Annotated in this window: 56 protein-coding genes (2 of these 56 cut by a window edge); 28 read left to right on the top strand and 28 right to left on the bottom strand. The window is 73.0% G+C overall.

What is annotated here, in order from left to right; all coding sequences use genetic code 11:
• The 3 genes in view from ACFQ46_RS20135 to ACFQ46_RS20145 are tightly spaced (at most 32 nt apart) and all read left to right on the top strand, a layout consistent with a single transcriptional unit that may run on beyond the window.
• Positions 1 to 11, top strand: the end of a protein-coding gene (locus tag ACFQ46_RS20135) for a flavin-containing monooxygenase (protein ID WP_380261398.1). Its footprint begins 1,435 nt before the window's first position; the window shows 11 of its 1,446 coding nt (coding positions 1,436-1,446); its start codon lies off the left edge, out of view; its stop codon occupies positions 9 to 11.
• A 32-nt stretch (positions 12 to 43) separates the two neighbouring features.
• Entirely contained in the window at positions 44 to 1,246 is a 1,203-nt protein-coding gene (locus ACFQ46_RS20140; protein ID WP_380261400.1) for a mandelate racemase/muconate lactonizing enzyme family protein, read from the top strand.
• Positions 1,243 to 1,902, top strand: coding sequence for a FadR/GntR family transcriptional regulator (locus tag ACFQ46_RS20145; RefSeq protein ID WP_380261402.1), 660 nt, complete (start codon positions 1,243 to 1,245; stop codon positions 1,900 to 1,902). The genes ACFQ46_RS20140 and ACFQ46_RS20145 overlap by 4 nt, the downstream gene beginning before the upstream one ends.
• Positions 1,903 to 1,904: 2 nt before the next feature.
• Here the strand turns inward: ACFQ46_RS20145 and ACFQ46_RS20150 are convergent, their stop codons facing one another.
• Both ACFQ46_RS20150 and moaA read right to left on the bottom strand, forming a co-directional pair.
• Complete coding sequence (locus tag ACFQ46_RS20150) at positions 1,905 to 2,171, bottom strand: MoaD/ThiS family protein (RefSeq protein ID WP_380261404.1); 267 nt, start codon at positions 2,169 to 2,171, stop codon at positions 1,905 to 1,907.
• 4 nt (positions 2,172 to 2,175) lie between these two features.
• Positions 2,176 to 3,267 (bottom strand): GTP 3',8-cyclase MoaA, encoded by a 1,092-nt coding sequence (gene moaA / locus ACFQ46_RS20155; protein ID WP_380261406.1) that lies wholly within the window; start codon positions 3,265 to 3,267, stop codon positions 2,176 to 2,178.
• A gap of 153 nt (positions 3,268 to 3,420) precedes the next feature.
• On the opposite strand from moaA, the gene ACFQ46_RS20160 reads away from it, so the two are divergent.
• The gene (locus ACFQ46_RS20160) at positions 3,421 to 3,573 is read left to right on the top strand and encodes a hypothetical protein (RefSeq protein WP_328295212.1); all 153 of its coding nucleotides are present in this window, start codon (positions 3,421 to 3,423) and stop codon (positions 3,571 to 3,573) included.
• Positions 3,574 to 3,626: 53 nt separating this feature from the next.
• Here ACFQ46_RS20160 and ACFQ46_RS20165 read toward each other — a convergent pair whose 3' ends face one another.
• Entirely contained in the window at positions 3,627 to 3,917 is a 291-nt protein-coding gene (locus ACFQ46_RS20165) for a WXG100 family type VII secretion target (protein WP_328295213.1), read from the bottom strand.
• A gap of 164 nt (positions 3,918 to 4,081) precedes the next feature.
• Here ACFQ46_RS20165 and ACFQ46_RS20170 point away from each other — a divergent pair, with 164 nt between their 5' ends.
• Complete coding sequence (locus tag ACFQ46_RS20170; RefSeq protein ID WP_380261408.1) at positions 4,082 to 4,630, top strand: DUF4031 domain-containing protein; 549 nt, start codon at positions 4,082 to 4,084, stop codon at positions 4,628 to 4,630.
• A gap of 55 nt (positions 4,631 to 4,685) precedes the next feature.
• On the opposite strand, the gene ACFQ46_RS20175 is transcribed toward ACFQ46_RS20170, so the two are convergent.
• From ACFQ46_RS20175 to ACFQ46_RS20185, 3 genes are all read right to left on the bottom strand, one after another.
• On the bottom strand, positions 4,686 to 6,179 hold the full coding sequence (locus ACFQ46_RS20175) for a S1C family serine protease (RefSeq protein ID WP_380261410.1): 1,494 nt from the start codon (positions 6,177 to 6,179) through the stop codon (positions 4,686 to 4,688).
• Between the two features lie 113 nt (positions 6,180 to 6,292).
• Positions 6,293 to 7,870 (bottom strand): sensor histidine kinase, encoded by a 1,578-nt coding sequence (locus ACFQ46_RS20180; protein WP_380261412.1) that lies wholly within the window; start codon positions 7,868 to 7,870, stop codon positions 6,293 to 6,295.
• Positions 7,867 to 8,586: a response regulator transcription factor gene (locus ACFQ46_RS20185; protein ID WP_380261414.1), complete on the bottom strand. Its 720-nt coding sequence runs from the start codon at positions 8,584 to 8,586 to the stop codon at positions 7,867 to 7,869. Before ACFQ46_RS20185 ends, ACFQ46_RS20180 begins: the two co-directional genes overlap by 4 nt.
• A gap of 84 nt (positions 8,587 to 8,670) precedes the next feature.
• On the opposite strand from ACFQ46_RS20185, the gene ACFQ46_RS20190 reads away from it, so the two are divergent.
• The 5 genes from ACFQ46_RS20190 (at position 8,671) to ACFQ46_RS20210 (ending at position 14,095) form a co-directional block, all read left to right on the top strand.
• Positions 8,671 to 9,453 carry a HipA family kinase gene (locus tag ACFQ46_RS20190; protein WP_380261416.1) on the top strand — a complete coding sequence of 261 codons (783 nt, stop codon included), beginning with the start codon at positions 8,671 to 8,673 and terminating at the stop codon, positions 9,451 to 9,453.
• On the top strand, positions 9,446 to 9,853 hold the full coding sequence (locus ACFQ46_RS20195) for a DUF3037 domain-containing protein (RefSeq protein WP_380261418.1): 408 nt from the start codon (positions 9,446 to 9,448) through the stop codon (positions 9,851 to 9,853). The genes ACFQ46_RS20190 and ACFQ46_RS20195 overlap by 8 nt, the downstream gene beginning before the upstream one ends.
• A gap of 17 nt (positions 9,854 to 9,870) precedes the next feature.
• On the top strand, positions 9,871 to 11,916 hold the full coding sequence (locus ACFQ46_RS20200; protein WP_380261420.1) for a M3 family metallopeptidase: 2,046 nt from the start codon (positions 9,871 to 9,873) through the stop codon (positions 11,914 to 11,916).
• A gap of 49 nt (positions 11,917 to 11,965) precedes the next feature.
• Entirely contained in the window at positions 11,966 to 13,012 is a 1,047-nt protein-coding gene (locus ACFQ46_RS20205; RefSeq protein WP_380261422.1) for an NADPH:quinone reductase, read from the top strand.
• A gap of 159 nt (positions 13,013 to 13,171) precedes the next feature.
• Entirely contained in the window at positions 13,172 to 14,095 is a 924-nt protein-coding gene (locus ACFQ46_RS20210) for a glycerophosphodiester phosphodiesterase (protein ID WP_380261424.1), read from the top strand.
• A gap of 9 nt (positions 14,096 to 14,104) precedes the next feature.
• Here the strand turns inward: ACFQ46_RS20210 and ACFQ46_RS20215 are convergent, their stop codons facing one another.
• The 3 genes from ACFQ46_RS20215 to ACFQ46_RS20225 form a co-directional block, all read right to left on the bottom strand.
• On the bottom strand, positions 14,105 to 15,781 hold the full coding sequence (locus ACFQ46_RS20215) for a DNA repair helicase XPB (RefSeq protein ID WP_380261426.1): 1,677 nt from the start codon (positions 15,779 to 15,781) through the stop codon (positions 14,105 to 14,107).
• 37 nt (positions 15,782 to 15,818) lie between these two features.
• Complete coding sequence (locus tag ACFQ46_RS20220; protein ID WP_380261428.1) at positions 15,819 to 16,577, bottom strand: hypothetical protein; 759 nt, start codon at positions 16,575 to 16,577, stop codon at positions 15,819 to 15,821.
• Between the two features lie 84 nt (positions 16,578 to 16,661).
• Positions 16,662 to 19,031, bottom strand: a complete 2,370-nt coding sequence (locus ACFQ46_RS20225; RefSeq protein WP_380261430.1) for a helicase-associated domain-containing protein — start codon at positions 19,029 to 19,031, stop codon at positions 16,662 to 16,664.
• A gap of 48 nt (positions 19,032 to 19,079) precedes the next feature.
• On the opposite strand from ACFQ46_RS20225, the gene ACFQ46_RS20230 reads away from it, so the two are divergent.
• Positions 19,080 to 19,604, top strand: a complete 525-nt coding sequence (locus tag ACFQ46_RS20230; RefSeq protein ID WP_380261432.1) for a DinB family protein — start codon at positions 19,080 to 19,082, stop codon at positions 19,602 to 19,604.
• On the opposite strand, the gene ACFQ46_RS20235 is transcribed toward ACFQ46_RS20230, so the two are convergent.
• Positions 19,605 to 20,615: a sigma-70 family RNA polymerase sigma factor gene (locus ACFQ46_RS20235; RefSeq protein ID WP_380261434.1), complete on the bottom strand. Its 1,011-nt coding sequence runs from the start codon at positions 20,613 to 20,615 to the stop codon at positions 19,605 to 19,607.
• A gap of 59 nt (positions 20,616 to 20,674) precedes the next feature.
• On the opposite strand from ACFQ46_RS20235, the gene ACFQ46_RS20240 reads away from it, so the two are divergent.
• Complete coding sequence (locus ACFQ46_RS20240; protein ID WP_380261436.1) at positions 20,675 to 21,454, top strand: sulfite exporter TauE/SafE family protein; 780 nt, start codon at positions 20,675 to 20,677, stop codon at positions 21,452 to 21,454.
• Between the two features lie 36 nt (positions 21,455 to 21,490).
• Positions 21,491 to 21,913, top strand: a complete 423-nt coding sequence (locus tag ACFQ46_RS20245) for an NUDIX domain-containing protein (RefSeq protein ID WP_380261438.1) — start codon at positions 21,491 to 21,493, stop codon at positions 21,911 to 21,913.
• Here the strand turns inward: ACFQ46_RS20245 and ACFQ46_RS20250 are convergent, their stop codons facing one another.
• From ACFQ46_RS20250 to ACFQ46_RS20260, 3 genes are read right to left on the bottom strand one after another with little or no spacing between them, the layout of a single operon-like run.
• A complete protein-coding gene (locus tag ACFQ46_RS20250; RefSeq protein WP_380261440.1) occupies positions 21,914 to 23,335 on the bottom strand; it encodes an MFS transporter in 1,422 nt (473 codons plus the stop codon).
• A 29-nt stretch (positions 23,336 to 23,364) separates the two neighbouring features.
• A complete protein-coding gene (locus tag ACFQ46_RS20255; protein WP_380261442.1) occupies positions 23,365 to 24,366 on the bottom strand; it encodes an asparaginase in 1,002 nt (333 codons plus the stop codon).
• Positions 24,367 to 24,392: 26 nt separating this feature from the next.
• Positions 24,393 to 26,663: a HelD family protein gene (locus ACFQ46_RS20260; protein ID WP_380261444.1), complete on the bottom strand. Its 2,271-nt coding sequence runs from the start codon at positions 26,661 to 26,663 to the stop codon at positions 24,393 to 24,395.
• Between the two features lie 265 nt (positions 26,664 to 26,928).
• On the opposite strand from ACFQ46_RS20260, the gene ACFQ46_RS20265 reads away from it, so the two are divergent.
• Positions 26,929 to 28,017, top strand: coding sequence for a fatty acid desaturase family protein (locus ACFQ46_RS20265; protein ID WP_380261446.1), 1,089 nt, complete (start codon positions 26,929 to 26,931; stop codon positions 28,015 to 28,017).
• 182 nt (positions 28,018 to 28,199) lie between these two features.
• Positions 28,200 to 28,403 (top strand): cold-shock protein, encoded by a 204-nt coding sequence (locus ACFQ46_RS20270; RefSeq protein WP_012086670.1) that lies wholly within the window; start codon positions 28,200 to 28,202, stop codon positions 28,401 to 28,403.
• Positions 28,404 to 28,485: 82 nt separating this feature from the next.
• Here ACFQ46_RS20270 and ACFQ46_RS20275 read toward each other — a convergent pair whose 3' ends face one another.
• On the bottom strand, positions 28,486 to 28,992 hold the full coding sequence (locus ACFQ46_RS20275) for a DinB family protein (RefSeq protein WP_380261448.1): 507 nt from the start codon (positions 28,990 to 28,992) through the stop codon (positions 28,486 to 28,488).
• Between the two features lie 47 nt (positions 28,993 to 29,039).
• Complete coding sequence (locus ACFQ46_RS20280; protein ID WP_380261450.1) at positions 29,040 to 29,396, bottom strand: VOC family protein; 357 nt, start codon at positions 29,394 to 29,396, stop codon at positions 29,040 to 29,042.
• 103 nt (positions 29,397 to 29,499) lie between these two features.
• On the opposite strand from ACFQ46_RS20280, the gene ACFQ46_RS20285 reads away from it, so the two are divergent.
• Complete coding sequence (locus ACFQ46_RS20285; protein ID WP_380261452.1) at positions 29,500 to 30,333, top strand: class I SAM-dependent DNA methyltransferase; 834 nt, start codon at positions 29,500 to 29,502, stop codon at positions 30,331 to 30,333.
• Here the strand turns inward: ACFQ46_RS20285 and ACFQ46_RS20290 are convergent.
• The 7 genes from ACFQ46_RS20290 to ACFQ46_RS20320 are packed head-to-tail and all read right to left on the bottom strand — an operon-like array spanning position 30,231 to position 37,212.
• Positions 30,231 to 31,391, bottom strand: a complete 1,161-nt coding sequence (locus tag ACFQ46_RS20290) for an ABC transporter substrate-binding protein (RefSeq protein WP_380261454.1) — start codon at positions 31,389 to 31,391, stop codon at positions 30,231 to 30,233. The two genes, ACFQ46_RS20285 and ACFQ46_RS20290, sit on opposite strands and share 103 nt — an antisense overlap.
• A complete protein-coding gene (locus ACFQ46_RS20295; RefSeq protein ID WP_380261456.1) occupies positions 31,388 to 32,158 on the bottom strand; it encodes an ABC transporter permease in 771 nt (256 codons plus the stop codon). Before ACFQ46_RS20295 ends, ACFQ46_RS20290 begins: the two co-directional genes overlap by 4 nt.
• Entirely contained in the window at positions 32,155 to 32,961 is an 807-nt protein-coding gene (locus ACFQ46_RS20300) for an ABC transporter ATP-binding protein (RefSeq protein ID WP_380261458.1), read from the bottom strand. Before ACFQ46_RS20300 ends, ACFQ46_RS20295 begins: the two co-directional genes overlap by 4 nt.
• The gene (locus ACFQ46_RS20305) at positions 32,958 to 33,893 is read right to left on the bottom strand and encodes an ABC transporter permease (protein WP_380261460.1); all 936 of its coding nucleotides are present in this window, start codon (positions 33,891 to 33,893) and stop codon (positions 32,958 to 32,960) included. Before ACFQ46_RS20305 ends, ACFQ46_RS20300 begins: the two co-directional genes overlap by 4 nt.
• Positions 33,890 to 34,930, bottom strand: coding sequence for a TIGR03842 family LLM class F420-dependent oxidoreductase (locus ACFQ46_RS20310; RefSeq protein WP_380261462.1), 1,041 nt, complete (start codon positions 34,928 to 34,930; stop codon positions 33,890 to 33,892). Before ACFQ46_RS20310 ends, ACFQ46_RS20305 begins: the two co-directional genes overlap by 4 nt.
• 12 nt (positions 34,931 to 34,942) lie before the next feature.
• On the bottom strand, positions 34,943 to 36,367 hold the full coding sequence (gene hydA, locus ACFQ46_RS20315; protein ID WP_380261464.1) for a dihydropyrimidinase: 1,425 nt from the start codon (positions 36,365 to 36,367) through the stop codon (positions 34,943 to 34,945).
• Positions 36,364 to 37,212: a nitrilase-related carbon-nitrogen hydrolase gene (locus tag ACFQ46_RS20320; RefSeq protein ID WP_380261466.1), complete on the bottom strand. Its 849-nt coding sequence runs from the start codon at positions 37,210 to 37,212 to the stop codon at positions 36,364 to 36,366. Before ACFQ46_RS20320 ends, hydA begins: the two co-directional genes overlap by 4 nt.
• Before the next feature lie 110 nt (positions 37,213 to 37,322).
• Here ACFQ46_RS20320 and ACFQ46_RS20325 point away from each other — a divergent pair, with 110 nt between their 5' ends.
• Entirely contained in the window at positions 37,323 to 38,504 is a 1,182-nt protein-coding gene (locus tag ACFQ46_RS20325; protein ID WP_380261468.1) for a PucR family transcriptional regulator, read from the top strand.
• Between the two features lie 36 nt (positions 38,505 to 38,540).
• On the opposite strand, the gene ACFQ46_RS20330 is transcribed toward ACFQ46_RS20325, so the two are convergent.
• The gene (locus tag ACFQ46_RS20330; RefSeq protein WP_380261555.1) at positions 38,541 to 39,761 is read right to left on the bottom strand and encodes a pyridoxal phosphate-dependent aminotransferase; all 1,221 of its coding nucleotides are present in this window, start codon (positions 39,759 to 39,761) and stop codon (positions 38,541 to 38,543) included.
• 56 nt (positions 39,762 to 39,817) lie between these two features.
• Entirely contained in the window at positions 39,818 to 40,741 is a 924-nt protein-coding gene (locus ACFQ46_RS20335) for a DMT family transporter (RefSeq protein WP_380261470.1), read from the bottom strand.
• Between ACFQ46_RS20335 and ACFQ46_RS20340 the strand changes: the two genes are divergently transcribed.
• From ACFQ46_RS20340 to ACFQ46_RS20380, 9 genes are all read left to right on the top strand, one after another.
• Entirely contained in the window at positions 40,740 to 42,152 is a 1,413-nt protein-coding gene (locus tag ACFQ46_RS20340; protein WP_380261472.1) for a PLP-dependent aminotransferase family protein, read from the top strand. The two genes, ACFQ46_RS20335 and ACFQ46_RS20340, sit on opposite strands and share 2 nt — an antisense overlap.
• A gap of 53 nt (positions 42,153 to 42,205) precedes the next feature.
• Positions 42,206 to 42,340, top strand: coding sequence for a hypothetical protein (locus tag ACFQ46_RS20345; protein WP_380261474.1), 135 nt, complete (start codon positions 42,206 to 42,208; stop codon positions 42,338 to 42,340).
• 23 nt (positions 42,341 to 42,363) lie between these two features.
• Positions 42,364 to 42,936: a YdcF family protein gene (locus tag ACFQ46_RS20350; RefSeq protein ID WP_380261476.1), complete on the top strand. Its 573-nt coding sequence runs from the start codon at positions 42,364 to 42,366 to the stop codon at positions 42,934 to 42,936.
• A 181-nt stretch (positions 42,937 to 43,117) separates the two neighbouring features.
• A complete protein-coding gene (locus ACFQ46_RS20355) occupies positions 43,118 to 43,960 on the top strand; it encodes a fumarylacetoacetate hydrolase family protein (RefSeq protein ID WP_380261478.1) in 843 nt (280 codons plus the stop codon).
• Positions 43,960 to 45,279 carry an L-fuconate dehydratase gene (locus ACFQ46_RS20360; protein WP_380261480.1) on the top strand — a complete coding sequence of 440 codons (1,320 nt, stop codon included), beginning with the start codon at positions 43,960 to 43,962 and terminating at the stop codon, positions 45,277 to 45,279. Before ACFQ46_RS20355 ends, ACFQ46_RS20360 begins: the two co-directional genes overlap by 1 nt.
• A 5-nt stretch (positions 45,280 to 45,284) precedes the next feature.
• Positions 45,285 to 46,022, top strand: coding sequence for an SDR family NAD(P)-dependent oxidoreductase (locus ACFQ46_RS20365; protein ID WP_380261557.1), 738 nt, complete (start codon positions 45,285 to 45,287; stop codon positions 46,020 to 46,022).
• Position 46,023: 1 nt separating this feature from the next.
• Entirely contained in the window at positions 46,024 to 46,995 is a 972-nt protein-coding gene (locus ACFQ46_RS20370) for an aldo/keto reductase (RefSeq protein WP_380261482.1), read from the top strand.
• Positions 46,992 to 47,819 (top strand): amidohydrolase family protein, encoded by an 828-nt coding sequence (locus tag ACFQ46_RS20375; RefSeq protein ID WP_380261484.1) that lies wholly within the window; start codon positions 46,992 to 46,994, stop codon positions 47,817 to 47,819. The genes ACFQ46_RS20370 and ACFQ46_RS20375 overlap by 4 nt, the downstream gene beginning before the upstream one ends.
• 12 nt (positions 47,820 to 47,831) lie before the next feature.
• Entirely contained in the window at positions 47,832 to 49,172 is a 1,341-nt protein-coding gene (locus ACFQ46_RS20380) for an alpha-L-fucosidase (RefSeq protein ID WP_380261486.1), read from the top strand.
• Between the two features lie 3 nt (positions 49,173 to 49,175).
• Here the strand turns inward: ACFQ46_RS20380 and ACFQ46_RS20385 are convergent, their stop codons facing one another.
• From ACFQ46_RS20385 to ACFQ46_RS20400, 4 genes are read right to left on the bottom strand one after another with little or no spacing between them, the layout of a single operon-like run.
• The gene (locus ACFQ46_RS20385; RefSeq protein WP_380261487.1) at positions 49,176 to 49,883 is read right to left on the bottom strand and encodes a FadR/GntR family transcriptional regulator; all 708 of its coding nucleotides are present in this window, start codon (positions 49,881 to 49,883) and stop codon (positions 49,176 to 49,178) included.
• Position 49,884: 1 nt separating this feature from the next.
• Positions 49,885 to 50,214, bottom strand: coding sequence for an L-rhamnose mutarotase (locus tag ACFQ46_RS20390; protein ID WP_380261488.1), 330 nt, complete (start codon positions 50,212 to 50,214; stop codon positions 49,885 to 49,887).
• 33 nt (positions 50,215 to 50,247) lie between these two features.
• Positions 50,248 to 50,919 (bottom strand): pyridoxamine 5'-phosphate oxidase, encoded by a 672-nt coding sequence (pdxH, locus tag ACFQ46_RS20395; RefSeq protein ID WP_380261490.1) that lies wholly within the window; start codon positions 50,917 to 50,919, stop codon positions 50,248 to 50,250.
• A 22-nt stretch (positions 50,920 to 50,941) separates the two neighbouring features.
• Positions 50,942 to 51,625: a Type 1 glutamine amidotransferase-like domain-containing protein gene (locus ACFQ46_RS20400; RefSeq protein ID WP_380261492.1), complete on the bottom strand. Its 684-nt coding sequence runs from the start codon at positions 51,623 to 51,625 to the stop codon at positions 50,942 to 50,944.
• Positions 51,626 to 51,929: 304 nt separating this feature from the next.
• On the opposite strand from ACFQ46_RS20400, the gene ACFQ46_RS20405 reads away from it, so the two are divergent.
• Together ACFQ46_RS20405 and ACFQ46_RS20410 are read left to right on the top strand one after the other, a co-directional pair.
• Positions 51,930 to 52,916 (top strand): LacI family DNA-binding transcriptional regulator, encoded by a 987-nt coding sequence (locus tag ACFQ46_RS20405; protein WP_380261494.1) that lies wholly within the window; start codon positions 51,930 to 51,932, stop codon positions 52,914 to 52,916.
• 24 nt (positions 52,917 to 52,940) lie between these two features.
• A protein-coding gene (locus ACFQ46_RS20410; RefSeq protein ID WP_380261496.1) for an alpha-mannosidase crosses the window boundary here: on the top strand, positions 52,941 to 55,622 show its 5' portion. Its footprint extends 336 nt past the window's final position; 2,682 of the gene's 3,018 nt are visible here — the first part of the coding sequence; its start codon is at positions 52,941 to 52,943; its stop codon lies off the right edge, out of view.

The following is a 55,622-nucleotide window of genomic DNA, read 5'->3' on the forward strand; positions in this document are numbered from 1 at the left end:
TCCTGGGCTGACGGCTTGTCGTACGAGTCGATCGACTCGTACGATGAGTGGACCGACAGCGAAGGAGCTGAGTTCCGTGACCCTCGTCGACGAACCCGCACCGCGGGTCCAGGCGCACTACGTCCCCGACCGCATCCGCCACGTGAAGCTCTCGACGGCGACCCTGCCGCTCCCGACGCCCATCAGCGACGCCAAGGTCCTCACCGGCCGGCAGAAGCCGATGACCGAGATCGTGTTCCTCTTCGCCGAGATCAGCACCGACCAGGGCTTCTCCGGGACGGGGTTCAGCTACTCGAAGCGCGCCGGCGGGCCGGCGCAGTACGCCCACGCCCGCGAGGTCGCCGCCGACCTGCTCGGCGAGGACCCCAACGACATCGCCAGGGTCTACACGAAGCTCCTCTGGTCCGGAGCCTCCGTCGGGCGCAGCGGCGTCGCGACGCAGGCCATCGCGGCGCTGGACATCGCCCTCTACGACCTCAAGGCCAAGCGCGCCGGGCTGCCGCTGGCGAAGCTGCTCGGCGCCCACCGCGACTCCGTCCGCGCCTACAACACCTCCGGCGGGTTCCTGCACGCCCCGCTGGCGCAGGTGCAGGCCCGCGCCGACGAGTCGCTCGCGGCCGGGATCGGCGGCATCAAGATCAAGGTCGGCCAGCCCGACCAGCGCGAGGACCTGCGCCGGGTCGCCGCCGTGCGCGAGCACCTCGGGGCTGACGTCCCGCTCATGGTCGACGCCAACCAGCAGTGGGACCGGCCCGCCGCGCTGCGGATGGGGCGCGCGCTGGAGGAGTTCGACCTGGTCTGGATCGAGGAACCCCTCGACGCCTACGACGCCGTCGGTCACGCCGACCTCGCCCGCGCGCTCGACACCCCGATCGCGACGGGGGAGATGCTCTCCAGCGTCGGTGAGCACATCGCCCTCATCGAGCACGGCGCCGCCGACGTCATCCAGCCCGACGCACCCCGCATCGGCGGCATCACCCCGTTCCTGCGCCTCGCCGCCCTCGCCGACCAGGCGGGGCTGCAGCTCGCGCCGCACTTCGCGATGGAGATCCACCTGCACCTCGCGGCGACCTACCCGCGGGAGCCGTGGGTGGAGCACTTCGAGTGGCTGAACCCGCTCTTCGAGGAACGGCTCGAGACCGTCGACGGGCGCATGATCGTCCCGGACCGCCCGGGGCTGGGTTTCACCCTCACCGACCAGGCCCGGGCGTGGACGACCGACTCCGTGGAGTTCGGCGTCTCGTGACCACCCGCACCCAGGCCCTCGTCGACGTCCTGCGCGCCCGGATCGTCGACGGCGACCTCGCCCCGGGACGGCCCGTCCCCTCCGAGAGCGAGCTCGTCGGGGAGTTCTCGGTGTCGCGCACGGTGGTGCGCGAGGCGATGTCGCGGTTGCAGGCCGCCGGCCTGGTCGAGACCCAGCAGGGACGCGGGTCGTTCGTGCTGGCCCGGCCGAGCGGGCGGACGTTCGCGCCTGAGATCGGTGGCTCCCGGGCCGACCGCGTCCAGCTGCTGGAGTTCCGCCTCGGGGTGGAGACCGAGGCGGCCGCCCTGGCCGCCACCCGGCGCAGCGAGGAGCAGCTCGCCGTCGTGCGCCGCGCGGCGAGGTCGTTCGCGGCCGCCCAGGACCGCGCGGCGGACGCCGTCGGCGCGGACTTCCACTTCCACAGCGCGATCGCCGTCGCGTCCGGGAACCGGTACCTGGCCGACCTGGTGGGCACGTTGGGCGAGCCGATGATCGCGATGCCCAGCGCACGGCTGGCCGGTGAACCGGGATCGCTGGAGCAGGTGGTGTCCGAGCACGAGGCGGTGCTGGGCGCGCTCGAACGCGGTGACGCCGAGACCGCTCGCGCGGCGATGCGGGTGCACCTGGCCGGCTCGATCGCCCGGCTCGGCCGCTGAGCTCAGCCCCCGGCGAAGGGGGGCAGGACGTCGAGGGTCACGCCGTCGGCGAGGGCGTCCTCCGCGCGGGCCGAGACGGCCTCGACCAGGAAGCTGGAGGCGGCCAGCACCCGGGCCAGTTCGGGGCCGCGGAGCGCGAGGGTCTCGACGAGGGAGCCGACCGTGGCCCCGGCCGGGACGACCACCTTCTCCTCCTCCACCCCCGCGGCCGCGGCCGCACCGGCGAAGAAGCGCAGCAGCACCGAGATCCCGTCCACCTCCTCAGCCACCGACTCAGCCACCGATCGCACTCATCGGCCGGGTGGGGTGCAGGAAGGCCGGGTCGTCGATGTCGTGACCCGGGAGCTTGCCCCACATCGCCGCCCGCCACGTCGCGGCCAGGCTCGCGTCGTCCGCACCGGAGCGCATCGCGTCGCGCAGGTCCGTCTCCGTGCTGGAGAACAGGCAGGTCCGCACCTGGCCGTCGGCGGTCAGCCGCGTCCGGTCGCAGTCCCCGCAGAACGGCCGGGTGACCGAGGCGATGATCCCGACGTCGCCCAGCAGGCCGTCGGCCCCGACGACGTCCCAGGTCTCGGCCGGTGCCGCACCCCGCGCGCTGTCCGGACGGGGCAGCAGGGTGAACTCCGCCTGCAGGGCGGCCAGGATCTCCTCGGCCGTGATCATGTCCTCGCGGCGCCAGGTGCCGTGCGGGTCGAGCGGCATCTGCTCGATGAAGCGCAGCCGGTAGCCGCCGTCCAGGGCCCAGCGGAGCAGGTCGGCGGCCTCGTCGTCGTTGGTCCCGCGCAGCAGCACGGCGTTCACCTTGACGGGGGTCAGGCCGGCGGCGGCGGCCGCGCTGATGCCGGCCAGGACGTCGGCGAGGCGGTCGCGCCGGGTGATCTCGGCGAAGCGGTCGGGGCGCAGGGTGTCCAGGGAGACGTTCACCCGGGTCAGTCCCGCCTCGGCCAGGGCCGCTGCCCGCCGGTGCAGACCGATGCCGTTGGTGGTCAGCGACGTGCGGACGGGCTCCCCGGTGTCGGTGCGCAGCACGGTGGTCGCGGCCACGATCCGCTCCAGACCCTTGCGCAGCAACGGTTCCCCGCCGGTGAAGCGCACCTCGTGGACGCCCAGGTCACGCACCGCGACCTGGATCAACCGGATGGTCTCCTCGTCGTCCAGCACCCGGCTGCGTTCGAGCCACGGCAGGCCCTCGGGAGGCATGCAGTAGTGGCAGCGCAGGTTGCAGCGGTCGGTGAGGGAGACCCGGAGGTCGCGCGCCGTCCGGCCGTGCTGGTCGACCAGGGCCCCCGTCGCGAAGCGCGGGGCGTCGGCGTCCGTGCTCGGGCTGCGCCGCAGGCGGGGCACACCGAGATCGACAGGGGTCACCCACCAAGGGTAAGGCGGGGCGCGCGGGCGGACCCGTTCCCGGGGGGAGGTGATCGTTCGTGTGGGACAGGTCACTACGTGTGAAGTTCTAGCGTGGCTTGCCGATCCTCCATCGACCGGTAAAGTGAACGGAAGATGAACAGGAGGTGGCACATGAACAACACTCAGACCAAGGCCACGTTGACCACGGGTGCTACGCCCACCGCGCACTGGATCGAGGTCCGCGATGCGTCGGGCCGTCGGCACCTGGAGATGCGCTGGAGCGTCCCCGGAGCGCAGATGACGCCGCTCTCGCACGCCGCCTGATCGAGGCGCACCACCGGTAGGCCCCGCGCACCGAGCGCGGGGCCTCCGCTGCGTCAGGCCGTGAACATCCGGGCGTTGGCCGACTCCACGTCGGCGTACTGCTGCGCAGCCCGCGCCAGCGCCTGCTGGATCTCCTCCAGCGTGGTCCGCACCTGGTCCTGGGTGAGGCGCCACCGCTGCGTCAGGGCCTGGAAGCTCGACGCCGCACTGCCCTTCCAGCACGACTCGAGGTCCAGCAGGTGCCGCATCATGCCCTCGACCTCGGTGGCGACGTTGCCCGAGGAGACGGCGACGGCGGCGCTCGCCTGCTGGACGCGTGCACTGTCGACCTCGAACCGGCTCATGGGATCCTCCTCCCCGCGGGACACGCCCGCGGACTCGTGAACGACCGGACGACCCGGCGCACGAGGAACGTAGGTCGCCACCGGGGGAGCACCGCCGCGTTGTCCACAGATCCGCGCCTCGTCCAGCAGTCGTCGCACCCTGTGCACGCACGGACGGCCCGCGCGTGACCGTCCTCGTCGACACCGCGCGCTTCCCCGGCCACGGCCGGTGGTGGGCCCACCTCGCCAGCGACACCTCCACCGAGGAGCTGCACGCGTTCGCGGCCCGCCTCGGGATCCCCCGCCGAGCCTTCGAGGGCGACCACTACGACGTCCCCGAGGAGCGCGTCGAGGAGGCCGTCGCCGCCGGCGCCACCCGGGTCAGCACCCGGGAGCTGTTGCGCCGCCTGCAGTCCGCTGGCCTGCGCACCCCGAAGCGACGGGGCGAGAAGGTCCTCGCCAGCGGGGTGGAGGACGGGGTGCGCGTGGACGTCGTCCGCGCCGACGTCGTCCCGCTCCCGCACGGCACCCACTACCTCGTCACCGGCCCGGACCTGGTGGAGGTCACGCAGCTCACCGGCCGGGTGCGGGGCTTCCGCCGCCGCTGGAGCCGGACGCAGGCCGGGACCGTCGTCGTCCACGACGGGGTCTGCGTCGGGGAGGGCGTCGGGGAGGGCGTCCTGGTCGTCCCGGCGGACCGCTGGTGGTCACCGTTGGTCGCACCCGACGCCTGACGTGAAGAGGCCCCGCCCCCGGGTGTCCGGGAGCGGGGCCTTCGTCGTTCGGGGATCAGTTCTCGGCGCGCGCCGTCAGCGTCGCGGTGAGCTTCTGCTCGGCGCCGTTGCGCACCACGGTCAGCTCGACGGAGCTGCCCACGGCCTTGCCACGGATCGTCGCGGTGAGGGACTCGAAGCCGTCGACGGTCTGCCCGTCGACCGCGGTGATGACGTCACCCTTCTGCACGCCCGCGTCGGCGGCGGGGGCGCCGCTGGTCACGTCGGCCACCTCCGCACCCTCGCGGGTCACGTCACCGACGGTGACCGTGGCGGGGTTCTCGGAGAGGCTGACCCCCAGCCAGGCGTGCTGCGCCGTCCCGGACTTCACGAGCTGGTCAGCGATCATCTTGACCTCGTTGGAGGGGATGGCGAAGCCCAGACCGATGCTGCCGGACTGCGTCGCGCTGGAGCTCGAGCTCAACGAGGCGATCGAGGAGTTGATCCCGATGACCTTGCCGGAGGAGTCCAGCAGCGCCCCGCCGGAGTTGCCCGGGTTGATCGCGGCGTCGGTCTGGATGGCGTTGGTGGCCGCGGTCTCACCGGTCGTCTGCTGCTGCTGCTGACCGAAGGGGCTCTGCGACTGGCTCTCGTCCTCGGCCTGGGTGAGCACCGGGCGGTCCAGGGCCGAGACGATGCCCGTCGTCGCGCTGCCGGACAGGCCCAACGGGTTGCCCAGCGCCATCACGGCCTGGCCGGCGACGACGTCGTCGGAGTCGGCGAACGTCGCGGCCTTGAGGTCGCTCGGCGGGTCGCTCAGCTGGATGACGGCGAGGTCGGTCGCCGTGTCCGTCCCCTTGATGGTCGCCTTGTACTCGCGGCCGTCGGAGAGGGTGACGGTGATCGTCGCCCCCGTGCCCAGACCCGACACGACGTGGTTGTTGGTGACGATGTAGCCGGAGGCGTCGTAGACGATGCCGGACCCCTCGGCCGTGCCCGCGGAACCCTCGACGGTGACGGCCACGACGCTCGGCGCGACCGCGCTCACGACGGCCTGCCAGTTCACGGTCGTCTCGCTGACGCCCTGGATCTGGGCGGAGCTCGACGAGGAGCTGGACGAGCCCGAGCCGACGGCAGAGGTGTCCTGGCCGAAGGCCCCGACCGCGGCCGCGGTCAGCAGGCTCGCGGCGACGGCACCGGCCAGCGCGGCCCCGGCCACCCCGAACCAGCCCGGGGAACGACGCGGGCCGCGCCCGCCACCGCCCCCGCCCCGGCCGTGGTCGTCACCGCCGTTGCCGTTGGGCGGGGTCGGACCGCCGGGGGTCGTCCACGGGTCGCGCTGCCCGTACTGGTGGCCGGACTGCTCACCCTGGGCGGGCTGGCCGTAGCCGGCCTGGTTCCAGTCCCACTGCTGGGGCTGGGTGGGGGAGTTCTCGCCCCAGCCGCGGTTCTCGTCGCTGCCGCGGGCCTGGGTGGTGACGACAGTGCCGGGGAAGGCTCCGCCGGTCGCCACGCCGGACGGGGCGTGACCGTTGCCGTCGGGGGTCTGGCGTTCGTCGGAGCCGTTCATCCTGATTCACCTCTGCGAGTCGGGCGTCTGCTGGTCGTTCCGGGCGCGGGGTCCGCGCTCGCACCTCTAGTAACGGACACCGGGCTGCAGGTGAACCCGGAGTCAGCTGGAACCTAGCTGTGAATGATCGGGGGTGCAGGGTCGTCCTCGACCGGTTCCTCGGGCGGGACGGTGCTGGTAGGGCTGTCGGCGCGGAACCGTACCCGGAAAGTCGCCCCACCACCCTCCGTGGGCGCGACGGCCACCGTCCCGCCGTGGACCTCCACGATCGTCGAGACGATCGCCAGGCCCAACCCGGACCCGCCACCCGTCCCGCGACGCCGCGAGGAGTCGACCCGGTAGAAGCGCTCGAAGACCCGGTCCGCCTGCTCCGGGGTCAGCCCCTGCCCGTGGTCGCGCACCTCCACCACCGACTCCGGACCCGACGGGCCCATCAGCCGGCCCACGGCCACCTCGACCGGCGTCCCGGCGGGAGTGTGGTGCAGGGCGTTGCCCAGCAGGTTCGTCAGGACCTGGCGCATCCCGGACTCGTCGGCCAGCACGATCGCGGAGTTCGGGCCCACGCCGTCCTCGAGCCCCACCAGACGCACCGAACGGTCCGACGCCAGCCCCCGGGCGTCGTGCACGGCGTCGGAGGCGACCACCGCGAGGTCGACGGGTTCCCGGGTCGCGCTCTGGCGCCGCTGCGCCTCGTCGAGCCGGGCCAGGCGCAGCAGGTCCTCCACGAGGTGACCGAGTCGCGTCGACTCGCCCTCGATGCGTTCCATCACGTGGGCGACGTCGTCGGGTTCGCGCACCGCGCCCTGCCGGTACAGCTCGGCGAAACCACGGATGGCGGCCAGGGGCGTGCGGAGTTCGTGGCTGGCGTCGGCGACGAAGCGCCGCATCTGCTCCTCGGAGCGTTGCTGGGAGCGGAAGAGCGCCTCGATCTGGGTCAGCATCGTGTTCAGCGCCGTGGACAGGCGGCCGATCTCGGTACCCGCCGGGTGCTGGGGAACGCGTTGCGACAGGTCCCCGACCGCGATGGCCGACGCGGTGCGCTCGATGTCGTCGAGGGGCTGGAAGCTGCGCCGGATCGCCAGCGCGGCGGCGAACCCGCCGAGGACGAGGACGGCGATCGAGACGCTGAGGGCCACGGTGCGGAAGTCGGACAGCGTGCGGTTGGCGCCCGAGAGGGGCAGGGCGACCGCGATGTTGATGGGCGTGCCCGATCCACTGATCTCGGCGGGGAAGACGAGCACGCGCCACGGGTCACCGTCCTGGGAGTCGGGCACCGTGAACGCCTTGCCCTGGTGGGCTGCGACGAAGGCCGAGGTCAGGGGGGACAGGTCCGGCTCCTCGGTGCAGGCACCGCCGGACTGCGTCCGCGCACAGACGTCCTGGGAGTTCGTCCCGTCGGTGTCGGCGAACTCGACCCAGTACTCCGAGAACATGAGGTTCTGCGTCGCGGACTGGTTCAGCGCGGGGAAGGCCCGGTTGATCGCCACCTTCCCGGTCTGGATGAGCTGGTCGTCGACCTGGCTGCGCAGGTTGTTCCGCAGCAGCTGCAACGACACCAGGCTCGTCACCGACATCGCCATCAGGAGGAGCAGCACCACGATGCAGAGCAGGCGCACCCGCAACGGCAGGTGCGCCTCGGCGGCGAGGATCCTGCCCCTCGCCGCCCTGACCCGGTTCCCGGGCGACCTCATCCCACCGTCTGCGCGACGCGCAGGACGTACCCGACGCCCCGCTTGGTGTGGATCAGCGGTTCCAGACCCTCGGTGTCCAGCTTGCGGCGCAGGTAGGAGATGTAGCTCTCCACGATCCCCGCCTCACCGTTGAAGTCGTAGTCCCACACGTGGTCGAGGATCTGCGCCTTGGAGAGCACCCGGTTCGGGTTGAGCATGAGGTAGCGCAGCAGCTTGAACTCGGTGGGGGAGAGCTCCACCTCGCGGCCGCCGCGGCGGACCTCGTGGGAGTCCTCCTCGAGTTCCAGGTCGTGGAAGACCAGGCGCCCCGTGTCGGCGCCCTCGGCCCCGCCGGTGCGGCGCAGCACGGCCCGGATCCGGGCCACGACCTCCTCCAGGCTGAAGGGCTTCGTCACGTAGTCGTCGCCGCCGACGGTGAGCCCCGCCACCTTGTCGGCGGTGTCGTCCCGGGCGGTGAGGAACAGCACCGGGACGAGGCGTCCCCGTTCGCGCAGCTTGCGCGTCACGGTGAAGCCGTCGACGTCGGGCAGCATGACGTCGAGGACCACGAGGTCCGGGCGGAAGTCCTCGGCCAGCTTCAGTGCCTCGGCACCGTCACCCGCCGAGGCGACCTCGAAGCCGGCGAAGCGGAGGCTGGTGGCCAGCAGCTCGCGGATGCTCGGCTCGTCGTCGACCACCAGCAGGCGGGCCTCCGGGGCGGAACTCGTAGATCTCACGGTCACGATTCTGCGCCCGAACCCTGGGAGGGACCTGGGGACTCGCCCGGAGCCTCGTGCGCGTCGGGGTGCGAAGATCTGTGGGTGCTGAGGAAGGTGACCGCGACGCGCTACGTCGCGCCGTTGCGGGAGGGCGGGAGCCTCCCCGGGCTCTGCGAGGCCGACGACCTGGGGACCTACGTCGTGAAGTTCCACGGCGCGGGGCAGGGCCGGCGGGTGCTGGTGGCCGAGGTCCTCGCCGCGCACCTCGCCGGTGCGCTCGGCCTGGCCGTCCCCGAACTCGTCGTCGCCGTCGTCGACCCGGTCATCGGACGGGGTGAGCCCGACGAGGAGGTCCAGGACCTGCTGCTGCGTTCCCCGGGCGAGAACCTGGGGATGGACTTCCTGCCCGGTGCGCTCTCCTTCGACCCCGCGGTGGATCCCGTCGACCCCGACTGGGCCGCGCGCGTCCTGTGGTTCGACGCCTTCGTCCTCAACGTCGACCGCTCCTGGCGCAACCCGAACTCGTTGTGGTGGGGTGCCCGGCCCTGGCTCATCGACCACGGTGCCTCCCTCTACTTCCACCACGACTGGCCGCGCGCCGCCGCGAGCACCGACCGGCCGCTGCGCCACGCCGAGGACCACCTGCTCCTGCGCGCCGCGGCGGCGGTGACCGACGTCGCCGGGCGCTGCGCCGCGGCGTTGTCCCCGGACGTCCTGCGCGCCGCCGTCGACGAGGTCCCCGACGGCTGGCTCGAGGACGAACCCGGTTTCGACTCCGTCGAGGACCTGCGCGGTGCTTACCTCGACTGGTTCACCGCCCGCCTCGCCGGCCCCACCTGGGTCTCGGAACTGGCCCGGGTCCAGGCGGAGGTGCCCCGTGGCTGAGCTGGAGGTCCCCGCACTGGAGGTCTACGAGTACGCCGTCGTCCGCGTCGTGCCCCGCGTCGAGCGGGCCGAGTTCGTCAACGCCGGCGTCGTGCTGTGGTGCCGTGCGCTGGAACACCTGCAGGCCCGCACCGCCTTCGACGTGGACCGGGCCCGGGCGCTGGCCCCCGACCTCGACGTCGAGGCCGTCACCCGCCACCTCGCGGCGCTCGAGGCCGTCTGCGCCGGGGACCCCCGCGGCGGGGCCCCCACGACCGAGGCCAAGGGTGCCCGGTTCCGCTGGCTCGTCGCCCCCCGCTCGACCGTGCTGCAGACCTCACCCGTGCACTGCGGCCTGACCCCCGACCCCGCCGCCGAACTCGACCGCCTCGTGACGTCCCTGGTGGCGCCGCGGAGGTGATCGGGGAGGATCGGTGCATGGCCCTCGATCCGCAGAACCCGTTCGCCGCCCCCAGCGACCTGCCGTTCGCGGTGCCGCCCTTCGACCGGATCCGCGTCGAGCACTACGCCCCGGCCTTCGAGGCCGGCATGACCGAGCACCTCGGCGAGGTCGACGCGCTGCTCGCCGCCGACCTGAGCCCGGCGCAGTTCCTCGACGCGCTGGAATCGGCCGGGCAGTTGCTGGGCCGCGTCGAGGCGGTGTTCTTCAACCTCGTCGGGACCGACGCCGACGACGCGCTGCGGGCGGTGCAGGAGGAGTTCTCGCCGCGGCTCTCCGCCCACCACGACGCCGTCCGCCTCGACCCGCGTCTCGTCGCCCGCGTCCGCGAGATGCACGAGGACACCTCCCTCGACCTCGACGGGGAGCCGCGCCGGTTGCTGGAGAAGCTGCACCGCGACGCCGCCCGCTCCGGGGCACTGCTCGAGGAGGCCGACGCCGCCCGGTTGCGGGAGCTCAACGAGGAACTGTCCCGGCTCACCACGCGGTTCGACGTCGAACTGCTCGCCGACACCAACGCGCTCGCCGTCCACCTCACCGACGCCGACGCGCTCGACGGGCTGGCCCCGAGCGAACTGGCCCGCGCCGCGAGCGCGGCGGGGGAGCGGGGCGGCTACCTCGTACCGCTCGTCCTCCCGACCGGTCAGCCCGTGCTGGAGTCCCTGCGCCGCAGGGAGACCCGTCGACTCGTCCACGAGGCCTCGGTGCAGCGCGGTGGCCGCGGCGGTGCGCACGACACCCGGGCGGTCCTGGTGCGCATCGCGGCGGTGCGCGCCGAACGGGCGGCGTTGCTCGGCTACCCCGACCACGCCTCCTGGGTCGTCGCGGACGAGACCGCGGGCGACGTCGAGGCCGCCGTCGGGATGCTGCGCCGCCTCGCTCCCGCTGCCGTCGCGAACGCCCGCCGCGAGGAGGCCGAACTCACCGACCTGCTGCTCGCCGACGGCGAGGCGGGGCCGTTGCAGCCCTGGGACTGGGCCTACTACGCGGAACGGTTGCGGCGCGAGCGCTTCGCCGTCGACGCCGAGGCGTTGCGGCCGTGGTTCGACCTCGAACGGGTCCTCGTCGACGGGGTGTTCGCCACGGCCACGGCGCTCTACGGGCTGACCTTCACCGAACGCACCGACGTCCCGGTGTTCTCCCCCGACGTGCGGGCCTTCGAGGTCTCCGACGAGAACGGCCCGCTGGGCCTGTACCTGTTCGACCCCTACGCACGGGCGTCGAAGCGCGGTGGGGCGTGGATGAGTTCCTTCGTCGAGCAGTCCCGGTTGCTGGGGCAGCGTCCCGTCGTCGTGAACTGCCTCAACGTGGCGAAACCCGCTCCGGGCGACCCGGTGCTGCTGAGCGTCGACGAGGTCGAGACCCTCTTCCACGAGTTCGGGCACACCCTGCACGGGTTGCTCTCCGACGTGCACTTCCCGCGGTTCTCCGGGACCAGCGTCCCGCGCGACTTCGTGGAGTTCCCGTCCCAGGTCAACGAGTTCTGGGGTTTCGAACCCGACGTCATCGCCCGCTACGCCCGCCACGTCGAGACCGGCGAACCCCTCCCGGAGGGAGCGGTGGACGGTCTGCGGGCCGCTCGCGGCTACGGCCAGGGGTTCGGGACCACCGAGTACCTCGCCGCCTCGTTGCTGGACCAGGCCTGGCACCGCGTCGCCCCCGGCGCCCTCGATGACGCGACCCCGGACGACGTCGGCGCGTTCGAGGCCCGCGCGCTGCAGGACGCCGGGGTCGCCCTGGACACCGTCCCGCCGCGCTACCGCAGCACCTACTTCCACCACGTCTTCGGCGGCGGGTACGCCGCGGCCTACTACTCCTACGTGTGGAGCGAGGTCCTCGACGCCGACACGGTGGAGTGGTTCGCCGAGAACGGCGGGCTGCGCCGGGAGAACGGCGAGCACTTCCGGGCGACCGTCCTGTCCCGCGGCGGCAGCGTCGACCCGCTGCAGGCCTACCGGGAGTTCCGCGGCCGCGACGCCGACCTCGCCCCGCTGCTGCGGCGGCGGGGCCTGGAACAGGCCTGAGCGGAACCCTGAGCGGAACAGTGAGCGGCCGGGCGGGGTTCGCCTCGAGGTGAAGTCCATCGTGTACTCCGAGACCGGTCCCGCCTCCGTCCTGCGCCTGGAGGAGCGCCCCGTCCCCGAGCCCGGCGCCGGCGAGGTCCGGGTGCGTGTCGTGGTGTCCGGGGTCAACCCCACCGACTGGAAGTCCCGGCGCGGCGGCGGCGACGGGCAGCCCCTCGCCTTCGCCGAGACCACCCCGAACCAGGACGGTGCCGGGATCGTCGACGCCGTCGGCCCGGGCGTGACCGGCTTCGCCGTGGGCGACCGGGTGTGGACGTGCATGGCCGCGCAGGACCGCCCCACGGGTACCGCGCAGGAGTTCACGGTGCTGCCCGCCGAGCGGGTGGCCCCGCTGCCCGAGGGGGTCTCCTTCGACGTGGGCGCGTCGCTGGGGGTGCCGGCCGTCACCGCGCACCGGGCCCTGACCGTGGCCGAGGACGGCCCGCGACGGCTGGCTCCCGGAGCGCTCGACGGGCGGGTCGTGCTCGTCTCCGGCGGCGCCGGTGCCGTCGGGCACGCGGCGATCCAGCTCGCCCGCTGGGCCGGGGCCACGGTGATCACCACCGTCAGCGGACCCGAGAAGGCGCGACTGGCCACCGCCGCCGGTGCCCACCACGTCGTCAACTACCGCGAGGGGGATCCCGCCGCGGAGATCCGCGCGATCGCCCCCGACGGGGTCGACCTCGTCGTCGAGGTCGCCCTCGCGCCGAACCTCGAGCTGGACCAGGCCGTCGTCCGTCCACGCGCCTCGATCGCCGGCTACGCGAACAACGGCGGCGACGACGTCCGCGTCGACATCCGCGCGAACATGGTCCTCAACACCCGGCTGCAGTTCATCCTCATGTACACGATGGGCGCGCAGGCGCTGGCCGCCGCGGCCGAGGACGTCACCGCCGCCCTGCGCGACGGCGCGCTGCCGGTGGGGGAGGAGCACGGTCTGCCCCTGCTGCGCTTCCCGCTGGCGCAGACGGCCGCCGCCCACGAGGCGGTCGAGGGCGACGCCGTCGGGAAGGTCCTCATCGACGTCGCGAGCCAGGGTTCCGGCGTCTCCGCCTGACGTCCCGACAGGGGTACCTCACCCGGCGCAGGTCCGTTCCTGCGGACGGGTGAGGTGGCCCCGGCGCGGCTTCAGGTCCCCCACGGGCGTGCCGAAGGCTCCTCGAACACGCGCCGGGCAACCCCTCGGTGCTCGCTCCCAGCAGGGCGGAGACCCCTGGTGACCCTCGACAGCCGCTTCCCGGTCGACGCCCCCTCGCCGGCCCTGCCCCTCGTGATCGCCCACCGCGGGTACTCCGCCGTGGCGCCGGAGAACACCCTCGCCGCGTTCGAGGCTGCTCTGCGGTGCGGTGCCCACATGGTCGAGACCGACCTGCACCCCGCGGCCGACGGCACGGCCGTCCTCATCCACGACGACGACGTCGACGCCACCACCGGGGGCAGCGGCCGGGTGTCCGACCTCGGCCCCGCCGAGCTGGCCCGACTCGACGCCGGTTCCTGGTTCTCCACCGCCTACCGCGGCCAGCGCGTCCCCCTGCTGGCGGACCTGCTGAACCTGCTCGCCGAGCACCCCGGCGCCCAGCTGCTGCTGGAGCTGAAGGGCGTTTGGGGCCGTGCGGAGGTCGAGGGAGTGCTGCGGGACGTGCGCCGCAGCGGCGCCCTCGAGCAGGTCGTGCTGCAGAGCTTCGAGGTGGGCACGCTGATGACCGTGCAGCAGGTGGCGCCGCAGGTGCGCCGCGCGATCCTGCTCGACGACCTCGACGCCGACGCCCTTGCCCACGGACGCGCCCTGCGCCGTGACCTCGGCGTGATCGCCTGCAACCCGTCCGTGACCTGCCTGGCCGCCCGGCCCGCCGCGGTGGCCGAACTGCACGCCGCCGGCCTGGCGGTGTGGCCGTGGACCGTGAACGAGGCGGCGCTCTGGCGGGTGCTGGTCGAGGCCGGGGTCGACGGCGTCATCACCAACCGTCCGGACGGGCTCCTGGGCTGGCTCGAGGCGCGGCAGGACGCCCGCCCCGAGCCCGCGGACCTGCTGCTGGCCGCCCTGGCCCAGCGCGGGCGCGCGGTCCCGGCCCTCGTACCGCCCCCGGCGGCGGACCCGGTGGCCTCGGTGGCACCCGCCCCGCGCCTGGCTCCGCTCTAGCCGCGCGCCTCAGTTCCCGGGCAGGACCCCGTCGGCGTCGGGGACGCCACCGTCGATGTCGTCGGCGTCCACGATCCGGTACGCGTAGCCCTGCTCGGCCAGGAAGCGCTGCCGGTGGGCGGCGTAGTCCTGGTCCTTGGTGTCGCGGGAGACGACGGTGTAGAACCGCGCCGAGCCGTGGTCACCCTTGGGCCGCAGCACCCGGCCGAGGCGCTGGGCCTCCTCCTGGCGCGACCCGAACGAGCCCGACACCTGGATCGCGACCTTGGCCTCCGGCAGGTCGATCGAGAAGTTCGCGACCTTGCTCACGACGAGGGTCGTGATCTCGCCGTGCCGGAACGCCTCGAACAGCCGCTGACGTTCCTTGACCGTCGTCTCGCCCTTGATCACGGGCGCGTCGAGACGCCTCCCGAGGTCGTCGAGCTGGTCGATGTACTGACCGATGACCAGCGTCGGCTCACCCTTGTGCTGGGCGACGAGCTTCTCCACCACCCGGGACTTCGACGCGGACGTCGAGCACAACCGGTACTTCTCGTCGTCCTCGGCCGTGGCGTAGGCCAGGCGTTCGGAGTCGGGGAGGGTGACGCGCACCTCGACGCAGTCGGCGGGCGCGATGTAGCCCTGCGCCTCGATGTCCTTCCACGGGGCGTCGTAGCGCTTGGGACCGATGAGGGAGAACACGTCGCCCTCGCGGCCGTCCTCGCGCACCAGCGTCGCCGTCAGCCCGAGGCGGCGACGGGCCTGCAGGTCGGCGGTCATCCGGAAGATCGGCGCCGGCAGCAGGTGGACCTCGTCGTAGAGGATGAGTCCCCAGTCGCGGGCGTCGAAGAGCTCCAGGTGGGGGTAGACACCCTTCCGCTTCGTCGTGACGACCTGGTACGTCGCGATCGTCACCGGACGGATCTCCTTGCGGGCCCCGGAGTACTCGCCGATCTCGTCCTCGGTCAGCGAGGTGCGCTTGAGCAGCTCGTCGCGCCACTGCCGGGCCGAGACGGTGTTGGTCACGAGGATCAGCGTCGTCGCGCGGGCCTTGGCCATCGCGGCCGCGCCCACGAGGGTCTTGCCGGCCCCGCAGGGCAGCACGACCACCCCGGACCCGCCGTGCCAGAAGTTGTCCACCGCGTCGGCCTGGTAGGGCCGCAGGGTCCAGCCGTCCTCGGCCAGGTCGATCGCGTGCGCCTCACCGTCGACGTAGCCGGCGAGGTCCTCGGCCGGCCAGCCCAGCTTCAGCAGCACCTGCTTGAGGTTCCCACGTTCGCTCGGGTGCACCAGGACGGTGTCCGGGGCGATGCGGGTCCCCAGCAGCGGCGAGGCCTTCTTGCTGCGCAGGATCTCCTCGAGCACCGGGGCGTCGAGGGAGCGCAGGACGAGGCCGTGCTCCTCGTCCTTCACCAGCTGCAGCCGGCCGTAGCGGGCCATCGTCTCCGCCACGTCGACCAGCAACGCGTGCGGGACGGAGTAGCGGGAGAACTCCAGCAGAGTGTCGACGACCTGTTCGGCGTCGTGGCCCGCGGCGCGGGCGTTCCACAGCCCCAGCGGCGTCAACCGGTAGGTGTGGACGTGCTCAGGGGCACGTTCCAGTTCGGCGAAGGGGGCGATCGCCGCCCGGCACGCACTCGCGCGCGGGTGGTCGACCTCGAGCAGCAGGGTCTTGTCGCTCTGGACGATGAGGGGTCCGTCGGTCACCTGGTGGTCAACTCCGCAGGGGGTCTGGTACTTCCGGTCAGTGCGTGAACAGGACGCTCACGGAGTTGGAGTCGAACGTCGAGCTGCTGTCGAACCCGCCGTTGGTGCCGATCCCGATGATGATCGCGAGCCCGATCAGGCCCAGGACCGTCAGACCGATGTTCACCCACGCGCAGATCTTCCCCGCGAGCAGGAACCCCAGACCGCGCTTGGCGCCGTTGGCCTCCATGATCTCGCGACGGGCCCGGGGGATCAGGGCCAGCGCGACGATCGCCGCGATCCAGCCGACGAACGTGAACATGAGCACCAGCCCGCCGACGGCGGTCCACAGGACGGCGTGCGCCATGCCCGCGACCGGCGCCTGCTGCGGGGCGCCGTAGCTGCCGTACTGGTTCGGGTACTGCTGGTTCGGGTAGGGCTGGTTCGGGTACTGCTGCTGGCCCGGGTAGCCCGAGGGGTACTGCTGGTTCTGCCCGTAGCCCGTGGGCTGGCCGTTCTGCTGCCCGTAGGGCGAGGACTGCGGCGGGGACTGCTGCGACCAGGGCGAGGACGGCTGACCCGGCTCCCCGTAGGGGCTGCTCGGCTGCCCGTAGCGCGGGAGGCTCTCCGTCGGCGGCGCGGTCGGGTGCGCCTGCGTCGGGGCGTCCGCGGCCGGCGGCGTCGACCGGTACGGGTCGTGCGCGTCCTCAGCGGAGGACGGGGTGGCGCCCGCCCGGTAGGGGTCCTGCGCCGGGGGCTCCTGGTCGGGCTTCTCCCACCAGGAACGCTGTCCGTCGCCCTGACCGCTGTCGCTCATGCTGGTTCGCGCTCCCGTGGGGTGTCCTCGATCTGGTCGTCGTGCGCTACGACGCTAGCTCACCTCTCCGACACGAGCCTCCGCTCAGGCCTGAGCCTCGGCCACACCGGTGACCCGGTGCACCGAGTAGGAACGGACCGAACGCTGCTCGTGGTCGAAGGCGGTGATCCGGCCGCCCTCCACCCCCAGGGGCTCGACGAGGTGCCGGCTCGTGGAGCCGGACGCGTCGACGTAGCCGATCCACACCGGCCGTCGGCGTCCGACCGCGTCGCGCAGCACGGCCAGCGACGTCGTCGGGTCCATCGGCGGCAGCGGCGGGGCGTCCCGGGTGCGCTCGCGGCGACGCTCCAGCTCCGCCACGTCCTCGTCCCCGGCGCGGACGGTCTGCACGGCCGCGGCGAGCAGCGCGGCGCCCGGGGCGGGCGGTTCACCCGTCACGGGTCGGGGCGAGGGGCGCGGGCCCGAGCGCATCGCCGTCGCCCGCCGCACCAGGAGTTCGCCGTCGGGTCCCTCGGCCGCCGGGGCCACCCCGACCTGACGCAGCACGGACAGGACCTCGTCCGGATCGGCCGGGCTGGCCAGGACGGTCGGGGCCAGCATCCGCAACCCGATCGCCGCGCAGCGCTTGTCGGCGACGAGCTCCGCGAGCAGGGCCGGGTCCTCGGCGCGCACGTAGGATCCCGCACGCCCGACCCGGACCCGGCCGTGGCGGCGGGCGACGTCGCGGACCAGGTACTCCAGCGGCTGCGGGACACCCGTGGAGGACAACGCGGCGAGGAAGGCCAGGGCCTCGTCGGCCGTCTGACCGTCGTCGAGGCCGTGGCGCACCGACGTCGGGTCGAAGCGGTAGACCGTCGCGCCGCCCCGGCTCTCCACCCGGGCCAGCGACTCCAGCCGCCGGGACAGGTGGGTCTCCAGGGGACCGGGGGCCACCGCGGTCAGGTCCGCCTGCAGCAGCACCTCGCGCACCGGCGTCGGCAAGGCCGCCGCCAGCGCCGCCGCGGCCCCCTCCTCGTCGTCCACCAGGAGGGCCCGGCCCGCGGGGGAGAGGGCACCGGCCCCCAGGACCCCCAGCCAGGACGCGTCCCGGACGGTCCAGCCCACGAGGTCGTCGCGCAGCTTCGTCGCCCGCCGCGGGGACTGCCAGCGCAACCGCGCCGCCAACGTCTCCGGCGCCGCCACCTCGTCCTGCGCCAGCGCGGCGAGCTCGCTCAGCACGGCGCGCCGCACCACGAGGGCGGAGGCGCGGTCGAGGTCCGGGCCCAGCGCGTTGCGGGCGGCGTCCTTGGCGTCGCGGCTGCCGACCATCGCGGGCACCCGGGTGCTCGCCAGCCAGCAGCTGGCCAGGTGCACCCAGCGGTAGGGCAGGTCCTCCTCCACCCAGGTGTCGTAGGCCGGCGTCGGCAGCCACCGCGGCTCGACCTCGCCGTCGTCGGCGACGAGCCCGGCGACCCAGGCCGTCTCGACGACCAGCGCGGCCGTGGACTCGTCGACCTCGAGGGCGCTCGCCGTCCGTCGCAGCTCGCGCACGCCGAGACCACCGGCGCGCAGCACCGACGGACCCGCGGCACCCCACAACCGGCCCAGTTCGTCGACGAGGCGGCACGCCTCCGCGGCGGCCTCGGCCCCACCGGCGAGCACGACCTCGTGGCGTCGCGTCGTCGTGCTCAGCTCGGGCGGGCGTCGGTCGGGGGTGCGGTGCACACGACCTCCACGCAGCGCGAGGCCGACCTCGCGGGGGAGCACGACGGTTCCCGGGCCGGACACGGCCAGCAGCCCACGCGACAGCAACCAGTCCACCGGCCCCGTCGACGTCGCCGTCCGGACCTGGCGGTCGGCGCGTTCGACGGCGCCCGTCGGCGGTCCCCAGGTCAGCTTGTCCAGGACCGTCCTGACCCCCTCGGGAGCGTCGGTGAGCAACTGCTCGACCGTGCCGGGAGCGCCGAGGTGCTCCCCGAGGCGGGTGAGGGCCACCTCGGGGTCGTGGCTGACCTCGAGACCGAGGTCCTCGAGCAGTTCCGCCAGCCGCTGCGGGGAGCGACGGCCCAGGGCGTCGGCCAGCGTCGGGCCGAGTCCCGCCGGGTGCGGTCCTAGGAGCTCGCGCACGGCCGAGACCAGGTGCAGGCGGCGGTCGGGTCCCCAGAGCAGCGCGGTGCGGCGCAGGTGCGCGACGACGTCGTTGGCGCGCGCCCCCCACGCCTTCGAGACCGCGGTGACGCTCGTCGGGTCCGGCAGCACCGCGAGCACCTCGGCGACCTGCAGGGCCGGGGTGTCCAGGCGTTCCAGCGCACGCTGGGTGCTCGCCCGCGTCGTCGCCCGGGTCGCCAGGGCCGTCGAGGACGTGGGCAGGGGCGCGGCGAGGTCGGGTCGCTGCGAGAACAGGACCACCAGGTCCTCGTCCGCGCGCGAGCGCAGGTCCTCGGCGAGGGTGCGCGGAGCAGGGGCCGTAGGCATCGGGCGAAGTCTAGGCGTGGTGTCGGACCCCGGCCCTACCGTGCCGCCATGACCAGCGACTCCGCACGGACTCCGGCTCCCGGTGGCGAACGGGGCGACCTCCTGTCCGCCCTGAGCGAGCACCGGTGGCTCTTCACCCAGACCCTCACCGACCTGAGCGACGAGCAGGCGGCGGCCCGGACCACCGTGAGCGAGTTGTGCCTCGGGGGCCTGGTCAAGCACGTCGCGCAGACCGAGGCCCAGTGGGCGGACTTCGCCGTGCACGGGGCCGGTGGGCTGCCGTCCTTCGCGGACACCGACTTCCAGGCGCGGGCCGACTCCTTCCGGATGCTCCCCGGGGAGACCGCCGCCGGCGTGCTGGCCGACTACGCGGCCGTCGCCGCCCGCACCGACGAGCTCGTGCGGACCCTCGACCTCGACCTCGCGCACGACCTGCCGGAGGCACCCTGGTTCGAGCCGGGGCGGTGGAGCGTCCGACGCGTGGTCCTCCACGTGCTCGCCGAGGTCGCCCAGCACGCCGGCCACGCGGACCTCCTGCGTGAGGCCGTCGACGGCCGGAAGTCGATGGGCTGATCAGGCCGGGGGCTCCTGCGGGAAGCCGAAGAGGTCGAAGAGCCGGGTGTCCAGGAACGACGTGATCCGCACGATCTTCCCCTCGGCCAGCTCCAGGGCCTGCACGGCGAACGGCACGAGCTCGCCGTTCGCCCCGATCGGCTTGTAGTGGACGTAGGCGGGGGACCCGTTCATCGTCACCGGGACCAGCTTCGACCCGCGGCACTGGTGGCCGGGGCCGAGCATCCAGGCGGTGATGTCCTGCGCGCCCTCCAGCCACAGGTCGAACGGCGGCATGTTCTGCGTGACGTCGGCCGCGAGGAGCTTCACGAAGGCGTCCATGTCGTAGGCCTCGAAGGCCCGGACGTAGTCCTCCAGCAACGTGCGGTGGCTGTCGTCGAGGGGCTCGGTGCGTTCCACGTCGGGGCGTTCGGCCAGCGTCGCCCGGGCCCGCTGCAAGGCGCTGTTCACCGACGCCGTCGTCGTGTCGAGCAGGTGCGCGACCTCCTCCGCCCTCCAGCGCAGGACGTCGCGCAGGATGAGGACCGAACGCTGACGCGGGGGCAGGTGCTGCAGCGCCGCGACGAAGGCGAGGCGGATCGACTCCCGGGCCACGGCGATGTCAGCCGGGTCGCCGGCTTCCGGCAGCACCCGGTCGTCGACCATCGGCTCCAGCCAGGTGTCCTCCGGCTGGCTGCGCTGCAGCGACGCCTCGACCGGCTCCCACGCGGTGGCCGAGAGGTCCATCGGCCGGGCGCGCCGCTTCCGGTTCTCGAGCATGGTGAGGCAGACGTTGGTGGCGATCCGGTACAGCCAGGACCGCAGGCCCGACCGGCCCGCGTAGCCGTCGATGCTCTTCCACGCCCGGACCATCGTGTCCTGGACGGCGTCCTCGGCGTCGAAGGCGGAACCGAGCATCCGGTAGCAGTAGCCCCGGAGCTCGGAGCGGTGCGCGGCGAGGCGGGGTTCGAGTTCCGCGGCGGTGAGCGTCGGGTGGGCTGAGACGTCAACGGCGCTGTCGGAGGTCGTCACGCGCTCAGCACAGCACAGACCACCGACACCGGGGGAGGCCCCGCAGGCACCGAGGTCCGGTGGACCCGGACGCACTGGTTGGATCGGGCAACGTGTCGCCCGTCGAGATCCCGCTGCTCCTGCTGGCCGGGGTGCTGGCGGGGCTCGTCGGCAGCACGGCGGGGCTCGCCTCGCTCGTCTCCTACCCGGCGCTGCTGCTGACGGGGCTGTCCCCGCTGGCCGCCAACGTCACCAACTCGATGGCCCTGCTCGGGGTCACGGCCGGCACGGCGGCCGGTTCCCGACCTGAGCTCTCCGGTCAGGGCGCCCGGCTGAAGCGGCTGCTGCCGATCGCCGCGGCGGGCGGCGCCGTGGGCTGCGTGCTGCTGCTCGCCCTCCCACCGGACGCGTTCGAGGTGGTCGTCCCGTTCCTCGTGGGCGGAGCCTCGGTGACGATCCTGCTGCAACCGCGGATCAAGCAGCTGCAGCCCGGTCGGCTCTCCCCGAACAACCCCGCCGCCCTCGTCGCGATCTTCCTCGTCGGGATCTACGGCGGCTACTTCGGCGCCGCCGCCGGGGTGTTGATGCTCGCGCTCTCCGAGGTGCTGCACGCCCAGTCCCTCGCCCGCAACAACGCGCTGAAGAACATGCTCACCGGGGCCGCGAACACCGTCGCCGCCGTCGGTTTCGCGGTGTTCGGGCCGGTGGACTGGTGGGCGGCGCTGCTCCTCGGCGTCGGGTGCGTCGTGGGGGGCCGGATCGGGCCGGTCATCGTGCGCCGCCTCGACCCTCGGGTGCTGCGGACCGTCATCGCCGTGGCCGGGTTGGCGTTGGCCGTGCGGTTGTTCGTCACGCGCTGACGGCCCGGCGTCGGCCAGGTTTCGTAGGCTGCCCGGGTGGGCCACGCACGAACCACCCGGGTGCTGCTCGTCGACGACGACGGGCGGGTCCTCCTGCTGCGGACGGCGCAGCCCGGGGGAGGTCACGTCTGGACGACGCCCGGCGGCGACGTCGGCGCCGACGAGGGCCCTGCGGCGGCGGCCGTCCGGCACCTGCGCGAACAGGCCTCCGTCGTGGACGTCGAGGTCGTCCCGCTCCCCGGCGACCTCCCCGGCGGTGCGCAGGAGCACGTCTTCGCCGCCCGGAGCCCACGCGGTGCGATCGCGGCGGGACTCACCGACTGGGAGGTCGAGCACCACCGCGGGCACCGCTGGTGGAGCGCCGCGGACCTGCGCTACACCTCCGAGACGGTCGTCCCCGCCGGTCTCGCCGGTCTCCTCGACGACGCCCTCGGCGGACGCGCGTCCTCCGGCGGCTGATCAGCGCCGTCCCGCGCGGACGGCGTCACCCGCACCGCGGGGCAGCGACGCCGACTCGACGATGCTGAGCAGGCCCAGGACGGCCATCCCCACCAGCGCGGCGCGGTAGGCGGAGGCGGCGTCGCCGTCGGGGGCGAGGCCGGCCGCCGCCCGCACGAGCAGGGCCGCCACGGCGATCCCGACCCCCGTCGCGAGCTGGCTGCTGATCGAGGCCACCGCGTTGGCGGGACTCATCTGGGCGCCGGGGACGTCGGCGAACTGCAGGGTGTTGTAGGCGGTGAAACCCACCGAGCGGGCCGCGCCGGACACGAGGAACACCAGCGCCACGACGATCTCCGGGGTGCCCGGACGCAGCAGCGCCGCCGCCACGAACGACGCGGCCAGCACGCAGGTCGCGACCACGATGATGGGTACCAGGCGGAACCGGCGCACCAACGGGGTCGTCGCGGGTTTGATCCCGAGGTTCCCCGCGAACACCGCCATCACCATCGCCCCGGCCCGCACGGGACTCCACCCGAAACCCTCCTGCAGCAGCAGCGGCAGCAGGAACGGGGCCGCGCTGACGACCCCGCGGTAGACCGAACCGGCCGAGTTCGAGGCGCGGAACGTCGGGATGCGCAGGGGGCGCAGGTCGAGCACCGGGTGCGCGGCGCGCCGGAACCAGAACACCGCGAGGGTTCCCACGAGCACCGACCCGACGAGCAGACCGGCTCCTGCGACCGTCGTCGACGCGTCGGCCACGAACTCCATCCCGAGGACCAGCGCGCTCACGGCCACCACCAGCAGCACGAGCCCGACACCGTCCAGCGGGCGCCGCCGGCGGGGGACCTGCGGCACGATCCGCCACGCGGCCAGGGCCAGCACGATCCCGACGGGGACGTTCACCCAGAAGATCCACGGCCAGCCCGCGTACTCGGTGAGGATCCCGCCGAGCAGCGGGGCGATGACCGGGGCGACGAGAGCGGGCCACGTGAGGTAGGCGATCGCGCGCACGAGGTCCGACTTGGCCGTTCCGCTGAGGACCACCAGCCGCCCGATCGGGACGAGCATGCTGCCGGCGATGCCCTGCAGGACCCTGGCGGCTGTGAGGGTCGCGACGGAGTCGGAGGCCGCGCACAGCACCGACGCCAGGGTGAACACCACGATCGAGACCAGGAACACGGGCCGTGCCCCGAGCCGGTCCGCCGCCCACGAGCCGAGCGGGATGAACGCCGCCACCGCGACCAGGTACGCCGTGACCGCGAGCCCGAGGTCGGCCGGGAGGACGTCGAAGGCCCTCGCGATCGAGGGCGTCGCGGTGGTGAGGATCGTCGCGTCGAGGTTCTCCATGAAGAACGCCAGGGCCACGACGAGCGCGAGGGGACGTGACCAGCCGACCGACCCGTCCGCGGTCGTCGTGGCCGGGGTGGGGGTTTTCGGCACTCGGAGAGGTTACGACCCGCGGGGTGGGTTCAGTACGTGGCGAACGCCTCGACGATCTCCTCGTGCCCCAGTCCCGCCGCCAGGCACAGCGCGAGCAGGATGCGGGCCTGCTGGGGGGAGAGCGTGTCGCTGCCGACGAGTCCGCGCTCGTCGAAGGCGTGCCGCTGCGTGACGCGGCCGGTGATCGCGCGGCTGCTCGCGACCACGACGACCCCGGCGGTGACGGCCTGCTGGATCGCGACCTCGACGGCGGGCGGGTTCATGCTCGGCGGCAGCGAGGCGACCACGAGCCCGCGAGCGCCGTCGGCGACGGGACGCTCCAGCACCCGGGCGTCGGCGCCGGCCCAGACGGGCACGATCTCCACCCGCGGCCACACCGGGTGGGCCTGCGCGGCGAAGCGCGACGACGTGGTGTGGCGGCGCAGCAGCTTGCGGTAGAACCAGACCCCGCCGTAGGGGTCCACGTCACCGAGGGCACCGTGGTCGCGGGCGCGGAAGGTGTCCAGCCCCGAGTTCGACGTCTTGAGGACGTCGCGCGCGGACAGGATCCGGTCGTCCATGACGACCAGCACCCCGTGCTCGCGCGAGGACGGGGAGGCCGCGACGCGGATCGCGTTGGCGAGCCCCACCTGCGCGTCGGAACCGACTGCCGTCGGTGGGCGCTGCGCCCCGACGAGCACCACGGGGAGCTCGCTCGCCAGCGTGAGCTGCAGCACGTAGGCGGTCTCCTCCAGGGTCGCGGTGCCGTGCGTGATGACGACCCCGGCGACGTCGGGTTCCTCCCGCGCGATGGTCAGCACCGCGGTGCGCAGTTCCGCCCAGAACCCCTCGTCGGCGGCCGTGCTCGGGATCCGCCGGACCCGGCGCGGGGAGACGTCCACGTCGTCGGGGAAGCGGTAGAGCGGCAGCGCCTCCTCGTCGGTGAGGACGTGCCCGAGGTCGACGTAGTCGAGGCGGTCGAGGTCGTCGTGACCACCGCTGCCGATGGTTCCACCGGTCAGCAGGACGGCCACCCTGGGCTTGTCGCTCATGCCGCGATCATGGCCCACCCCGCCGGTCAGGCGAGGGACTCCATGCCGGCCGGGAGGGGTTCGGCGTGCAGGACGTGGAGTTCCTGGGTCGCGCGGGTCAGGGCGACGTAGAGGTCGTTGGCGCCGCGGGGACGGCGCAGGACCGCCGCGGGTTCGACGAGCACGACGACGTCGAACTCCAGGCCCTTGGCGCGGTGCACGTCGAGCACCGACACCGCGGCGTCGAGGTCGTCGGGGGAGGCGGCGACCGCACCCCGGGGCAGCACCGCGGAGATCGCCGCGCGCAGCGCGTCCGAGCCCAGAGCTCCGTCGACCTCGGCGGTGATGACGGCGACCCGCCCCTCGTCCAGGTCGGCGAAGCGGGCCCGGACGACCTCGACGACGTCCGCCCCGGAGGTCAGCGGGATCGCGACGGGGTCGTGGTCGCCCTCGCGGACGGGGGTCGGCGGGTTCGCCGAGATCCCCGCGGAGCGCAGCACGTCGGCGGCGACCCGGGAGATCTTCGCGGGCGTGCGGTAGTTGACGGTGAGTTCCTCCAGCCGCCAGCGGTCGTCGACGACGGGTTTCAGGGCCTGCGCCCAGCTGCGCGCGCCGGCGGGGTTCGACGTCTGGGCGACGTCGCCGACCAGGGTCATCGAGCGCGACGGGCAGCGGCGTTCGACGAGGCGCCAGGCCATCGGGGAGAGTTCCTGCGCCTCGTCGACCACGACGTGGCCGTAGGCCCAGGTCCGGTCCAGCGCGGCCCGTTCGGCCACGGTGCCCACCGGTCCGTCGGTGGAGAAGCGGTCGGCGAGCAGTTCCGGGCTGACCAGGGGGTTGCCGACCCCGGAGGCCTCGAAGTCCTCGAGCACCTTGCGCGCGTAGGCGACCTGCTCCTCGCGGTCGGCGTCGCGGCGGGCCTGGTTCGCGGACTCCTCCAGCGGGCCGAGGAGTTCGGCGAGCTCGTCGAGCAGGGGCACGTCGGCCTCGCTCCAGGCGCTCGCGTCCTCGCGGTGCAGGGCCGCGCGGTCGGTGGCCGACAACTGCGGCGCGATGCGTTCCAGCAGGCCGGGGTCGCGGTAGAGACCGGCGAGCACCTTCTGCGGGGTCAACGGCATCCAGCAGAGGTTGACCTCGCGCCGGACGTCGACGTGCTCGCGCAGCTCGGTGACGAGGTCGTCGCGCTCCTCGCCCAGGTCGGCGCCGCGGGCGCGGGCGAGGGAGTTGACCAGCGTGTTCAGGACCTCGCGCACGAAGGTCACCCGGGCGAGGTTGTGCGGTTTGCGACCGCGCCGGGCGCGGGCGCGGGCCGAGGCGACGGCGTCGGGACGCAGCATGATCCGGGTGCCGTCGAGGTCGAAGCGCAGCGGCCGGGCGGGGACCCGCTGCCGGTCGGCGACGGCCGCGTCGAGGACCTCGGCCATCCGCAGCGAGCCCTTGACCCGGGCCGCGGCGGCGGAGTCCCCGCCCCGGGCGAGCACCCCGGGGAACAGCTCGGCCAGCGTCGCGGTCACCACGCCCGTCTCGCCCAGCGCGGGCAGGACCTGCTCCACGTAGCGCAGGAACACCGGGCTGGGGCCGAGCAGCAGGACGCCGCTGCGGGCGAGGCGGTCGCGGTGGGTGTAGAGCAGGAAGGCCGTCCGGTGCAGGGCCACGGCGGTCTTGCCGGTCCCCGGACCGCCCTGGACGACGAGGACCCCGCGCTCGGAGGCGCGGATGACCCGGTCCTGCTCGGCCTGGATGGTGGCGACGATGTCGCCCATGCGCCCGGTGCGGGGGGCGGTGACGGCGGCCAGCAGGGCCGCGTCACCCGTGGTGCGCTCACCCTCGGCCGCGATGAGCACCTCGTCGTCGACGCCCGTGACGTGGCGGCCCGCCGTGAGCAGGTGCCGGCGCCGGACGACGTCGCGGGGAGCGGCCGCGGTGGCCTGGTAGAAGTCCTGCGCCGCGGGCGCCCGCCAGTCGACGAGCACCTGGTTGCCCCGGTCGTCGGCGAGGCCGAGCCGGCCGACGTAGCGGCGCGGGTCCTCGGTGCCGGGCTGCAGGTCGAGGCGCCCGAAGCAGAGCCGGTTCTCCACCGACCACAGCTGGGAGAGGCGGTCCTCGTAGAGGGTCGCGAAGGCGTCGCGCTCGAAGCGGCTCTGGTGGGTGCCGGTCGCGAGGGTGCGCCGGACGTCGGCGAGCTGCTCGGCGGTCTGGGCGCGCAGGACGTCGAGCCGGTCGTAGAGCGTCCCGACGTGAGCGTCCTCGAGGGCGACCTGTTCCCTCGTCGCCTCCTCGGCCGGGGTCGACGCGTCGGGCTCGGTGGACTGGCTCACTGGTGCGGCTCTCTCCTGTGCGCGGTGCCCTGCGTGCCGTCACAGTCGCGAGGGCTCGCAAACGGCACCGCAGAAGCCTAAAGGCGTCGGCGTGGGCACCGATGGGGGGTTCCACTCGTTGGCCTACCGTGGGGCTCGCTGCGGGAGGTCGCAGCGCTGAACGAGCCACACCGCTGTGTCTGTCACGGGTCCGCATCCCGGGCACTGCGCGAGGACGCGCCGCCCGGTGCCCCTCTGAACGCCCGCGAGGAGACCAGTGACGACCATGCCCACGACCGAGTCCGTGTCCGACCCGGTGCAGCCGCCGCCCGCACGGGCGCGCCGCAGCACCCCGTACGCGACACTCACCGCGGCCGTCCAGGACGCGGGCCTCATGCGCCGGCGGACGGGGCACTACTGGTGGCGCATCGCGTTCACCACGGTCGCCTTCCTCGCCGTCGTCGCGGGGGCGTTCCTCCTCCGGGACTCCTGGCTGGTGCTGCTGGTCGCCGCACCGCTCGCCCTGGTCCTCACCCAGTTCGCCTTCCTCGGCCACGACGGGGCGCACAAGCAGATCTTCGCCTCGCACCGCGGCAACGAGTGGGCGGCCCGGATCTTCGCCGCGTTGCTGACGGGTCTCAGCTACGGCTGGTGGATGGGCAAGCACACCAAGCACCACCAGGCCCCCAACGCCCGGGGGATCGACACCGACATCGAGTCCGAGGTCGTCTCGTTCCACGAGGAGGCCGCCGCCGGTCGTCGGGGCGTCCTGCGCTGGGCCACGGCCAAGCAGGGCTACTGGTTCTACCCGCTGCTGCTGCTGGCCGGGCTCAACCTGCACGTCGACTCCACGAAGTCGCTGATCAGCGGCCGCCGGGCCAAGAAGCGCTGGATCGACGCCTCCCTCATCGTCGTCCACTGGGGCGTCTACCTGGCCGCGCTCGTGCTGCTGCTCGGGCCGGCTCGCGGTGCCGCGTTCTTCGGCGTCCACATGGCGGCCTTCGGCGTCTCGATGGGCGGCGCCTTCGCGCCGAACCACGTCGGCATGCCGATCGTGGCGCGCGAGACCAAGGTCGACTTCATCCGTCGCCAGGTGCTGATGTCCCGCAACATCTCCGGCGGCTGGTTCGTCGACCTCTTCATGGGTGGTCTCAACTTCCAGGTGGAGCACCACCTGTTCCCCTCGATGCCCCGGCCCAACCTGCGCGCCGTCCAGCCGTTCGTGCGCCGCTTCTGCGCCGAGCACGGCATCGACTACACCGAGACCTCGCTGCCGCAGGCCCTCAAGGACATCGTCGCGTACCTCAACGACGTGGGCCTGGCCGCTCGCGACCCGTTCCGGTGCCCGCTCGTGTCGCAGCTGCGCGCCAACTGAGGAGAGCGCAGCACGGGGACTGGACATCAGGCCCGATCGTGCTAAGTTCTTCCTAGTCGCAGTTTCTCGACGTGCTTTTGCGCCCCGGGATTCACTCGAGGGTCCAGCACGCTTTCCAGACCAGGTCAGCCCCTCGGCGACGAGCTCCACTACGGTGGGGCGTACACCTTGAGGAGGCCATCATGGCTCAGGGAACTGTCAAGTGGTTCAACGGCGAAAAGGGCTTTGGCTTCATCGCCCCGACCGACGGTGGCCCGGACGTCTTCGTCCACTACTCCGCGATCGCCGGTAACGGCTTCCGCAACCTGGAAGAGAACGACCAGGTCGAGTACGAGGTGACCCAGGGCGCCAAGGGCCCCCAGGCCTCGAACGTCACGCGTCTCTGATCTTCAGACGCTGACGGTCTGACCGTCCTACGATCCCCGTCCCAGCTTCGGCTGGGGCGGGGATCGTTGCGTTCCGGTAGCTTCAGCGTCGCTCCAGCACCCCGCGCACGAAGGCCGCCTGCGCCGCGTGCTCGAGGTCGTCGTCCAGCACGCTGACCAGGCGGACCCCCAACGTCACCGGCGGGTCCCACGCGTCGTCGACGACCCGGTCCAGGTCAGCCTCGGAGAGTCCGCCCAGGAAGTCGACCGTCCGTGCCTGCACCGCGTCGAGGTACCCCGTGAGCAGTTCGGCGCCCACCCGCACCTGACCCACCTGGTCCGCGTCGAAGCCGTACCCCGTCTCACTCGGTCCGAACGCCAGGGCGAAGCGCTCCGCCCAGCCGTCCGCCGTCCAGGTCTGCTCGTGCCCGGCGACGTCACTGACGTGGTCGTCCTGCACCCGGGCCAGGTGCCACACCAGCCACGCGATCGAGTTCGCCCCCGGGTCGAAGCGGGCGCTCAGCGCGTCCTCGTCCAGGCCGTCGACCGCTGCGTGCACGAGCGGGGGGATGCGGCCGTAGCCGTCCAGCAGGATGTCCTTGGCGTCCATGCCCCCTGCCTATCCCCGCCCCGCCACCACCGCACGTCCGGGCGCGACTACGCCTCGGGGCGGAAGGCGCAGAACTCGTTGCCCTCGGGGTCGGCCAGCACGTCCCACGGGCGGTCCTCGGCGCGAGGCCGCACCATCGTGGCCCCGGCCGCGAGGAGGCCGGCGAGGTCCCCGACGACGTCGAGGTGCATCCGGTTCTTCACCGTCTTGGGCTCCGCGACGGGGTTGACCCAGAGGAACGGGCCCGCACCGGAAGGGTCGCGCAACGGGACCGGCCACGTCGGATCCCGCGGGCCGTCGCCGGACTCGTGCCGGACGTAGCCCAGGACGGCGCACCACCAGTCGGCCTGCGCCTGGTGGTCCCGGGCGTCGAGGCAGAGGTCCTTGAAACGCGCGACGGCCACGGCCGGCTCCTCCCGATCGGTACCCGGACCCTGCCACGGGGTGGGCGCGGCTTCCACCGAAAACCCGGTGCGGGCGCGGAGTCGACCGCGCCAGGCTCGGAGCGTGCCGGACCCGGTCTTCGCCCACCCCCGCCTGGCCGCCCTCTACGACGTCTTCGACCACCCCCGCCCCGACCTGGTGCCCTACGTCGCCCTCGCGGACGAGCTCGGCGGGCACCACGTCCTGGACGTGGGGTGCGGGACGGGTGTCCTGGCCGCCCTGCTGGTGGCCGCGGGGTACGAGGTGACCGGCGCTGACCCGGCGCTCGCGAGCCTGGACGTCGCCCGGGCCCGACCGGGGACCGCGGCCGTGACGTGGCTGCCCGTGGAGGCGGCGCAGCTTCCCGCGCTCGGGTGCGACCTGGCCGTGATGACCGGCAACGTGGCCCAGGTGTTCGTCACCGACGAGGACTGGGACGCGGCGCTGCGAGGACTCGCCCGGGCGGTGCGGCCCGGCGGCCACCTGGTCTTCGAGACCAGGCGCCCGGAGGCCGAGGACTGGCGGACCTGGTCAGGACCGCCGCAGGTGCGGACGGTCCCCGGGGAGGGGACCGTCCGCACGGAGTTCGAGCTGCTGGCGGCCACGCCGCCGCTGGTGACCTTCCGCACCGTGTTCACCTTCGCGGACGGGGAGCGGTTGACCTCCGAGTCGACGCTGCGCTTCCGCGGCCCGGCCGAGCTGCGCTCCTCCCTCCTCCGCCACGGGTTCACCGTGGCGGAGGTGCGGGAGGCGCCGGACCGACCGGGCCTGGAACACGTGGTCCTCGCCTCCCGGTCCCCGTCGGGAGGAGGGGCTCAGGCGCCGCCGGCGGCCAGCGTCACCGTCTCGGGGGCGAACGCCGCGCCCTTGACGTCGACGCCCGCGGAGGTCAGCTCGTCGAGGGCCTGCTGGACGTAGTCGTTGGTCCAGGCGTCCTCGTCGGGTTCCTCGGTGATGACGGTCTGGCCCTCGGCGTTCTTGGTGTCCATGGCAATCTGGACGGTCTGCTCCCAGGCGGTCGCATCGATGAGCCCGGCCCCGCCGGCCGCCGGCCAGACCAGCTTGTTGACCTCGTTGACCTGCCACAACTGGTGGCTCGCCCCGAGCGTCGACCCCTTGGCCACGACGATGTCCCGCGCCTCCTCGGGGTTGTCCCGGGCGAAGACCCAGCCCTTGATCGAAGCCTTGAGGAACTTGACGGTCTGCTGCTGGTAGGCGGTGTCGGCCAGCTTCTCGGTGCTGGCCCAGACCGCGTCCTGCAGCATCGCGGTGCCGACGTCGTTCCAGTTCAGGACGTTGAAGTCGGCCGCGGTGAAGAGGGAACCCGTGTCCGGGTTCTCCGCCTCGAGGAGCTGGGCGAACTCGTTGTACGTCATGGCCTGCGCCGCGTCGATGTCACCCTGCAGCAGACCGAGCATGTCGAACTGCTGCTGCACCAGCTCCACGTCCGAGCTCGGGTCGAGTCCGGCCGCGGTCATCGCGGCGAAGAGTTCGTACTCGTTGCCGAAGCCCCAGTTCCCCACCTTCTTGCCCTTGAGGCCCTCGACCGCGGTGATGCCGGTCTTCGTGAAGGAGACCTGCAGGGTCCCCGACCGCTGGTAGATCTGGGCGACGTTGGTGATGGCCGCACCCTGTTCGCGGGAGGCGAGGGCCTTGGGGACCCAGGCGATGGCGTAGTCGGCCTGGCCCTGGGCGAGGACGGTCTGCGGCACGATGTCGGACCCGCCCTCGAGGATCTGGACGTCCAGCCCCTCGTCGGAGTAGTAGCCCTGGTCGAGCGCCGCGAAGTACCCGGCGAACTGTCCCTGGGTGACCCACTGCAGTTGCAGCTTGACCGTGGTCGTCCCGGAACCCCCGGAACTCGCGGCGGTACCGGACGACGTCTCCTGGTCGGCGCTCCCGCAGGCGGCGAGCCCGACGGCGGTCGCGGCACCGGCCCCGGCGAGCAGGGCGGAACGGCGGGTGGGGTGGTTCACGAGGGCCTCCTGGTGAGAGTGGTGGGGGACAGCAGTCGCTCCAGGAGCAGGGCGACCAGGTAGAACACGAGGCCGAGGGCCACAGCCCCCAGGACGTAGGACCAGGCCCGCGGGTAGGCGGTGGCACTGGCGGCCGAGGTGATGCGCGAACCCAGTCCGTCCTGGCGACCACCGAAGTACTCGGCGACGACCGCCGCGATGACCGACAACGAGGACGCCAGGCGCAACCCGGTGAACGCGAACGGCACCGCGCCGGGCAACCGCACGTACCGGGTGACGGCCCACCCGGAGACGGCCAGCGAGCGCATGAGTTCCGCGTGCACCGGGTCGATGCGGCGCAACCCTCGCGCGGTGTTCACGAACAACGGGAAGAACACCGCGACGGCCACGACGAGGCGGCGGGGGACCGGGCTGGTGGACCCGAACATCGCGTTGAACACCGGGGCCAGCGCGATGATCGGCATGGCGTTCGCCGCGGCCGACAACGGACTGAGCACCTCGTCGAACAGGCGCAACCGGGCCGCCAGCAGGGCGGCGACGACCCCGGCCAGGGAACCCGCCACGAGGCCGGTGAACGCGGTCGTCCCCGTGGCGGTGGCGGCCTGGACGACGTCTCCCGCGACGGTGCCGAACGCCTGCGCGATCGCGACCGGGGACGGCAGCACGAACGTCGCGATCCGGCCGGCCACGACGACGGACTGCCAGAGCAGCAGGACCGCGACCCCGACGACGACCGGTGGGGCCAGGGTCCTCGGGAACCGCGTCACCGGTCGTCCCCGTGCAGCGCCGCCGCCGGTGACTCCCTGCCCCGCAGGGCCTCGCGGACGGCGGTGATCCCGGCGAAGAACGCGGGGTGCTCGCGTGCGTCCTCGTCCCGGGCGGGGAGGTCCACCTCGACGACCCGGACGATGCGACCCGGCCGCGGTGACATCACGACGACCTGCGTCGAGAGGAACACCGCCTCGGGGATGGAGTGGGTCACGAACACGACGGTCGTCCCGGTGCGTTCCCGGATGGCGAGGAGTTCCGCCTGCATGCGTTCGCGGGTCATCTCGTCGAGGGCGCCGAAGGGTTCGTCCATGAGCAGCAGCGGGGGTTCCTCCGCCAGCGACCGGGCGATCGCGACGCGTTGCTGCATGCCGCCGGAGAGTTCCGCGGGTTTCATGCGGGCGAAGTCGGCGAGCCCGACGAGGTCGAGGAGGTGGCGGGCGCGTTCGGCCCGTTCGGCCTTGCCGACCCCGTGCAGTTCCAGCGGGAGCTCCACGTTGCGCTGCACGGTGCGCCACTCGAGGAGTCCCGCCTGCTGGAAGGCGATCCCGTAGCCGTGGGCGAGTCGCGCCCGGTGCGCGGACACCCCGCCGACGAGGACCTCACCCGCGGTCGGGGTGACGAGGTCCGCGATGCAGCGCAGCAACGTCGACTTGCCGCACCCGGAGGGTCCGATGAGCGAGACGAACGCGCCGGGTTCGATCGTGAGGTCGATGCCGGAGAGGGCGTGGACCTCGCCGCGGGCGGTGGTGAAGCGCTGGTCGAGGTGCGAGATCTGGACGGCGGGGGCCGCGGGGGTCATCGTTTGCCTCCGTGACGCAGGAGCAACAGGTCGAGCAGCGAGACGAGCCCGGCGGCGAGCAACCCCAGCAGGGCCGCGCCGAGGATGGCCGCGTAGAGGCGGCCGGGGGCCGAGGTGGCCTGCTGGGCGTACTGGAGGATCAGCCGGCCGATCCCGCCGCGGGTGCCGGTGGAGATCTCCGCGACGATCGCGCCGACGACGGCCTGCGCCGCGGCGAGGCGCAGCGCGGGGACGAGGTGCGGCACGCTGGCCGGGAACCGCAACCGCAGCAACGTCTGGCGGTGGGTCGCGGCGAAGCTCGTGAACAGTTCCTCCGAGGCGCTCGTGGGCGCCTGCAGACCGCGCAGCATGCCCAGTGCCACCGGGCAGAACGCCAGGTAGCCGGAGATGACGACGACGGACATCCAGGGTTGCCAGGCCAGTGTCGGGGTCAGCTGGAGCTTGCCGCCCCAGCCGGCGATGAGCGGGGCGATGGCGATGATCGGGACGGTCTGGCTGAGGACGACGTAGGGCAGCAGTCCCCGTTCGGCGAGGCGGGAGCGCTGCATGAGGACGGCCAGCACGACCCCCACGAGGCCGCCGAGCAGCCAGCCCCCGACGGCCATCGTGAACGTCCGCCAGGCCGAGGCCACCACGGCGACCGCCACGGTGCGCGAGCCCGGGACGGACACCTCCTGCTGGTCGAGGGTGGCGAGCACGTCGAGGACCCCGGGCATCGACCGGGGGTCGGCGCGGGGCAGGACGCGTTGCCCGCCGACCTCGACCCCCTGCACCGGGCCGACGGCTCGGTAGAGCTCCCACAACGCCAGGAGCACGACGACGCCGAGCAGAGCCATCCCGGTGCGCCGCAGCCCGGCCCGGACCCGGTCCGTGGGCCGACCGGGGACGGGAGCTTCCGCGGTGGCCGCCGTCGTGGCCAGGAGTCCGGTCACGAGACCGCCGTCACGGTCTCGGCCAGGGCCGGCAGGACGAGGTCGCCGTAGGCGCGCAGCGTCTGTTCCTTGGCGTCGTGCTGCAGGTACAGGGCGAACTGGTCCACCCCGAGGTCCTCCAGGTCCCGCAGCCGGGCGATCTGCTCGGCGGGGGAGCCGAGCAGGCAGAACCGGTCGACGATCTCGTCGGGTACGAAGTCGGCGTGGGTGTTGCCGACCTGCCCGTGCTGGTTGTAGTCGTAGCCCTCGCGGCCCGCGATGTAGTCCGTCAACGCTGCGGGCACGTCGCTGTCGCTGCCGTAGCGCTCGACGATGTCGGCGACGTGGTTGCCGACCATCCCGCCGAACCAGCGGCACTGCTCCCGGGCGTGGTCCAGGCCGACCTGGCTGCCGTCGGTGACGTAGGCGGGGGCGGCGACGCAGATCTTCACGGTCTCGGGGTCACGGCCCGCGGCCGCCGCCGCGTCCTTCACCGTCCTGATGGTCCAGGCGGTGATGTCGGGATCGGCGAGCTGCAGGATGAACCCGTCGGCGACCTCCCCGGTGAGCTGCAACGCCTTGGGGCCGTAGGCGGCCACCCACACCTCGGTCTGCCGGCCGGCTCCGTGGTCGGTCGCCCACGGGAACCGCACGGTCTGGCCGCGGTGCTCGACGGGCCGGCCGTTGGACAGTTCCCGGATCACGTGGACCGACTCGCGCAGTGTCGCCAGCGTCGTGGGTTTCCCCGACAACGTCCGCACGGCGGAGTCTCCCCGCCCGATGCCGCAGATCGTCCGCGGCCCGTACATCTCGTTCAACGTCGCGTAGGTCGAGGCCGTCACCGACCACTCGCGGGTGGCCGGGTTGGTGACCATCGGTCCCACGACCACCTTGCGGGTGGCCTGCAGGATCGCGGAGTGGATGACGTAGGGCTCCTCCCACAGGACGTGGGAGTCGAACGTCCAGACGTGGGAGAACCCGTAGGTCTCCGCGGTCCGGGACAGTTCGACCACCCGGGAGGCGGGTGGGGTGGTCTGCAGCACGACGCCGAAGTCCATCGCGTTCTCCTTTCAGCGCAGGTACTGGGACAGGCCGCGGGGGACGAACCTCCCGTGGCCCGGGCTGCCCGAGTACGTCCCGCGGTCGACGATCACCGCACCGCGGGACAGGACGGTGCGGACGGAACCGGTCAGCTCGAAACCCTCGAAGGCGGAGTAGTCGATGTTCATGTGGTGGGTCTCGGCCGAGATCCGGGTGGTCGCGGCCGGGTCGTAGACCACGACGTCGGCGTCCGAACCGGGGGACACGGTGCCCTTGCGCGGGTACATCCCGAACATCCGGGCCGGCGTGGTGGAGCAGGTCTCGACCCAGCGCTGCAACGACAGGTGCCCGTCGACGACGCCCTGGTGGACGAGGTCCATCCGGTGCTCCACCCCGCCCATGCCGTTGGGGATCTTCGAGAAGTCCCCCCGGCCCAGTTGCTTCTGGTCCTTGAAGCAGAACGGGCAGTGGTCGGTGGAGACCACCGCGAGGTCGTCGGTGCGCAGGCCCCTCCACAGGTCCGCGGCGTGCGGTTCGTGCCTGGAGCGCAGGGGGGTGGAGCAGGCGTACTTGGCGCCCTCGAAGCTCCCCGGTCCCCCGGCTCCCAGGTGGTCCTCGAGCGTCAGGTAGAGGTACTGCGGGCACGTCTCGGCGAAGACGTTCGCACCCTTCGCGCGTTCGGTCGCGATGCGTTCCAGCGCCTGGGAGGCCGAGACGTGCACGACGTAGAGGGGGGTTCCGCCGGCGACGTCGGCGAGGGCGATGGCCCGGTTGACGGCCTCCGCCTCGAGCGCGGCGGGGCGGGTGGTGCCGTGGAACACGGGGTCGGTGTCGCCGCGGGCCAGGGCCTGCTGGACGAGGACGTCGATGGCGGTGCCGTTCTCGGCGTGCATCATGATCGTGGCGCCGTTGTCGGTGGCGCGTTGCATGGCCCGCAGGATCTGGCCGTCGTCGGAGTAGAACACCCCCGGGTAGGCCATGAAGAGCTTGAAGCTGGTGATGCCCTCGTGGGTGACGAGGGAGTCCATCGCCGTGAGCGAGTCGTCGTCCACCCCACCGAGGATCACGTGGAACCCGTAGTCGATCGCGGAGTTCCCGGCGGCCTTGGCGTGCCAGGTCTCCAGCGCCCGCTCGACGACCTCACCGGTGCGCTGGACGACGAAGTCGACGATCGTCGTGGTGCCGCCCCAGGCCGCGGCGCGGGTTCCCGTCGCGAACGTGTCGCTCGCCTCGGTCCCGCCGAAGGGCATCTCCATGTGGGTGTGCACGTCGACCCCACCGGGCAGGACGTAGCAGCCCGTCGCGTCGATGCGGGTGTCCACCTCGAACGCGAAGGACCCGGGGGCCAGCAGGGCGACGACGGTCTCGCCCTCGATCAGCACGTCGGTGGGGACGGCACCCGTCGAGGAGACCAGGGTGCCGTTCTCGACGAGAGTCCTCCGTCCCGTGGTCACGGCCGGACCAGGTCGCCGTAGGAGTCGGGGCGACGGTCGCGGTAGAACTGCCAGTCGGTGCGGGCCGTGCGGATGAGGTCCATGTCGAGGTCGCGGATCAGCAGTTCCGGGTTCTCGCTGCCGGCCTTCTCGCCCACGAAGTTCCCCATCGGGTCGGCGATGTAGCTGGTCCCGTAGAACGGCACCGCGTCGTCCCCGAACTCACCGGTCTCGGCCCCGACCCGGTTCGGGACGGCGACGAAGTACCCGTTGGCGGCGGCCGCGGTGGGCTGCTCGAGTTCCCAGAGCCGGTTGGACAGCGAGGGCTTGGAGGCGTTGGGGTTGAAGACGATCTCGGCGCCGGCCAGGCCCAGGGCGCGCCAGCCCTCGGGGAAGTGCCGGTCGTAGCAGATGTAGACCCCGACCTTGCCGACGGAGGTCTCGAAGACGGGGTAGCCGAGGTTGCCGGGACGGAAGTAGAACTTCTCCCAGAACCGGTCCAGGTGCGGGATGTGGTGCTTGCGGTACTTGCCGAGGTACTTCCCGTCGGAGTCGAGCACGGCCGCGGTGTTGTAGAGGACGCCGGGTTGTTCCTCCTCGTAGACGGGCAGGACCATCACGAGGCCGAGTTCCGCGGCCAGCGCCTGGAACCGCTTGACCGTGGGGCCCGGGACGGACTCGGCGTAGTCGTAGTACTTGCTGTCCTGGGTGATCCCGAAGTACGGACCGTAGAAGAGTTCCTGGAAGCACACGATCTGCGCACCGGCGTCGGCGGCCTGGCGCGCGTACTCCTCGTGCGCCTCGATCATGCTCTCCTTGTCGCCGGTCCAGGCGGCCTGGACCAGTGCGACGCGCAGCGTCGTCATGGCACCGCTCCTTCTGCTCGAGGGGGAACGTCTGGGTTCAGAGGATTCCCCTCCGGGCCGATGTCCCACAAGAACGTCGCGACACGGTTTCACCTCGCTAGGGTGTGCACATGCACAGCACCGGAAACGCGGCCGAAACGGCGGCCGTGCGCTCGGTCCTGCTGGAACTGCTCGGCGACGTCGACGCGCTGGCCGAACGCTTCGTCACCCAGCTGATGGAGGTCGTGCCCTACGCCGACGGCGCCGTCGAGCGCGCCCGGCTCCTCGACGACGGGGTCAACACCTACGAACGGGTGCTGCGACGGCTCGTGGACCTGCCCGTCCCGGACCGTCTGGTGGAGCTCTCCCACGCGGTGGGCCGGCACCGGGCGCAGATCGACGTCCCGCTCTCGGCCGTCACCACCGGGACGCGGTTGCACTTCCGCGTCGTGTGGGAGGAACTCGCCGACCGGTTGACGCCCGAGGCGCTGGTCGCCGCGGTCACGTTGCCGGTGCAGTTGTGGCAGGCCGTCGAGGAGCACTCCAACGACGTGCAGATCGGTTACCACGAGGCGGCGACCGCCCTGGCCTACGAACGCGACCGGGACCGCCGGCGCATCGTCGAGGCCTTCCTGGACTCCGACGGTGAGGACGGGGAGCTGCTGGCCCGGGCCGCCGCGGTGCTGGGCGCCGGGGTCGGCGACGACGTCTTCTGCGCGTTCGTGCCCTCCCGCACGGCCGTGGCCGGGCTCGTCGGGAACTCCGCCGGTGTGCGACTGCACGAGTGGCGCGGCGGGACCGTCGTCCTGGCGACGCGGCCCCGGGGGACCTGGCCCGCCGACGAGGTCGCCGCGGGGCGGGCCGCCGTCCCCGCGGTGCTGCGCTCGGTGCCGTGCGGGGTCGGCCCGCTGGCCCGTGGACTGGCTCGCCTGCCGCGGGCGGTCCGGGTGGCCCAGCAGGTCGCGGGGGCGCTGCCGGCCGGGGCGACCGGACCGGTGCGGCCCGCGGACAACGCGCTGGCCGTCGCGGCCCGCGCGCTGGGGGCGATCCGCGACGACGTGGCCGACGACGTGCTGCACGACCTGCTCGCCCTCACCCCACCCGAGCGCGACCGGCTACTGGAGACCCTCGACACCTTCACCGCGACGGGTTCCGTCGCGGTGACGGCGGAGCGGACGTTCTGCCACCGCAACACCGTGCTCAACCGGCTCCGGCGCATCACCGAGTGCACGGGGCTCGACGTGACCGTGCCCGACCAGGCGGTCGTCCTGCTGCTCGCCCTCACGGCCTGGCGGCAGCGCACGGGGGGCTGACCCGCGCGCCGGGCCGGGCGGTTCGTCGGGGGGCGGTCACGCCATCGAGGACAACCGGTCGGTGAGGAACGTGCCGATCCGCCCGATGGCGCTCTCCAGGTCCTCGACCCGGGGGAGGGTGACGATCCGGAAGTGGTCGGGTTTGGGCCAGTTGAACCCGGTGCCCTGCACGACGAGGACGTGCTGGGACTCCAGCAGGTCCACGATGAGCTGGTAGTCGTCCTTCACCTCGTGGACCTCCGGGTCGAGGCGGGGGAAGCAGTAGAGCGCGCCGCGGGGTTTCACGCAGCTCACCCCCGGGATCTCGTTGAGGAGTTCCCACGTGCGGTGCGCCTGTTCGGCGAGGCGACCACCGGGCAGGACGAGGTCGTTGATCGACTGGTGCCCGGACAGCGCGGCCTGCACGACGTACTGCGCGGGGACGTTGGCGCACAGGCGCATGTTGGCCAGCAGGTCGAGTCCCTCGATGAAGCCCCGTGCGTGCCGCTTGGGTCCCGACAGGTACATCCAGCCGGACCGGAAACCCGCGACCCGGTACGCCTTGGACAACCCGTTGAACGTGATGCACAACAGGTCGGGGGCGAGCGAGGCCGTCGAGACGTGCACGGCGTCGTCGTAGAGGATCTTGTCGTAGATCTCGTCGGAGAGGACGAGCAGGCCGAACTCGCGGGCCACCTGCAGCATCCCCTCGAGGACGGGTCGCCCGTACACCGCACCGGTGGGGTTGTTCGGGTTGATGACGACGAGGGCCTTGGTGTGGGGGGTGACCTGCGCGCGCAGGTGGTCGAGGTCGGGTTCCCAGCCGGCCGACTCGTCGCAGAGGTAGTGCACCGCGCGACCGCCGGCGAGGCTGACCGCCGCCGTCCACAGCGGGTAGTCGGGGGCGGGGACGAGGACCTCGTCGCCGTCGTTGAGCAGCGCCTGCATCGCCATGACGATGAGTTCGCTGACCCCGTTGCCCATGTAGACGTCGCCCACGCCGACGTTCGGGACGCCCTTGAGCTGGCTGGACTGGACGACCGCGCGGCGGGCCGAGGGGATGCCCTTGCTGTCGCTGTAGCCCTGCGCGACGGGGAGGTTGGCGATCATGTCCTGGAGCAGTTCGTCGGGAGCCTCGAACCCGAACGGGGCCGGGTTGCCGATGTTCAGCTTGAGGATCCGGTGTCCGGCGTCCTCGAGCTGCTGCGCGCGGCTGAGGGCCGGCCCGCGCACGTCGTAGAGGACGTTCGCGAGTTTGTCGGACTGCTCGAAGTTCATCGTCGCGCCTGTTCTGGGTTCCGTGGACGGGTCGGTCATCGGCTCGTGACAGCTTGTCACGATCGGGTCCGCGAGCGGACGGCGAGGGCGGCGGACCCGATGACGAGGAGTCCGCCCACGGCCGTCGTCGCGGTCAGGGGTTCCCCGAGCAGCAGGGCCGCCCAGGTGATGGTCAGGACGGGTTGCACCAGTTGCACCTGGCTGACCCGGGTCATCGGGCCGATGCCCAGACCGCGGTACCAGGCGAAGAACCCGAGGAACGTGCTGACCACGGCGAGGTAGCCGAAGGCGGCCCACTGCCCGGCCGTGGCGGCCGGGGGAGTGCTCACCGCGGAGGCGAGGGTCAGTGCGAGCATCACCGGTGAGGCCAGCACGAGGGCCCAGGAGATCGTCTGCCACGACCCGAGTTCCCGCGCCAGCAGCCCGCCCTCGGCGTAGCCGATCGCCGCGGCCGCGACGGCCCCCAGGAGGAGCAGGTCGGCGTGGTGCAACCCGCCTGCCCCACCGCCCTGCACGGCCGCGAAGCCGACGGCGGCGGCCGCTCCGATCGCCGCGGTGACCCAGAAGGTCGTCGGCGGTCGCTCGCCGGTGCGCAGGACGGCCGTCACCGCGGTCGCGGCCGGCAGCACGGCGATGACCACGGCACCGTGGACGGCGGGGGTGCTCGTCAGGGCGAAGGAGGTGAGCAACGGGAACCCGGCCACCACCCCGCCCGCGACGACCGCGAGGCGCAGCCACTGCCGAGAGGTCGGGCGCGCGGCCCGGGTCACCCGCAGGGCCAGGGCGGCGGGCACCGTCGCCACGACGGCGCGCCCGGAACCGATGAACAACGGGGCCAGCCCGCCCACCGCGATGCGGGTGAGGGGGACGGTGAAGGAGAAGGCGAGCACGCCGAGGCCGCCCCAGAGCAGTCCACCGGCGGCCGGCGCAGGCGGTAACACCTGGCGCGGAACCCCGATAGCGTTACTCTGTCTGCTCATGGTCGACGATAGCACCGTCACGGTGGCCGACAGCCTGCGCGCGTGGGTGGCGACCGCCTCCCCCGGGTCGCGGCTGCCGTCGAACCGCGAGCTCGTTGCACGGTTCGGGGTGAGCCCCGTGACCGTCCAGAAGGCGTTCCGGCAGTTGACCACCGCCGGCCTCATCGAGACCCGGCCGGGGGTCGGCACCTTCGTCCGGGCCCGACCCGCCGTGCGGCCGGCGGACTACGGCTGGCAGACGGCGGCCCTGCGGGCTCCGCACACCCGACCGCCGACCGTGTCGGCGCCGATGCGTTCCGCCGACCCGGACGCCATTGCGCTGCACTCCGGCTACCCGGCCCGCGACCTGCTGCCGGAACGGCTGTTGCGCAACGCCTTCGCCCGGGTGGGCCGGAGCGAGTCGGGGTGGACGCGGTCGTCGGTGGCGGGTGACCCCGACCTGCGGTCCTGGTTCGCCGGGGAGCTCGCGGCGGTCACCGCGGCCGGGACCACCCCGCCCGCGGCGCGCGACGTCGTCGTCCTGCCGGGAACCCAGAGCGGACTCAGCTCGGTGTTCCGGGCGCTCGTGGGTTCCGGGCACCCGGTGCTGGTGGAGTCCCCGACCTACTGGGGTGCCCTGCTGGCCGCGGCCCAGGCGGGGGTGGACGTCGTCCCGGTCCGGGGTGGCCCCGACGGGCCGGACCCGGCCGACCTGGCCCGCGCCTTCACCGAGACCGGCGCCCGCGCGTTCTACGCCCAGCCCACGTTCGCGAACCCCACCGGAGCGTGGTGGAGCGCGGAACGGGCCGACCAGGTCCTCGACGTGGTGCGCGCCCACGACGCCTTCCTCGTCGAGGACGACTGGGCGCACGACTTCGCCGTCGAGGGTGAGGTGTCGCCGGTCGCCGCCCGGGACGACGCGGGTCACGTCGTCTACCTGCGGTCGCTGACCAAGAGCGTGTCGCCGGCCGTGCGGGTGGGAGCGCTGGTGGCCCGCGGACCGGCCCGCGAGCGCATCCTCACCGACCGCCTCGCCGAGTCGGTCTACGTCAGCGCCTTCCTGCAGGCCGTGGCCCTGGAGGTCGTGACGGCTCCCGGCTGGCGCACCCACCTGCGGACGATGCGGGGGAACCTGCGGGCCCGTCGTGACCTGATGGTCGAGGAACTGCAGCGCCGGGTCCCCTCGGCGCACCTGGCGCTGGTCCCCGCCGGTGGCCTCAACCTGTGGGCCCGGTTGCCCGAGGGCACCGACGTCCAGCGCCTGGTGCGCGAGTGCGAAGCGGAGGGCGTGGTGGTCGCGGCGGGCGACGAGTGGTTCCCGGCCGAACCGTCGGGACCGTTCGTGCGGGTGAACTACTCCGGGCCCGAACCGGAGCGGTTCGGCGAGGGGCTCGCGATCCTCGGGCGGGTGCTGGCCCGGCAGGAGGGGTGAGGGCCGTCCCTGCCCTCCTTGCCGTCCTTGCGTGATCAGGAGAGGGTGGTCGGGTGCGACGCCTCACCCACCACGTCGGGACGACCCTCGACGGGTCCGTCGCCGGGCCCGCGGGTGAGTCCGACTCCTTCCCGGTCAGCACGTTCGACCGCGGGGCGGTGGTCCTGTCCTGCGCCAGGCAGCGCTGACGGCGGCCGGCCTCGGTGCCGGCGTGTTCCTCGTCGTCGAGGCCGCCCACCGGGTCGCCTCGCGGCGGGGGTTCCCGGCGGGCGGGGGAGGCGGCGCACCCGACGTCGTCCTCGTCCTCGGCTGCCCGTCCCGCCGCGACGGCTCGCTGCACCCCCTGCAGCGCTGGCGCACCGAGATCGCCGTCCGGACCGCACCCGCTGCGCGTCTGGTGTTCTCCGGTTTCGCGGGGAACCAGGGGCGCAGCGAGGCCGCGGTCATGGCCGAGCACGCCCGGGACGACCTCGCCGTCCCGCCCGACCGGATCGTGCTCGAGACCGCCGCCCGCACCACCTGGGAGAACGTCGAGCTCACCCTGGGGGAGCTGCAGCAGGGCGGACGGGTGGCCATCGCCTCCTCCCCGCTGCACGCGTTGCGCGCCCGCCGCTACCTCCTCCAGCAGCGGCCGGACCTGGCGCTGCGGCTGGTGCCCGCGGCGGACTACCGCTTCGGTGAACGGTGGCGCTGGAAGGCGCTGACCCTCCTCTACGACGTCCTGCGCTCGGTGTCGTTCCGGCTCCGCGTCGACCGAGCAGGTGAGACATCCGATGTCCAGTGACGAATACCGGGACTGGGAGCGCCTTGACACGGTCAGGCGCCGAGGGGAGGCTTCAGACATCCGAGGTCTTCTGCGCGGCTCGGTGCGGTCCGTGCCGCGGTGACACCGACGTCGCCCACCCTGCGCGCTACCGCGTTGTCCGGCCCCGGCGGCCGCTGAACCACCAACGCCTAGGAGAACCATGAAGATCATGCGCATCGGAGCACCGGGTTCGGAACGGCCCGTGGCCCTGCTCGGGGACGGTCGCCACGTGGACCTCTCGGAGGTGCTCGACCCGCGCACGGCGTGGACCGAGCAGGACCTCGACCGGGCCCGCGCGGCCCTCGCGGACGCCGCCCCGACCGACGTCGCGGGGCAGCGGGTGGGCAGCCCGATCCCCCGACCGGGCGCCGTCGTCTGCATCGGGCTGAACTACCGCGACCACGCGGCCGAGACCGGTGCGCAGGTGCCCGGAGAACCCGTCGTCTTCCTCAAGGTCCCCTCGACCGTGATCGGCCCCTTCGACGAGGTCCTCGTCCCGCGGGGCAGCGTGAAGACCGACTACGAGGTCGAACTCGGGGTCGTCCTCGGCCGCCGGGTCCGCTACCTGGACTCCGCCGAGGAGGGGCTGGCCGCCGTCGCGGGCTACGTCGTGTCGCACGACGTCTCGGAACGGGAGTTCCAGCTCGAACGGGGCGGTACCTGGGACAAGGGGAAGAACTGCGAGACGTTCAACCCGCTCGGTCCGTGGTTCGTCACGGCCGACGAGGTGCCCGACCCGACGTCGCTGGGCCTGCGGTGCTGGGTCGACGGTGAACTCCGTCAGGACGGTACGACGAAGGACCTGGTGTTCGGGATCGGTGAACTCGTCCGCTACCTCAGCCGGTTCATGGTGCTGGAGGCCGGTGACGTCATCAACACCGGGACCCCGGCGGGGGTGGCCCTGGGTCGGCCCGACCCGAAACCGTACCTGCGGGCCGGGCAGGTCGTGGAGTGCGAGATCGACGGCCTCGGCCGCATGCGGCAGACGGTGGGGGCGGCCTGATGGCCCGGTTCACGACGTTCACGACGCACGACGTGCGCTTCCCGACCTCGCGCGACCTCGACGGCTCCGACGCGATGAACCCCGACCCGGACTACTCCGCCGCCTACCTCGTCGTCGGCACCGACGCCGCCGACGGGTTGCAGGGGCACGGTTTCGCGTTCACCATCGGCCGCGGCAACGACGTGCAGGTCGCGGCCATCGAAGCCCTCGCCGGCCACCTCCTCGGCCGTGACGTCGACGCGGTGCTCGACGACATGGGCGCCACGTGGAAGTCCTTCGTCGACGACTCCCAGCTGCGCTGGCTCGGTCCCGAGAAGGGCGTCATGCACATGGCGATCTCCGCGGTCGTCAACGCGCTCTGGGACCTGCGGGCCAAACGGGCGGGGTTGCCGTTGTGGGACCTGCTGGGGCGCATGTCCCCGGAGGAGCTCGTCGCGCTCGTCGACTTCCGCTACCTGACCGACGCGCTGACCCGCGACGACGCGCTGCAGATCCTGCGCGCCGCGGAACCGGGACGGGCTGACCGCCGGGAAGAGCTGCTGCGCAGTGGTTTTCCCGCCTACACGACGACGCCCGGCTGGCTCGGCTACTCCGACGAGAAGCTCGTGCGGCTCGCGCACGAGGCCGTCACGGAGGGTTTCACCCAGATCAAGCTGAAGGTCGGCGCGAACGTCGAGGACGACGTGCGGAGGATGCGCATCGCGCGGGAGGCCGTCGGACCGGACGTGCGGATCGCCGTCGACGCCAACCAGCGCTGGGACGTCGGCCCCGCGATCGAGTGGATCGGAGCGCTCGCGCCGTTCGACCCGTGGTGGGTGGAGGAACCGACGAGCCCCGACGACGTCCTCGGTCACGCCGCGATCCGCCGGGCCGTGAGCCCCGTGAAGATCGCCACGGGTGAGCACGTGCAGAACCGGATCGTGTTCAAGCAGCTCCTGCAGGCCGGTTCCCTCGACGTGCTGCAGATCGACGCGGCCCGCGTCGCGGGGGTCAACGAGAACGTGGCGATCCTGCTGCTCGCCGCGAAGTTCGGCGTCCCGGTCTGCCCGCACGCGGGTGGCGTGGGGTTGTGCGAACTCGTGCAGCACCTGTCGATGTTCGACTTCGTCGCCGTCGCGGGAACCACGCAGGACCGGGTGATCGAGTACGTCGACCACCTGCACGAGCACTTCGTCGACCCCGTCGACGTCTCCGGCGGGTGCTACCACGCACCGCGGAACCCCGGTTTCAGCGCGGAGATCCACCCGGGGACCCTGCAGCACTTCGCCTTCCCGGACGGCGCCGAGTGGCGCCCCGTCACGACGGAGGTACCGGCGTGAGCGGGATGGACGGACTGCGGGTGCTGGTGACCGGGGGCGCCTCGGGGATCGGCGCGGCCACGGCCGCGCGCTTCGAGGAGGAGGGGGCGCGGGTCGTCGTGCTCGACCGCGACCCCGCCGAGGGGTTCACCTCGGTGGTGGCCGACCTCTCCGACGACGCCTCCGTCCGGGCGGCGGTCGCCGAGGCCGTCGAGACCCTCGGCGGGCTCGACGTCCTGGTCAACAACGCGGGGATCGGCGCCGCCGGGAGCGTCGCCGACAACGACGACGAGGAGTGGCACCGCGTGTTCGACGTCAACGTGCTGGGCATCGTGCGCACCACCCGGGCCGCGCTGCCGGCCCTGCGCGCCTCCGAGCACGCGGCCGTGGTGAACACGTGCTCCATCGCGGCGTGGACGGGACTGCCGCAGCGCGCCGTCTACTCCGCCACCAAGGGCGCCGTGCAGGCGCTCACCCTCGCGATGGCCGCCGACCACCTGGCCGACGGGATCCGGGTCAACTGCGTGAACCCGGGGACGGCGGACACGCCGTGGGTGCAGCGCCTCCTCGACGCCAGCGCCGACCCGGCGGCCGAACGGGCTGCGCTGCAGGCCCGGCAGCCCACCGGACGCCTGGTGAGCGCGGCGGAGGTCGCGCACGCGATCGTCCACCTCGCCGACCCGCGGTCCTCGGCCACCACCGGCGTCGCGCTGGCGGTGGACGGTGGCATGCACACGCTCCGTCTCCCCGCCCGGAGCGTGTGACGTGCTGGACCTCGGGCGCTGGGGACTGGGCGCGGCCGCCCTCGGGAACCTCTACACGGCCGTCGACGACGACACCGCCCGGGCGACCGTCGACGCCTGCTGGGACGCCGGGATCCGCTACGTCGACACCGCGCCGCACTACGGGCTCGGGCTGTCGGAGCAGCGGGTGGGTGCGGCGTTGCGCGAGCGGCCGCGCGGTGAGTTCGTGTTGGAGACCAAGGTGGGGCGACTCCTACGACCGGTGCCCGCTCGCGGGCGCGACGACGAGGGCGGGTTCGACGTCCCGGCGGCCTTCGAGCGGGTCTGGGACTTCTCCGCGGCGGGGGTGCGGAGGTCGGTGGAGGAGAGCCTGGAACGTCTCGGGCTGGACCACATCGACGTCGCGCTCGTGCACGACCCCGACGACCACGTCGAGCAGGCCCGGGCCGGGGCGTTCCCGGAACTCCTGCGGATGCGCGAGGAGGGACTGATCGCCGCCGTCGGCGCCGGGATGAACCAGACGGAACTCCCGACCCGGTTCATCGAGGAGTTCGACCTCGACGTCGTCCTCATCGCCGGGCGCTACCACCTGCTCGACGCCAGCGCGCTGACGGAGCTGTTGCCGACCGCGGTGCGCCGGGGAACGGCCGTCGTCCTCGGCGGCGTGTTCGCCTCCGGGATCCTCGCCCACGACGACCCGCCGGCCGAGGCCACCTACGCCTACGCACCGGCACCGGCGGAACTGCTGGAGCGGGCGCGGCGGATCGCGGTGGTCGCCCGCGAGCACGGGACGACGTTGCCGGCGGTGGCCGTGCAGGCCGCTTCCGCGCACCCGGGCGTCGCCTCGCTCGTGCTGGGGATGCGTTCCCCGGCGGAGGTCACCCGCAACGCGGCGCTCTTCGACAGCCCGGTGCCCCCGGAGGCCTGGGAGGCGTTGCAGCGGGAACGCCTGCTGCCCGAGGGGATGCCGGTACCGACGGAGGCCGGCGCGTGACGTCGGTGATCGACGCCCACCACCACCTCTGGGACCCCGCGGTCCGCGCGTACCCGTGGATGGTGGACGAGCTGGCGAGACCCTTCACCCTCGAGGACCTGCGGCAGGTGACGGCGTCGGCCGGGGTGGACCGCACCGTGCTCGTCCAGACCGTCTCCGACCTCGCCGAGACGCGGGAGTTCCTCGCGACCGCGGCCGCGTCGCAGGGGCTCGTCGCCGGCGTCGTCGGCTGGGTGGAACCGACCGGCGACGTCGCGGGGCAGATCGCGGAACTCCGGGACGGGCCGGGGGGCGACCTCCTCGTCGGGGTCCGCCACCAGGTCGAGGACGAGGCCGACCCGGACTGGTTCGCCCGTCCCGGGGTGGTGGACGGTGCGCGGTCGGCCGCCGGCGCGGGGTTGGTGACCGACCTCCTCGTGCGCTTCGACCAGCTCGCGTCCGCGGCCAGGCTCGTGGACGCGGTGCCCGACGGTCGTTTCGTCCTCGACCACGGGGCCAAACCCCCGATGGGTACCGAGGACTACGGCGTCTGGAAGGCGGGCGTCCGCGAGCTCGCCCGCCGCCCGCAGGTCGTCGGCAAGCTCTCCGGCCTCTTCACCCTGGACCACCAGGAACTCCTCCCCGACGCCGTCGCCCACCTGATCGACGTCCTCGGCCCGGACCGGCTGGTCTTCGGGACCGACTGGCCGGTCAGCACCCTCGCCCGCGAGTACGCCGACGTCGTGGCCCGCACCCGGGAACTCCTGAGCGGGTTCTCGAGCAGCGAACGCGACGCCGTCCTGGCCGGGAACGCCGTCTCCACCTACCAGCTGCAACCCCTCTGAGAGGACCACGCCGTGGCCATGTTCACCGACGCCCCGCAGCGTCCCGAGTTGTACCGGAAGTTCGAACGCGAGGTCCCGCAGTGGTACCGGGACGTCAAGTTCGGCATCTTCGTCCACTGGGGCGCCTACTCGGTGCCGGCCTGGGCCGAACCCATCGGTGAGCTCGGCACGATCGACCCCCACGAGTGGATGAAGCACAACCCCTACGCCGAGTGGTACGCCAACACCATCCGCCTCGACGGGTCCCCCGCCCAGCAGCACCACACGGAGGTGCACGGCGGGAAGCCCTACGACGAGTTCCTCGACGAGTGGTCCGCGTCGGAGTTCGACCCGGCCGACCTGGTGGCGCTCTTCCGGCGCGCGGGTGCGGGGTACCTCGTCCCGACCACCAAGCACCACGACGGCATCACGCTGTGGGACGCCCCGGGCACGGGAACCCGCAACACCGTGGCCCGCGGTCCGCGGCGGGACATCGTCGCCGAGTTCGCGGCGGCCGCACGCGCCGCCGGGATGAAGTTCGGCACCTACTACTCCGGCGGTCTCGACTGGCACTTCACCGACCTGGCCCCGCACGACGGCGACCCGCTGCTGGAGAACCGCCCGGTGGACGCGGCGTACAACTCCTACGCCTTCGCCCACGTCGCCGACCTCATCGCGAAGTACGCCCCGGACGTCCTCTGGGGTGACATCGAGTGGCCCGACGCCGGCAAACCCGACGGCCCGGAGAGCTTCGCCCGCATCCTCGAGCAGTACTACGCCGCCGTGCCCGACGGGGTGGTCAACGACCGCTGGGGCCTGACGCACTGGGACTTCCGGACGAGCGAGTACCAGGCCGGTCGCGACGCCGAGTCGCAGGGCGTGTGGGAGAACTGCCGCGGGATCGGCTACTCCTTCGGCTACAACCAGGTCGAGGACGCCTCGCACTACCTCGACGGACCGGGCGCCGTGCGCCACCTGCTGGACGTCGTCTCCCGCGGCGGGAACTTCCTGCTCAACGTCGGCCCCGACGAGGCGGGCCGCATCCCGGAACTGCAGCGGCGCTGCCTCGAACAGGTCGGGGACTGGATGGAGGTCAACTCCTCCGCGGTGCACGGGACGACGACGTGGGCGGAGGGTTCCGCCGCGGAGGATCCGTGGGTCCGCTTCACCCGCAGCGGTGACGTGGTGCACGCCGTCGTCGACGCGAGCGGCCCGGTGACCCTCGACGTCCCCGCCGGGGCGCTCTCGCCCGCCTCGGCCCGGCTGCCCGACGGCACCCCGGTGCCGGCGCGGGAGGAGGACGGCCGGGTCGTGCTCGAGGTCCCCACCACGACGGTGCCCGGTCCGGTCGTGGTGGACCTCGACCTGGCGTGACGGTCAGGCGGGCGGGAGCGGTCCGCCGCCACCGCGGTCGGCACTGACCGATCGCAACCACTGCTCGACACCCGCGACGTGGACCTCGGCCCAGGCCCGGGCCACGTCGTGGCGGCGCGTGGCCATCGCCTGCTGGATGGCGCGGTGCTCGTCGAGGGTCCGGGTCGTCGCGGACTCCTGGGTCAGCCCGCGCCACACGCGGGCCCGGTGCAGCGGGCCGGAGAAGCTCTCGATGAGGGAGGCGAGGACGGAGTTCCCCGACCCCAGGGCGATCCGTCGGTGGAACTCCTGGTCGTTGGCGACCAGGTCCTCCACGGTGGGGTCGGGACCCAGCTCGTCGAGCAGGTCGGCGAGTCCGGCGATCTCGGCGTCGTCCATGCGGGTCGTCGCCATCGACGTCGCGGCGGGTTCGAGGAGCCGCCGGACCTCGAGGAACTCCAGCAGCGAGTCGTCGCGCTGGACGTCCACGACGAACGTCACCGCGTCCAGCATCACCCCGGGTTCGAGGCTGGAGACGTAGGTGCCGTCCCCCTGCCGGACGTCGAGGACGTTGATGAGGGCCAGCGCCCGGACCGCTTCGCGCAGCGAGTTGCGGGACAGCCCGAGGGCGGCGCTGAGTTCCGCCTCGCGGGGCAGCCGGTCACCCGGGCGGAGCTCCCCGCCGAGGATCATCTGCTTGATCTGCTCGATGGCCTCGTCGGTGAGCGCCACGTCAGCCGTTCCCGCGCTGCTGGTCCCGGAAGCTCCACACGAACGGCAGACCGTCGTCCCCGCCGGAGTAGTCGTCGGCCGCCGACTGCAGGGGAGTCACCCGCGCCTGCCAGGCCAGGTTCGCGGGGTGCTCCCGGAGGTGTTCGCGCATCACCTGGTAGTCCTCGACGTCGAGCCAGTGGAAGACGTCGCAGCCGTCGCGCCAGATCCGCCAGTCGCGCACCCCGGCCTCGGCCAGGGCCTGCAGGAGGTCGTCGGGAACCCTCGCGTGCAACCGGTCGTAGTCCTCGACCGCGTCCTCGTGCAGGCGGGTGTGCAACGTCCTCTCCATGCCGCAACGCTACCCGCAGTCCCCCCGCGGAGTTCAGGGTTGGCGACGTTCGACCCGCCAGGGCCCGGCGTCGTCCAGGGGGGCCGGACCGGCGTCGGCCACGAAGACCAACCGGTCGTGCAACCGGGAGGTCCGGCCCTGCCAGAACTCCACCTCCCGGGCCCGCACGAGGTACCCGCCCCAGTGCGGGGGCACCGGCACGTCGTCCGCGGAACCGGTGTCCGGCCAGCGTTCCCGCAGTTCCGCCTCGCGCGCGTGCAGGGCGGCGGCGGAGGGGACGGTCTGCGACTGCTCGCTCGTCCAGGCCCCGATGCGGGAACCGTGGGGCCGGCTGACGAAGTAGGCCTCGGTCTCGGCCCGGGGGACCTCCTCGGCCACACCACGGACGGAGACCTGACGGTGCAGGCCGTGCCAGCCGAAGAGCAGCGAGACCCGCGGGTCGTGGGCGATCCCGCGGGCCTTGCGGGAACGCTGGTTGGTGAAGAACACGAACCCCCGGCCGTCGACCGCCTTGAGCAGGACGGTGCGGGCCGAGACGCCGTCGGCGTCCACCGTCGCCACGACCATCGCGTTGGGTTCGACCACGTCGGCGGCCACGGCGGCCGAGTACCAGTCCTGGAACTGCGCGAGCGGTGTCGCGGCGAGGGTCGACTCGTCGAAGGAGGTGGTGCCGTAGTCGACACGACGGGCAGCGGGGTCTTCCACGGGACCACGGTATCCCCGCGGCTCAGCCGCCCGTCAGCCGCCAGGTGGTTCCCGCGGGGAGCTCACGGTCCGCGCCGTCGGGCGTGAAGAGGTGCAGCGGCTCCGGACCGACCGCGCGGGCCCGCGTCCCGTCGCTGACCAGACCGCTGCGCTCGGGGAGGCCGATCACGACGCGACCGCGGCTGCGGGACCAGTGCCGGAGTTCCGCCGTGAGCGAGGGTTCGTGGTGCGGCCGGAGGACGGCCCCGGCGACGCGGTCGAACCCGAGGGTGTCGGTGACGCCGGCGTGGTTCGGGTCCAGTCCCTCCGCGATCGCGATGTCCGCGCCGAGCAGGACGGCTCCCGCGCTCCCGCCGTAGACCAGCCCGCCGCCGTCGAGGAACGTCCGCAACGGTGGCCAGAGGCCGCGCTGCCGGATCTCCCGAGCCAGGTCGAAGGTGTTGCCGCCCGGGACGGCCACCACGTCCACCCCGGTCAGGTCACCGTCCCCGTCGTCCTCGTCGTCCTCGCCCACGCCCCAGGCCTGCACCGTGAACTCGCCCCGGGCGGCCAGGGCGGCGCGGAACCAGCGGACGCTGCCGTCGCGCTGTGCCCCAGGAGCCATCGCGAACGGCCAGAGGGCGACGCGGCGACCCGGCAGGAACACCTCGTCCCACAGCAGTGCTTCGTCGTGCTCGTCCCCGCCGCCGCCGAGGTGGACCGTCACGCCATCACCCCGTCACCCCGTCACCCCGCCGTGCGTCGTGGCACCGCCCGGTCGCTCGTCCTCGGCGTCGGTTCCCGGACCGGGACGGGACGCCCGTTCGCCGGGCAGGGACACGTCGTCGACCTCCACCCGTCCAGGATGCCGCACGGGCGGCTCGCGCGGGGGCGGGCCCCGGTGCGGGTGGGACAGGGCACCGCGAACCCGCTGACGCGCGGACGACCATCGGCTACCTTGTCGCCGAAGGCTCTGGAAACGTTCGCAGGGCAGCAGGGAGGTCGTGGTGGGTCCAGGTCGTCCGCCCACGATGCGTGACGTCGCAGCGCACGCCGGGGTCAGCGTCAGCACCGTCTCGCGGGTCGTCAACGCCGAGAGGTACGTCGACCCGGGGACGCGCGAGAAGGTCGAGGCGTCCGTCGCGAGCCTGGGGTTCCTGCGCAACGAGAGCGCCCGCACGCTCCGGCCGGGGCAGCGCACCGCGACCATCGCCCTCGTCGTCGAGGACCTCACGAACCCCTTCTCCGCCGACCTGGCCCACGGGGTCGAACTCGTCGCGGCCGGCGCGGGGTACGTGATGCTGCTGCTCTCGACCGGTCGCGACGCGAACGGCGACCGGGACCGGGCCCGGGAACGCGAGATCGTCGCCGAACTGCTGAGCCGCCGGGTGGACGGCGTCCTGATCGTCCCGGGGGCCGACGACGCGGACGGCCACTACGCCGCGCTGGCCGAGCGCGCCCCCGTCGTCTTCGTCGACCGCCTCCCGCGCGGGGTCCGGGGTGACGTCGTCCTGCTGGACAACTCCGGCGGCAGCCGGCGTCTCACGACGTGGTTGCTGGAGCGGGGGCACCGCCGGATCGGTTACGTCGGCGGCGACCAGCGGTCCGGTCCGGGATCCCGCCGGTACGCGGGGTTCCGCGCGGCGCTCAAGGCGGCGGGGATCGGCGAGGAGCCCGAACTGCTCCGGTTCGGTCACCACAGCAGCGACGAGGCCAGGACCGCGACGAACGGGCTCCTCGCGCTGTCGCGACCGCCCACCGCGCTGTTCTGCGACAACAACCGGATGACGGTCGGTGCGCTGCTCGCCGTCCACCGGGCGCGGGCCGACGTCGTCCTCGCGGGTTTCGACACCGTGGAACTCGCCGAGGTCCTCGTGGACCGGGTCGCCCTCGTGACCTACGATCCCGTCGACGTCGGTCGCCGGGCGGCGAGGCTGCTCACCGAGCGGCTGTCCGGCGAGACGTCCGCCCCACGTCGCATCACCGTTCCGGTCGAACTCGCGGAGTTCGGCAGCTGAAGAAGGACCGTCGAGGAGGACGTCGTGCACGACCAGCGTCAGGTCACCGAAGCCCGTCTGGAACGAGCGGTCGTGCAACGCATCGCGCCCGCCGTGCACACCCGGTCCCTGCCCCTGGAGGTGGCCGCCTGGCCCGCACCGGGTGAACCCGTCCCGATCGAGGAGGGCCTCGGCGCGACGTACGGCGAGTTCGCCGTGGGGCAGGCCTGGGGACCGCCCTGGAGCACCACCTGGTTCCGGTTGCGCGGGGAGGTCCCGGCGGACTGGGCCGGACGTGAGGTCGAGGTCGTGTTCGACCTGGGCACCGACGCCCGCAACGTGGGGTTCCAGGCCGAGGGGCTCGTCTACACGCCGGCGGGCGAACCGGTGAAGTCCATCAACCCGCTCTCGACCTGGATCCCGGTGCCGGCCGGGACGACGACGTTCGAGTTCTTCGTCGAGGCCGCGGCCAACCCCGACGTGCTCGGTGGCGGCGGGCGGGCGTTCGACCCCTCCCCGATGGGTGACGTGCTGACCGCCCCGAGGGACCCGCTCTACGTCCTGGCCCGCGCCGACCTCTGCGTGCGCGACGTCGAGGTCGCCGAACTGCTGAGCGACCTCGAGGTCCTCGGCGGGCTGATGGTGGAACTCCCGCTCGAGGACGCCCGGCGCCACGAACTCCTGCGGGGCATCGACCTGGCGCTCGACGCCCTCGACCCGCACGACGTGGCCGGCTCCGCCGCCCGGACGCGGGCGGTGCTCGCTCCGTTGTTCGCCGCGAAGGCCCGCGCCTCGGCGCACCGCGTCAGCGCCGTCGGCCACGCGCACATCGACTCCGCGTGGCTCTGGCCCCTGCGCGAGACGGTCCGCAAGGTCGCGCGGACGGCGGCGAACGTCACCCAGCTGATGGACGTGCACCCCTCCTTCGTCTACGCCATGAGTTCCGCCCAGCAGTTCGCCTGGATCGCCGAGCACCGCCCCGAGGTGCACGCGAAGGTGAAGCGGCGCATCGCCGAGGGACGTTTCGTCCCCGTCGGCAGCATGTGGGTCGAGTCCGACACCAACATGGTCGGGTCCGAGGCCATGGTCCGCCAGTTCCTCGAGGGCAAGGGGTACTTCGCCCGCGAGTACGGGATCGACACCGAGGAGGCGTGGCTCCCCGACTCCTTCGGGTACTCGGCGGCGTTGCCGCAGATCATGAAGCTCGCCGGGGTCCGCTGGTTCCTCACCCAGAAGATCTCCTGGAACACCGACAACAAGTTCCCGCACCACACCTTCGACTGGGAGGGCATCGACGGCACCCGGATCTTCACCCACTTCCCGCCCGTCGACACCTACAACTCCGAGCTCTCGGCGAAGGAACTCGCGCACGCCGCCCGGAACTACCAGGAGAAGGGCCGCGCCGGCTGGTCCCTCGTCCCGTTCGGCTGGGGCGACGGTGGCGGTGGCCCCACCCGCGAGATGCTCTCCCGCGCCGACCGCCTCGGGGACCTGGAGGGCTCGACGAGGGTCTCCCTGCACTCACCCCGCGAGTTCTTCACCACGGCCGAGGCGGACTACCCCGACCGGCCCGTCTGGTCCGGCGAGCTGTACCTGGAGCTGCACCGCGGCACGTACACCTCGCAGGCGAAGACCAAGCAGGGCAACCGGCGCAACGAGCACCTGCTGCGCGAGGCCGAGCTCTGGGCCACCACGGCGAGCGTCCGGCACGGAGCGGAGTACCCCGCGGCGAGGTTGCAGGAGTTGTGGCGGACGGTGCTGCTGCACCAGTTCCACGACATCCTGCCCGGTTCCTCGATCGCGTGGGTGCACCGCGAGGCCGCGGCCACCCACGCCCGGGTCGGCGCGGAACTCGAGGGGCTCATCACGACCTCGTTGGCGACGGTGGCGGGGGAGGGCACGACCGCGCTCGTCGCCAACCCCACCCCGCACCCGCGCACCGGGGTGCCCGCGCTCGGTCTCGGCGTCGCGGAACCCTCCGCCGCCGTCGTGACGTCCACCTCCGACGGCCCCGACACCGTCCTGGACAACGGGGTGCTGCGGGTGCGCGTCGACGCGGCCGGCAACGTCACCTCCGTCCTCGACCTCACCGCCGACCGGGAGGTGCTGCTGCCGGGGACGCACGCCGGTCTGCTGCAGCTGCACCGCGACACCCCCAACAAGTGGGACGCCTGGGACGTCGACGCGCACTACCGCCACGTCGTGCGCGACCTCGTCGAGGCCGACTCCGTCGAGCTGCACGCCGACGAGGGGGAGGGGGCGAGCGTCGTCGTCACCCGGTCCACCGGTGCGAGCACCCTCGTCCAGACGGTCCGGTTGCCGCGCGGGGAGTCCCGCATCGCCTACACCCTCGACGTCGACTGGCACGAGCGCGAGGCGATGCTCAAGGCGGCCTTCGGCCTCGACGTCCACGCCGACCGCTCCGCCTCCGAGATCCAGTTCGGTCACGTGTTCCGGGCGACCCACGAGAACACCAGCTGGGACGCTGCCCGGTTCGAGATCTGCGCGCACCGCTGGCTGCACGTCGCGGAGGCCGGGTACGGCGTCGCGGTGACGAACTCCGCCACCTACGGTCACGACGTGACCCGCTCGGTCGTGGCCGACGGCCGCCCCGGCACCACGGTGCGGTTGTCGCTGCTGCGGGCCCCGCTCTCGCCGGACCCGGAGACCGACCAGGGCCGTCACGTCCTGGAGTACTCCCTCGTGGTGGGGGCGGACATCGCCGAC

It is taken from the genome of Kineococcus sp. GCM10028916 (genome assembly GCF_042674865.1).
Classification (GTDB): Bacteria; Actinomycetota; Actinomycetes; order Actinomycetales; family Kineococcaceae; genus Kineococcus.

Excerpts from the sequence above, each read along its gene's own strand:
- ACFQ46_RS20225 (WP_380261430.1), bottom strand. The coding sequence starts at position 19,031 with ATGCCTACGGCCCCTGCTCCGCGCACCCTCGCCGAGGACCTGCGCTCG.
- ACFQ46_RS20360 (WP_380261480.1), top strand. The coding sequence starts at position 43,960 with ATGGCCCGGTTCACGACGTTCACGACGCACGACGTGCGCTTCCCGACC.
- ACFQ46_RS20270 (WP_012086670.1), top strand. The coding sequence starts at position 28,200 with ATGGCTCAGGGAACTGTCAAGTGGTTCAACGGCGAAAAGGGCTTTGGC.
- ACFQ46_RS20275 (WP_380261448.1), bottom strand. The coding sequence starts at position 28,992 with ATGGACGCCAAGGACATCCTGCTGGACGGCTACGGCCGCATCCCCCCG.
- ACFQ46_RS20160 (WP_328295212.1), top strand. The coding sequence starts at position 3,421 with ATGAACAACACTCAGACCAAGGCCACGTTGACCACGGGTGCTACGCCC.
- ACFQ46_RS20335 (WP_380261470.1), bottom strand. The coding sequence starts at position 40,741 with ATGAGCAGACAGAGTAACGCTATCGGGGTTCCGCGCCAGGTGTTACCG.
- ACFQ46_RS20230 (WP_380261432.1), top strand. The coding sequence starts at position 19,080 with ATGACCAGCGACTCCGCACGGACTCCGGCTCCCGGTGGCGAACGGGGC.
- ACFQ46_RS20165 (WP_328295213.1), bottom strand. The coding sequence starts at position 3,917 with ATGAGCCGGTTCGAGGTCGACAGTGCACGCGTCCAGCAGGCGAGCGCC.
- ACFQ46_RS20175 (WP_380261410.1), bottom strand. The coding sequence starts at position 6,179 with ATGAACGGCTCCGACGAACGCCAGACCCCCGACGGCAACGGTCACGCC.
- ACFQ46_RS20405 (WP_380261494.1), top strand. The coding sequence starts at position 51,930 with ATGCGTGACGTCGCAGCGCACGCCGGGGTCAGCGTCAGCACCGTCTCG.
- ACFQ46_RS20365 (WP_380261557.1), top strand. The coding sequence starts at position 45,285 with ATGGACGGACTGCGGGTGCTGGTGACCGGGGGCGCCTCGGGGATCGGC.
- ACFQ46_RS20140 (WP_380261400.1), top strand. The coding sequence starts at position 44 with ATGAGTGGACCGACAGCGAAGGAGCTGAGTTCCGTGACCCTCGTCGAC.
- ACFQ46_RS20255 (WP_380261442.1), bottom strand. The coding sequence starts at position 24,366 with ATGAGCGACAAGCCCAGGGTGGCCGTCCTGCTGACCGGTGGAACCATC.
- ACFQ46_RS20200 (WP_380261420.1), top strand. The coding sequence starts at position 9,871 with ATGGCCCTCGATCCGCAGAACCCGTTCGCCGCCCCCAGCGACCTGCCG.
- ACFQ46_RS20325 (WP_380261468.1), top strand. The coding sequence starts at position 37,323 with ATGCACAGCACCGGAAACGCGGCCGAAACGGCGGCCGTGCGCTCGGTC.
- ACFQ46_RS20355 (WP_380261478.1), top strand. The coding sequence starts at position 43,118 with ATGAAGATCATGCGCATCGGAGCACCGGGTTCGGAACGGCCCGTGGCC.
- ACFQ46_RS20330 (WP_380261555.1), bottom strand. The coding sequence starts at position 39,761 with ATGAACTTCGAGCAGTCCGACAAACTCGCGAACGTCCTCTACGACGTG.
- ACFQ46_RS20390 (WP_380261488.1), bottom strand. The coding sequence starts at position 50,214 with ATGGAGAGGACGTTGCACACCCGCCTGCACGAGGACGCGGTCGAGGAC.
- ACFQ46_RS20340 (WP_380261472.1), top strand. The coding sequence starts at position 40,740 with ATGGTCGACGATAGCACCGTCACGGTGGCCGACAGCCTGCGCGCGTGG.
- ACFQ46_RS20220 (WP_380261428.1), bottom strand. The coding sequence starts at position 16,577 with ATGAGCGACAGCGGTCAGGGCGACGGACAGCGTTCCTGGTGGGAGAAG.
- ACFQ46_RS20180 (WP_380261412.1), bottom strand. The coding sequence starts at position 7,870 with ATGAGGTCGCCCGGGAACCGGGTCAGGGCGGCGAGGGGCAGGATCCTC.
- ACFQ46_RS20300 (WP_380261458.1), bottom strand. The coding sequence starts at position 32,961 with ATGACCCCCGCGGCCCCCGCCGTCCAGATCTCGCACCTCGACCAGCGC.
- ACFQ46_RS20310 (WP_380261462.1), bottom strand. The coding sequence starts at position 34,930 with ATGGACTTCGGCGTCGTGCTGCAGACCACCCCACCCGCCTCCCGGGTG.
- ACFQ46_RS20320 (WP_380261466.1), bottom strand. The coding sequence starts at position 37,212 with ATGACGACGCTGCGCGTCGCACTGGTCCAGGCCGCCTGGACCGGCGAC.
- ACFQ46_RS20265 (WP_380261446.1), top strand. The coding sequence starts at position 26,929 with ATGCCCACGACCGAGTCCGTGTCCGACCCGGTGCAGCCGCCGCCCGCA.